At 58.9% G+C, this 57,671-nt stretch carries 44 protein-coding genes, 2 tRNA genes and 3 rRNA genes (2 of these 49 cut by a window edge); 10 read left to right on the top strand and 39 right to left on the bottom strand.

Annotated elements, in window-relative coordinates:
- Positions 1-457 carry the 5' portion of a sulfite exporter TauE/SafE family protein gene (locus ACYZT6_RS01255; protein WP_462025400.1) on the bottom strand. The gene continues 308 nt to the left of window position 1, outside the view, so only the first 457 of its 765 coding nucleotides appear in the window; its start codon is at positions 455-457; its stop codon lies off the left edge, out of view.
- A gap of 226 nt (positions 458-683) precedes the next feature.
- Between ACYZT6_RS01255 and ACYZT6_RS01250 the strand changes: the two genes are divergently transcribed.
- The 3 genes from ACYZT6_RS01250 (at position 684) to ACYZT6_RS01240 (ending at position 2,812) form a co-directional block, all read left to right on the top strand.
- On the top strand, positions 684-1,574 hold the full coding sequence (locus ACYZT6_RS01250; RefSeq protein ID WP_462025399.1) for a LysR substrate-binding domain-containing protein: 891 nt from the start codon (positions 684-686) through the stop codon (positions 1,572-1,574).
- Between the two features lie 55 nt (positions 1,575-1,629).
- Positions 1,630-2,205, top strand: coding sequence for an NAD(P)H-dependent oxidoreductase (locus ACYZT6_RS01245; RefSeq protein ID WP_046045752.1), 576 nt, complete (start codon positions 1,630-1,632; stop codon positions 2,203-2,205).
- A gap of 196 nt (positions 2,206-2,401) precedes the next feature.
- Positions 2,402-2,812, top strand: coding sequence for a MerR family transcriptional regulator (locus ACYZT6_RS01240; protein WP_461957122.1), 411 nt, complete (start codon positions 2,402-2,404; stop codon positions 2,810-2,812).
- Positions 2,813-2,878: 66 nt separating this feature from the next.
- Here ACYZT6_RS01240 and ACYZT6_RS01235 read toward each other — a convergent pair whose 3' ends face one another.
- The 11 genes from ACYZT6_RS01235 to ACYZT6_RS01185 all read right to left on the bottom strand — a co-directional run bounded on the left by ACYZT6_RS01235 (position 2,879) and on the right by ACYZT6_RS01185 (position 17,578).
- Entirely contained in the window at positions 2,879-5,494 is a 2,616-nt protein-coding gene (locus ACYZT6_RS01235; RefSeq protein ID WP_462025398.1) for an efflux RND transporter permease subunit, read from the bottom strand.
- Positions 5,495-5,527: 33 nt separating this feature from the next.
- Positions 5,528-6,364 carry an outer membrane lipoprotein-sorting protein gene (locus tag ACYZT6_RS01230; protein ID WP_462025397.1) on the bottom strand — a complete coding sequence of 279 codons (837 nt, stop codon included), beginning with the start codon at positions 6,362-6,364 and terminating at the stop codon, positions 5,528-5,530.
- 69 nt (positions 6,365-6,433) lie between these two features.
- Entirely contained in the window at positions 6,434-7,732 is a 1,299-nt protein-coding gene (locus tag ACYZT6_RS01225; protein WP_462025396.1) for a DUF1302 domain-containing protein, read from the bottom strand.
- Positions 7,733-7,734: 2 nt separating this feature from the next.
- Positions 7,735-8,499 (bottom strand): SDR family NAD(P)-dependent oxidoreductase, encoded by a 765-nt coding sequence (locus tag ACYZT6_RS01220; RefSeq protein ID WP_462025395.1) that lies wholly within the window; start codon positions 8,497-8,499, stop codon positions 7,735-7,737.
- Positions 8,496-9,233 (bottom strand): 3-oxoacyl-ACP reductase family protein, encoded by a 738-nt coding sequence (locus ACYZT6_RS01215; protein WP_462025394.1) that lies wholly within the window; start codon positions 9,231-9,233, stop codon positions 8,496-8,498. Before ACYZT6_RS01215 ends, ACYZT6_RS01220 begins: the two co-directional genes overlap by 4 nt.
- A 9-nt stretch (positions 9,234-9,242) precedes the next feature.
- Complete coding sequence (locus ACYZT6_RS01210) at positions 9,243-12,113, bottom strand: aminotransferase class III-fold pyridoxal phosphate-dependent enzyme (protein ID WP_462025393.1); 2,871 nt, start codon at positions 12,111-12,113, stop codon at positions 9,243-9,245.
- A 55-nt stretch (positions 12,114-12,168) separates the two neighbouring features.
- A complete protein-coding gene (locus tag ACYZT6_RS01205; RefSeq protein ID WP_462025392.1) occupies positions 12,169-13,377 on the bottom strand; it encodes a beta-ketoacyl synthase N-terminal-like domain-containing protein in 1,209 nt (402 codons plus the stop codon).
- A complete protein-coding gene (locus ACYZT6_RS01200; protein WP_462025391.1) occupies positions 13,374-14,669 on the bottom strand; it encodes a beta-ketoacyl-[acyl-carrier-protein] synthase family protein in 1,296 nt (431 codons plus the stop codon). The genes ACYZT6_RS01205 and ACYZT6_RS01200 overlap by 4 nt, the downstream gene beginning before the upstream one ends.
- Entirely contained in the window at positions 14,666-15,724 is a 1,059-nt protein-coding gene (locus ACYZT6_RS01195; protein WP_462025390.1) for a beta-ketoacyl synthase, read from the bottom strand. The genes ACYZT6_RS01200 and ACYZT6_RS01195 overlap by 4 nt, the downstream gene beginning before the upstream one ends.
- 1 nt (position 15,725) lies before the next feature.
- Entirely contained in the window at positions 15,726-17,000 is a 1,275-nt protein-coding gene (locus ACYZT6_RS01190; RefSeq protein ID WP_462025389.1) for a beta-ketoacyl-[acyl-carrier-protein] synthase family protein, read from the bottom strand.
- An 8-nt stretch (positions 17,001-17,008) separates the two neighbouring features.
- The gene (locus ACYZT6_RS01185) at positions 17,009-17,578 is read right to left on the bottom strand and encodes an acyl carrier protein (protein WP_462025388.1); all 570 of its coding nucleotides are present in this window, start codon (positions 17,576-17,578) and stop codon (positions 17,009-17,011) included.
- A gap of 530 nt (positions 17,579-18,108) precedes the next feature.
- Here ACYZT6_RS01185 and ACYZT6_RS01180 point away from each other — a divergent pair.
- Positions 18,109-18,453 carry a cupin domain-containing protein gene (locus ACYZT6_RS01180; protein WP_007946320.1) on the top strand — a complete coding sequence of 115 codons (345 nt, stop codon included), beginning with the start codon at positions 18,109-18,111 and terminating at the stop codon, positions 18,451-18,453.
- A 176-nt stretch (positions 18,454-18,629) separates the two neighbouring features.
- Here the strand turns inward: ACYZT6_RS01180 and mmsB are convergent, their stop codons facing one another.
- Together mmsB and ACYZT6_RS01170 are read right to left on the bottom strand one after the other, a co-directional pair.
- Positions 18,630-19,517 carry a 3-hydroxyisobutyrate dehydrogenase gene (mmsB, locus tag ACYZT6_RS01175; protein ID WP_461979260.1) on the bottom strand — a complete coding sequence of 296 codons (888 nt, stop codon included), beginning with the start codon at positions 19,515-19,517 and terminating at the stop codon, positions 18,630-18,632.
- Positions 19,518-19,527: 10 nt separating this feature from the next.
- Positions 19,528-21,054, bottom strand: a complete 1,527-nt coding sequence (locus tag ACYZT6_RS01170) for a CoA-acylating methylmalonate-semialdehyde dehydrogenase (protein ID WP_461957110.1) — start codon at positions 21,052-21,054, stop codon at positions 19,528-19,530.
- Between the two features lie 149 nt (positions 21,055-21,203).
- On the opposite strand from ACYZT6_RS01170, the gene ACYZT6_RS01165 reads away from it, so the two are divergent.
- A complete protein-coding gene (locus ACYZT6_RS01165) occupies positions 21,204-22,151 on the top strand; it encodes a LysR family transcriptional regulator (RefSeq protein ID WP_462025387.1) in 948 nt (315 codons plus the stop codon).
- Here the strand turns inward: ACYZT6_RS01165 and ACYZT6_RS01160 are convergent.
- The 17 genes from ACYZT6_RS01160 to ACYZT6_RS01080 all read right to left on the bottom strand — a co-directional run bounded on the left by ACYZT6_RS01160 (position 22,148) and on the right by ACYZT6_RS01080 (position 45,767).
- On the bottom strand, positions 22,148-22,651 hold the full coding sequence (locus ACYZT6_RS01160) for an OmpA family protein (protein ID WP_462025386.1): 504 nt from the start codon (positions 22,649-22,651) through the stop codon (positions 22,148-22,150). The two genes, ACYZT6_RS01165 and ACYZT6_RS01160, sit on opposite strands and share 4 nt — an antisense overlap.
- A 5-nt stretch (positions 22,652-22,656) precedes the next feature.
- Positions 22,657-23,925: a diguanylate cyclase domain-containing protein gene (locus ACYZT6_RS01155; protein ID WP_462025385.1), complete on the bottom strand. Its 1,269-nt coding sequence runs from the start codon at positions 23,923-23,925 to the stop codon at positions 22,657-22,659.
- Complete coding sequence (locus ACYZT6_RS01150) at positions 23,922-24,497, bottom strand: YfiR family protein (protein WP_462025384.1); 576 nt, start codon at positions 24,495-24,497, stop codon at positions 23,922-23,924. Before ACYZT6_RS01150 ends, ACYZT6_RS01155 begins: the two co-directional genes overlap by 4 nt.
- A 117-nt stretch (positions 24,498-24,614) precedes the next feature.
- Positions 24,615-26,723, bottom strand: a complete 2,109-nt coding sequence (gene recD / locus ACYZT6_RS01145) for an exodeoxyribonuclease V subunit alpha (RefSeq protein WP_462025383.1) — start codon at positions 26,721-26,723, stop codon at positions 24,615-24,617.
- Positions 26,720-30,409, bottom strand: coding sequence for an exodeoxyribonuclease V subunit beta (gene recB, locus ACYZT6_RS01140; protein ID WP_462025382.1), 3,690 nt, complete (start codon positions 30,407-30,409; stop codon positions 26,720-26,722). Before recB ends, recD begins: the two co-directional genes overlap by 4 nt.
- Positions 30,406-33,858, bottom strand: a complete 3,453-nt coding sequence (recC, locus tag ACYZT6_RS01135; protein WP_462025381.1) for an exodeoxyribonuclease V subunit gamma — start codon at positions 33,856-33,858, stop codon at positions 30,406-30,408. Before recC ends, recB begins: the two co-directional genes overlap by 4 nt.
- Positions 33,859-34,012: 154 nt before the next feature.
- Positions 34,013-34,128, bottom strand: a 5S ribosomal RNA gene (gene rrf / locus ACYZT6_RS01130).
- 168 nt (positions 34,129-34,296) lie between these two features.
- A 23S ribosomal RNA gene (locus ACYZT6_RS01125) occupies positions 34,297-37,188 on the bottom strand.
- 250 nt (positions 37,189-37,438) lie between these two features.
- A tRNA-Ala gene (locus ACYZT6_RS01120) sits at positions 37,439-37,514 on the bottom strand.
- Between the two features lie 27 nt (positions 37,515-37,541).
- Positions 37,542-37,618: transfer RNA gene (locus ACYZT6_RS01115), tRNA-Ile, on the bottom strand.
- 82 nt (positions 37,619-37,700) lie between these two features.
- A 16S ribosomal RNA gene (locus ACYZT6_RS01110) occupies positions 37,701-39,239 on the bottom strand.
- Together the 16S, 23S and 5S rRNA genes with 2 tRNA genes alongside form the textbook arrangement of a ribosomal RNA operon.
- Before the next feature lie 544 nt (positions 39,240-39,783).
- Positions 39,784-40,404: a protein-methionine-sulfoxide reductase heme-binding subunit MsrQ gene (gene msrQ, locus ACYZT6_RS01105; RefSeq protein ID WP_462025380.1), complete on the bottom strand. Its 621-nt coding sequence runs from the start codon at positions 40,402-40,404 to the stop codon at positions 39,784-39,786.
- Positions 40,404-41,417 carry a protein-methionine-sulfoxide reductase catalytic subunit MsrP gene (gene msrP / locus ACYZT6_RS01100; protein ID WP_462025379.1) on the bottom strand — a complete coding sequence of 338 codons (1,014 nt, stop codon included), beginning with the start codon at positions 41,415-41,417 and terminating at the stop codon, positions 40,404-40,406. The genes msrQ and msrP overlap by 1 nt, the downstream gene beginning before the upstream one ends.
- Positions 41,418-41,480: 63 nt before the next feature.
- Positions 41,481-42,338, bottom strand: a complete 858-nt coding sequence (gene pssA / locus ACYZT6_RS01095) for a CDP-diacylglycerol--serine O-phosphatidyltransferase (protein WP_010467638.1) — start codon at positions 42,336-42,338, stop codon at positions 41,481-41,483.
- 145 nt (positions 42,339-42,483) lie between these two features.
- Positions 42,484-43,500, bottom strand: a complete 1,017-nt coding sequence (ilvC, locus tag ACYZT6_RS01090) for a ketol-acid reductoisomerase (RefSeq protein ID WP_007948647.1) — start codon at positions 43,498-43,500, stop codon at positions 42,484-42,486.
- A gap of 48 nt (positions 43,501-43,548) precedes the next feature.
- Positions 43,549-44,040, bottom strand: coding sequence for an acetolactate synthase small subunit (ilvN, locus tag ACYZT6_RS01085; protein WP_003205610.1), 492 nt, complete (start codon positions 44,038-44,040; stop codon positions 43,549-43,551).
- Between the two features lie 2 nt (positions 44,041-44,042).
- Entirely contained in the window at positions 44,043-45,767 is a 1,725-nt protein-coding gene (locus ACYZT6_RS01080; RefSeq protein WP_462025378.1) for an acetolactate synthase 3 large subunit, read from the bottom strand.
- A 400-nt stretch (positions 45,768-46,167) separates the two neighbouring features.
- Here ACYZT6_RS01080 and ACYZT6_RS01075 point away from each other — a divergent pair, with 400 nt between their 5' ends.
- The gene (locus tag ACYZT6_RS01075; protein WP_462025377.1) at positions 46,168-46,581 is read left to right on the top strand and encodes a DUF4124 domain-containing protein; all 414 of its coding nucleotides are present in this window, start codon (positions 46,168-46,170) and stop codon (positions 46,579-46,581) included.
- A 114-nt stretch (positions 46,582-46,695) separates the two neighbouring features.
- Here the strand turns inward: ACYZT6_RS01075 and ACYZT6_RS01070 are convergent, their stop codons facing one another.
- Genes ACYZT6_RS01070 through mrcB form a run of 3 tightly spaced genes read right to left on the bottom strand, consistent with a single transcriptional unit; the run spans position 46,696 to position 50,106 of the window.
- Positions 46,696-47,031: a YqcC family protein gene (locus ACYZT6_RS01070; protein WP_462025376.1), complete on the bottom strand. Its 336-nt coding sequence runs from the start codon at positions 47,029-47,031 to the stop codon at positions 46,696-46,698.
- A complete protein-coding gene (locus ACYZT6_RS01065; protein WP_462025375.1) occupies positions 47,031-47,765 on the bottom strand; it encodes a tetratricopeptide repeat protein in 735 nt (244 codons plus the stop codon). The genes ACYZT6_RS01070 and ACYZT6_RS01065 overlap by 1 nt, the downstream gene beginning before the upstream one ends.
- A 16-nt stretch (positions 47,766-47,781) precedes the next feature.
- The gene (gene mrcB, locus ACYZT6_RS01060) at positions 47,782-50,106 is read right to left on the bottom strand and encodes a penicillin-binding protein 1B (RefSeq protein ID WP_462025374.1); all 2,325 of its coding nucleotides are present in this window, start codon (positions 50,104-50,106) and stop codon (positions 47,782-47,784) included.
- A gap of 118 nt (positions 50,107-50,224) precedes the next feature.
- Here mrcB and ACYZT6_RS01055 point away from each other — a divergent pair, with 118 nt between their 5' ends.
- The 3 genes from ACYZT6_RS01055 to ACYZT6_RS01045 all read left to right on the top strand — a co-directional run bounded on the left by ACYZT6_RS01055 (position 50,225) and on the right by ACYZT6_RS01045 (position 52,733).
- On the top strand, positions 50,225-51,781 hold the full coding sequence (locus tag ACYZT6_RS01055) for a bifunctional aminoglycoside phosphotransferase/ATP-binding protein (RefSeq protein ID WP_462025373.1): 1,557 nt from the start codon (positions 50,225-50,227) through the stop codon (positions 51,779-51,781).
- Between the two features lie 91 nt (positions 51,782-51,872).
- A complete protein-coding gene (locus tag ACYZT6_RS01050) occupies positions 51,873-52,217 on the top strand; it encodes a pentapeptide repeat-containing protein (protein ID WP_462025372.1) in 345 nt (114 codons plus the stop codon).
- 243 nt (positions 52,218-52,460) lie between these two features.
- The gene (locus ACYZT6_RS01045) at positions 52,461-52,733 is read left to right on the top strand and encodes a TfoX/Sxy family protein (RefSeq protein ID WP_010467623.1); all 273 of its coding nucleotides are present in this window, start codon (positions 52,461-52,463) and stop codon (positions 52,731-52,733) included.
- 265 nt (positions 52,734-52,998) lie between these two features.
- On the opposite strand, the gene ACYZT6_RS01040 is transcribed toward ACYZT6_RS01045, so the two are convergent.
- The 4 genes from ACYZT6_RS01040 to ACYZT6_RS01025 are packed head-to-tail and all read right to left on the bottom strand — an operon-like array spanning position 52,999 to position 56,545.
- Positions 52,999-53,850, bottom strand: coding sequence for a ChaN family lipoprotein (locus tag ACYZT6_RS01040; RefSeq protein ID WP_462025371.1), 852 nt, complete (start codon positions 53,848-53,850; stop codon positions 52,999-53,001).
- Positions 53,851-53,871: 21 nt separating this feature from the next.
- The gene (locus tag ACYZT6_RS01035) at positions 53,872-54,639 is read right to left on the bottom strand and encodes a heme ABC transporter ATP-binding protein (protein ID WP_462025370.1); all 768 of its coding nucleotides are present in this window, start codon (positions 54,637-54,639) and stop codon (positions 53,872-53,874) included.
- Positions 54,639-55,676 carry a FecCD family ABC transporter permease gene (locus ACYZT6_RS01030; RefSeq protein ID WP_462025369.1) on the bottom strand — a complete coding sequence of 346 codons (1,038 nt, stop codon included), beginning with the start codon at positions 55,674-55,676 and terminating at the stop codon, positions 54,639-54,641. The genes ACYZT6_RS01035 and ACYZT6_RS01030 overlap by 1 nt, the downstream gene beginning before the upstream one ends.
- Positions 55,673-56,545 carry a heme/hemin ABC transporter substrate-binding protein gene (locus ACYZT6_RS01025; protein WP_462025368.1) on the bottom strand — a complete coding sequence of 291 codons (873 nt, stop codon included), beginning with the start codon at positions 56,543-56,545 and terminating at the stop codon, positions 55,673-55,675. The genes ACYZT6_RS01030 and ACYZT6_RS01025 overlap by 4 nt, the downstream gene beginning before the upstream one ends.
- Positions 56,546-56,710: 165 nt before the next feature.
- Here ACYZT6_RS01025 and ACYZT6_RS01020 point away from each other — a divergent pair, with 165 nt between their 5' ends.
- Complete coding sequence (locus ACYZT6_RS01020) at positions 56,711-57,028, top strand: Rieske (2Fe-2S) protein (protein WP_462025367.1); 318 nt, start codon at positions 56,711-56,713, stop codon at positions 57,026-57,028.
- Here ACYZT6_RS01020 and sfsA read toward each other — a convergent pair.
- Positions 57,025-57,671, bottom strand: partial view of a DNA/RNA nuclease SfsA gene (gene sfsA, locus ACYZT6_RS01015; protein WP_462025366.1) — the 3' portion only. 67 nt of this gene lie beyond the right edge of the window; the window shows 647 of its 714 coding nt (coding positions 68-714); the start codon falls outside the window, past its right edge; it ends in the stop codon at positions 57,025-57,027. The genes ACYZT6_RS01020 and sfsA overlap by 4 nt on opposite strands.

Raw genomic sequence — 57,671 nt, 5'->3', positions numbered from 1 at the left:
ATGTGCTAACGCCCGTCAGCACGCCGCACAGCGGACCGAGCCAGCGTTCGGTTCGACCTTCGACGCGCAAGGTCGGCAGGAATAAACCGCTCAGCGAATAGAGCAACAGCGCCCCGCCCAACGCCCGCACCACCCAATGACCTCCAGCCATGCCGATCCATACCGTGCCCGCCCCGGTGCCGATGAAGATCGCGAGGAGCATTGGCCACAACCGTTTGATCAAACCGAGTAAATGCCCACCGAATGCCAGTTGCCAGACATTGGTGAGGGTGGCCGGAATGATCAACAGCGCCGCAGCCTGCGACGGTGCCATAGCCAGACCGAGCAGGCCCATGGCGATGGTGGGCAAGCCGAGGCCGATGACGCCTTTGATCATGCCGGCCAGTAAGAAAGTGGCGATGACCAGCAAGGAAAGGGCCAGACCGAGGTTTTGATAGAACGCGGCGAGAGTATTCATGGGGCTATCGTGAGCCTGGATTGGCGGCTTGAAAATCTGCCATATACTGAGACTGCCTCTTGTTTTGGCAGAGGCTGAAGAATCTATCGATGCAACCGACGCCTTCGCGGGCAAGCCTCGCTCCTACAGGGTTTGCGGTGCTGATCCGGACGCCACAATCCTTGTAGGAGCGAGGCTTGCCCGCGAAGGCGCCCGTCCAGACAGCACACCTCCCGAGGCTGTACCTATGCACTTCGACCTGACCGACCTGCGCCTCTACCTGAACATCCTCGACACCGGCAACATCACCGCCGGCGCCGCCCGCAGCCATTTATCCCTGGCAGCAGCGAGCGCGCGCATCCGCTCGATGGAAGCCTCGCTCGGCATCGAATTTCTGGACCGCGGTCGTCGCGGTGTCACGCCGACACCGGCAGGCAAAGCCTTGGCGAAACACGCCCGGGCCGTGCTGCAACAAGCCGAACGCATGCAACAGGACCTGGCCGAATACGCCAAGGGCGTCAAAGGTCAGGTGCGGTTGCTGTGCAACACCACCGCGATCACCGAATACCTGCCGGAGTTGCTCGCCGACTTTTTGCGCGAACATCCGAATCTCGACATCGACCTTCAAGAGTTGCCCAGCGCCCGCATCACCCATGCGTTGCGTCAGGGGGCGGCAGACCTCGGGATCGTGTCCGACGCGGTGGACACCGATGACCTGCAAACCCGGCCGTTTCGCGATGACCCGCTGGTGCTGATCCTGCCTTCTGACCATCCCCTGGCCGAACAACCGTCAATGACCTTCGCCGACACCTTGAGCCATGACTACGTGGCCCTGGGCGCCAGCAGTGCATTGGCGATCCATCTGGAGGAACAGGCCCTGCACATTGGCCAGCGCATGCCGATCCGCATTCGTGCCGACGGCTTCGACGGGGTCATTCGCATGGTCGCTCGCGGCGCAGGGCTGGCCATCGTGCCGCGGATGGCCATCGAACGCTGGCCGCAGGTACAAGCGGTCACGACCCGCTCTCTTCCCGAAAACTGGGCCAACCGCACACTGAAAATCTGTGCCCGCGACTTCGACAGCCTGCCCGGTTACGCCCGGGCCTTGCTGGAGGCGCTGACCCCAAGAACGCCTTGACTCTACCGTTAGGGGCAGACTCTATGCTGCGAGCTTCATTTCAGGAGTACACGCGATGAGCAAACGAATGCTCGTGATTCTGGGTCACCCCTCCACCGACAGCTTCTGCGGGGCGCTGAGCGAAACATACGTCCAGGCCGCCAAGGATGCCGGTCATGACGTGCGCCTGCTGCGTCTGGATGCGCTGGACTTCGATCCGGTCTTGCACGAGGGCTATCACACGATCCAGCCGCTGGAGCCGGACCTGTTGCAAGCCCAGGCCGATATCACCTGGGCCGAACACCTGACGTTCGTTTATCCGATCTGGTGGGGCGGGATACCGGCCTTGATGAAAGGCTTTCTCGACCGCATTTTCCTGCCCGGTTTTGCCTTCAAATACCGTGAGGGCAAGGCTTTCCCCGACAAACTGCTCAAGGGCCGGACCGCGCATCTGCTGGTGACCATGGACACGCCGCCCTGGTATTACAAATGGGTCTATCGCATGCCCGGCCTGCACCAGATGCGCAAGACGACCCTGGAGTTCTGCGGCATCAAGCCGTTGAAGACCCTGACTTTCGGGCCGATCCTGGGTTCCAAGTCGACCCAGCGCGACGCCTGGCTGGAACAGGCCCGGGTCACCGCCGGCAGCTGACGTACCCCTCGTTGTTTGCTGGCGGCGCGCTCGACGTCGTCAGCCTCCCCACGCACCTTCAAGCGGTCGTTCGTCGCTTGTGCGCGTCATTTACGCACAGCTGCAACCTTTGAATGTTATTCACTATATTATTCCCTCCGATCAGGCATGAGGCCTGGTCGCGCTACGCCCTGTTTGATCATCGAGACGGATCTTTATGTATATCGGCAAAGCCGCCCAGCTGTCGGGCACCACAGTCAAAAGCATTCGCCATTACGAAGAAATCGGCCTGTTGCCCGAGCCCAAGCGTGAAGGCAAATACCGCATCTACAGCCAGCAGAGTGTCGAGGTGTTGACGTTCATCAAGTGCGCCCAGCAACTGGGTTTCAAGCTCAAAGAGCTGCAGGTGATGTTGAACAACTACCACGGTGATGAATTCCCGTGGGACATGGCACAAAAAGCGATCGCCGAAAAAAAGGCCGAGCTGGTCTCCCAGATCGGCGCTCTCAAGCAATTGCACGACGGCCTCGAAGAATTCGAAAACAACCTCAACGATGCCCGAGAGGAATGTCAGTTCGAGCGCATCGCCCGCTATGGCGAAAAAAACCCAAGCAATACGCTGAACTGAAGACCCTGCTGCGCTGGATAAACCGGCTCGCAGGCCACCTGGGCGCCTGCGGTGCCGGTCGTCAGGTCAGCTCAAGGCGGGTTTTCCCACGGAGCGATCTTGTCCAGGCACCGGCGCGACCGGAACAATCGCCGCGAAGAACCACGGCGACACCAGCGTCACCAGCAGAATGGTCATGACACCGCTGGAAAACAGCGCCATCGCGACCAGCGCGCCCAGATCGACAATCGGCTTGAAGTCGGAAAACAGCAGCGCCATGAAGCCCACGGAGAAAATCACCACGTTGACCACGGTCGAACGGCCCACGCTGTGCATCGCCTGCAAAATGGCTGCATCGATATGAATCCCTTGCTCCACCAGCAGTTTGATCCGTGACAGCAGGTGCACCGCATAATCGACCACGCCGACCACCAGGAACGTCACCAGCGTCGTGCCGATGTTCAGCTCGATGCCGAACAAAAACATGAAGCCATAGACCGTCACCGAAGTGGTCAACAGGGTGAGCATGCCGAGAACACCCAACCGTACCGACTTGAGCCAATACATCATCATCAGCGTGACCACCACCAACGCCAGAGAAAAACTCAGGACCTGACCCTGGGTGATTTCCTGCAACACACCGGTCCAGATCAACGGCGTGCCGGCGTGCGTCACTTCGAGGTTGGCCGGTTTGTTCACCAGCAACCAGGCATCGAGCCGATCCAGCATGCCCTGGTAGTCGCTGGCCACCGACGACGTCATGGTGTACAGCGTCAGCGCCTTGGAATAGTCGGCGTTGAGCACGTTATTGAGGTCCGAACCGCCGCCGTTCTCGAACAACATCACGTGTTGCTCGATCAGTGAATTACCCGCCACTTCAAACCGTTCGATCTGTCCCTCGTCGTTGACCGACGTCACCTGCTCCAGCGCCTGGGGCACGCGCAAGTAGTCAGGGTTCATGTCGTTGAGCACCAGGTTCATGCGCTTGACGTAGGTCGCCAGGGAGTAGCCGTAACTGACGTGCGGCTGCTGCTTGATGAAGTGGTCGAGCTTGTCGATGAACTGCACCACCTCCGTGGTCAGCACGCCGCGTGGCTCTTTGCTGTCGATGGCGATCCAGCCCGGTGCCGTGCCCGCGACCTTGGCCTGGTTGATGAATTGGTCCGATACGCGGATATGACTCTCGGGCTTAAAGTAGGCAATGCCCGAGTCTTCGATATCGACACGGAAGGTGAACACCGTCATCAGGGCCAGCAACGGCAGGGTCACCATCAGGATCGGTTTGCGCCACTGAATCAGTCGCGCACAAAACGCCACCAGATAGCGCGAGATGATCGATTCCTTGTGCACCGCGGCCAGGGTTTTCGGGGTTTGGTCCTTGCCCCAGATCGAGATCCAGGCCGGAATCAGCAACAGCGAAATGATCAGCGCCGCCGTCAGGCCGATGGACATGAACACGCCGAAATTGCGGATGCTGACAATGTTGTTGGTGGTGGAAATCATGAACGTGGCGATGGTGGTCACCGTCGTCAACACCACCGGCACCACCATCAGCCGTTGCGTCTCGCGATTGGCTTCGCGGTTACTTTTCCCGGCGTTTTTCTGCTCGTAATACTCGGCCATCACATGGATCGCATCCGAACAGCAAATGGTGAACAGAAACACCGGCAGTACGCTGGTCAGCAAGTCGAAAGGCACCCGCAACAGAGCCATCAGGCCGAGCGTCCAGATGGTGCAGAACAGAATATTGAACAGCGGCAACAGCACGCCCAGCGGTTTGCGGAAGAAGAAAATCAACAGCAGGGTGATCAGCAAAAAGACAATCGGAAACAGCACTGCCAGGTCATGGTCGATGATCTCCTGCTGGGCCGCGATGAAGATCGGCATACCAGCAATGAAAATCTCGTCCTTGAACTCGGGGTGCGCCGCCTGATAGTCCGCGACGATGCCACGCACAATCTGGTAGGCGCGCAGTTGCGCCTGGGCATCGTCTTGCTTGGTGCCCAGTTCGGCCACCAGCATCGCGACTTTCTTGTCCTTGGAGACCACCCCGTCGACCATCAGCTCGTTGCCCATGATCTGCGACTCGACCAACGCCGGGTCCATGTCGTAGGCGTTGAGGGTCTTGTGGATCAGCAACTCGCCATCGCCGGTCAGCACGATGTTTTCCAGGTCACCCATGGACGCCATCTCGCGGATCGGGTTGATTCGCTCGGCGAGAAAGCTCAGGAACAGCTGATCATGGGCATCCCAGTTCTGGCTTTGGGCGTAATCACGCAGGGCCTTGGCCTGGGCGTAGTCGTTCTGGGAAAAACCGTTTTCCAGAATGTCCCGCGCCAACAACTGCGCACGGCTGTCGTCCGGATACCTGGCGACGATTTGCGCCAACTGGTCCTTGTCGGCGTCGTTGGCCAGGATCATCTTGCGCACCGATTGCGACATCGAAAACAGTGCGTTGAGGGTCGGCTTGTTGAACACCGTCTGCGGGTGGTTGATGGCCACCATCACCGAGTCAAACGTGCCGGTGAACTCGCTTTGCAGGTCGATGATGGTCTTGCGCGCCGGATGGGTTTCCTTGAGCAGATAAGGGTTGGTGTCAGAGATCAGCGAGCCCAGCGTATAAGTGAAATACGCCGTGACCGCCACCAGCAGGAAAACGATCGCCCGCGCATAGCGCTCGACGAAGTTCAGGTATCTTTCCATGATCATGCGTTCCAGGGTCGTCAGGGTCGGCGCTTAGCGGGCAGACACGGCAAAGTCCGGCACGTCGCCGGTTTTCAGCCCGCGCTTGATCGCGGTCTGGGTGAACAAACGGTCTTCCAGTTGCACGTTGTATTGCAGGTGGTTGAAGCGCATCTCTGAACGCGTGCCGTCGATGAAGTGCTCGGTTTCGCTCAGCACGATGCTGTCGATCGAGTCGATGGTGTCGACCTTCTGAGTACGCATCTGCTTGATCAGCACGCCTTTGACGTCGAAGAAGTCCTGGCGCATGACCAGGAAATTCTGCTTGTCGATCCACACTTTCAGCTTGTTGTAGCCGGTCTTGGCCAGCACCTCGGGCGACGCCGGCTCACGCTCGATCACGTAGCAGTCACGGCCCTTGATTTGCTCTTCGCCGACCAGCGTCTGGGAGTAATCCTTGACCCGGATCTTGTCCAGGTCGGCGTAGGAGTACTCACTGCCCATGAACGAGCCGCGCTTGTCGGTGGTGGAGATCCGCCGCGTCTGGCGGCTGACCGGCAAGTACATCCACTGGCTGTCTTCCAGGCCCAGGGTTTCGTGGGGGTTTTCGATATGAAAGGCCACGTCGCGCACGTCGGTGGGGGCGGAGAAATACATGCTGAATTTGTCGCTGTCCGGGTAATCCTTTTGCAAGTAAGTGAACTCGCGAACCCGGGTATTGCCCTTCTTGTCGTGGAGAATCAACGACACCTGGGACATGAAGCTTTTACCGTCATTGCGATCACGCACCTGGCGGATGATTTCGTCGGCATTCTTGCCGTCGGCGGCGGTGGCGCAGGCGCCGCTCAGGATCAGAGCGGCAGCGGTCAGCGTTTTGAATAGCGGCAACATGGGAACTTCCCTTTTCGTCAGATAAGTACGGTCGAGCCAAAGCGCCAGGGGCACGCAGGCGTCATGGGGTTAAAACAGGTAACCGGCGGACAGCCGCACTTGATCGCGGTTGTCGTACTCGCCGAAAGGTTTGTCGGGCTTGCCGAAGAACACATCCACTTCCAGCCCGAGCTTGATCCAGTCCACCGGTTTGTAGGTGAAGATGCCTTGCAACAGCGCATCGTCGTTAAACGGTGGCGAGGCGGCGACCACCAGCCGGCTCTTGAGTCGGTCCTGCCAATGGGTGCCCTCGGCCGACAAGGTGAACAGGTGCTCACGCTTTTCTTGCAGCATGCCTTCCTGCCAATCGAGCAATTGCTGCTCCTGCCACTGCAGGGAAATCAGCCAGTCGCGCAGCAGGTAATCGACACCCAGCAACGACTTGACCATCGGAGTGCTGTCGGCGCCGTAGGCACGGGTCGGATTGGTCACCCGCCAATTGTCGAACCAGGCAATTTCGCTGCGCACCACGATGCTGTGACCGGCGTCGATCGCCAGCCCCGCGCCGCCCATGGTGTAACGGGGAAACTGGCGCTCCAGTCGCGTGCGGCCGTCATCGGCCAGGCCTTCTACGGCGTACACCGGGTCCTGCTGACGTGCGTTCAGTGCGACGAAACTGGTGTCCACCGAACCGATCCGGCCGTTGGCGCTCAAGCCATACGAAAAGCCGTTGTCACCGTCGTAGCCGGGCTTGGAATCGAGCAGAAAGTACTGCGGGTCCGGCACGGCAAACAGCGGCGCATCAAACTCGCTGCCCGCCACCGGCGGCTGGTTTTTCACAAAGTCGGTGACCCACAGCGCTTCCAGTTCCCACTCGCCCACCGGTTGCGCAAATCGCACCATGGGCACCGCAATCCGGCTGTCTTCCAGTAGCGGAGTCAGGCCATCGCGATAGTCCACCGGGTTGACCTGATCGAGCACCCGCAACTCATCGGCACGGCCCCAGACCACTTGCTGCCAACCGATGGTCACCTCGCCGTCGCCCACCGACTGGCCCCAGTACAAATGCCGCCAGTCGGCGTCGAAACGGTATTTGTCCCGCGCCCGTTCGCTGTACGGATTGTTGCCGTCGTAGCGGGCGTCGTAACGCACCCGCCCCTTGGCCTTGTAGTAACCGCCGTCCCAGTTGTCTTCCAGGTTGGCCTTGAAATACACGGCCTTCTGGGTGACCTGGTCGTCACCGTGCAAGCGTAACGCGGTGGCAACGCCAACTTCGGCGTCGGCGTAATCGGGCTTGAAGTCCTCGACCGTCAATTCAGCCAACGCTGGCTGCGCAGCCATGCACGCCAAAACCGCCCACGTGGTGCGGCAGATGTGTGATCCCTGCATGGTTACATTCCCAACCCGACACCGCCGTCGATCACCAGGCTCTGGGCGGTTACCCCGCCCGCTTCGGGGCTGGCCAGGTAACGCACCATTGCCGCGACTTCCTCGCTTTGAATGAAGCGCCGCATCGGCAGTTTCTTCTTGGCGTTGCGCAGGATCTGTTCCTGGGTCAGCCCGGCAATGGCCGCTTGCGCCGCCAGCTCACCTTGCAGCATGGGCGTATCGATCCATGCGGGCAGAATCGCGTTGACGGTGATCAACCGTGGCGCCAGGTCCATCGCCAGGGCCTTGGTCATGCCGACGATGCCGTGCTTGGAAGCGCAGTACGCGGTGTTGCGGACCTTGCCAGCGCGGCCGAGAATCGACGACATATTGATGATCCGTCCGCGATCCGGCATCAACGGCAGGCATAACGAAGTGACGTAGAACGTACCGTTGAGGTTGACCGAAATCACCTTGTGCCAGTTGTGCAAATCTTCCGGTTCATTCTCGTTGCAGATGCCGGCGCTGTTGACCAGCACATCGACGTAATCCACTTGTTTGGCCAGCGTCTTGAAGAACGCTTCCATGCTCGGCAGGTCGGCAATGTTGGCCGCATGGGTTTCGACCCGTGCCTTGATCTGCCCTTGTTGCTCGTCGACCCAGCGTTGCAGTTCCGGCAAATCCAGGTCCAGCAGGATCAAGCGGTGATCGGCGTCGGCGGCAAAATTCTCCGCCACCGCGCGGCCGATGCCTTTGGCGGCACCGGTAATCAGAATGGTCCGGCTCATGGCATTTTCAACCCGCCGTTGACCGGCAGGACCTCACCCGTCAGGTACAAACCGCGATCGGCGATGTACAGCACCGCCTCGGCGATCTCATGGGGTTCGGCGTAACGCTTGATCAGCAACCGCGACTGGATTTCCTGTTCCTGACTGCCGATCAGCGCGGTGCTCATTTCGGTGTTGACGATGCCCGGGGCCACCGCATTCACCCGAATGTTGCGCGGCGCCAGCTCTACCGCCAGGGCACGGGTCAGCGCTTCAACGCCGCCCTTGGCCGCGGCATAGTTGCTTTGGCCTTTGCCTGGCTTCTGCGCGGCCACCGAACTGATGTTGACGATGCAACCGCTGCGCTGGCGCATCATGGACGGCACCACCTGCTGACAGCAGAGCAAGGTGCCAATCAGGTTGGTCTGGATCACCTCAATGATGTCGCGGCTCGGCATCGTCGCCAGCAACCCGTCACGGGTGATGCCGGCGTTGTTGACCAGCAGATCGACGCGCTGGAAATGTTGGTCGACTCGTTCGAAAAAGCCCTTGATGCTGTCGCCGCTGCTGACATCGCATTGCAGCGCCAGGCACTCGAGACCCAACGCCTGGACCTCATCACGCAACGACATAGCGGCCACTTCGTCGCGCACATAACTGAATGCAATTTGATAGCCCGCGCCGGCCAGGGCCAGGACGATCGCCCGGCCGATGCCACGACTGCCACCGGTCACCACTGCTACTTTATTCGGCATGACCGTTCCTTAGAGTGAGTTGTCAGTCTTGAACTGCGCGAGGCTGAAACCATGGGTCGCAGCCAGGGCACGAATCTGCTGCACCTGCTCGCGGCTGATATCGCCGTAGGAGTAGTGCTGTTTCATCCCGGACAAGCCCATCAACACCGACTCCGCCATGCAGGCATACAACTGACCTTCCTTGAGGTAAGCGCGCACGTTGCGGACCAGGCCATCGCCCAGCGGGGTCTGCACGATCCCGCCGTGCATGTACAGCACGTCGGGCCGTTGGCTGGAGAGGTTCTGATCAACGTTCAGCGGCACTGCGATGTCGCAGATCACGCTGTTTTCGGCAAAGTGATCGGCACCGAGAAACGGTTGAGGGGCGTTCGCTGCACAGAGCACGATGCGCGCCTGTTTCAGCACATCGAGGTCATTGCTGACGGTGATGAATGCATTCGCGCCCAAGCGTTCTTCAACCAGGCGCTGCACTCGCAAACCGAGGTCGGCGCCGGCACCGTGAGCCTGCAACAACGCGTCGATACCGTCGAGTTTCTGCAAGCGGCTGGCGAGGCGGTCGTGCTCGGCGACACCCTTGAGAATCGCGCGGGCGGCCTCGGCGTAAATCAACTGGGCGGTCTTCTCCAGACGCCGCAGGGAGCCGTCGCGACCGCTGCCGATAAGGATCAGGTGTTCGACATTGGTGGACAGCAACGAGGCGTAAGTCGAGGCAATGTTGCCGGCCGCGCCGACCACCGCAGCGGTCTGTTGGCTTAGTTCCAGGCCTTGTTGCTTGCAGCCTTGCTCGATCGCTTCCAGGCCCATGCCGATGGTCAGCGCGTTACCCGAGGTCAGCGCCATGTCGGGAATCTTCAGCGCCTGACAGTTGTTGGTGACAATCGAGGTGTACATGCCCAGGCCGGCCACGCTGTAGCCATCGGCACGAGCATCACGGATGCGATTGCCGACTTCATCACGAATGGTCTCCAGGTCGCCACTGGCGATGTACGCGGCCATGGCATCGGAGTCCATGCACAACGGGTACAGGGTGAACTCCACGGCGGTGCCGAGTTTCGAGCGAATCAGCACCGGGCCGATCGGCGCGGCACGCCGCTCCGGGGCCATGCGTTTGATGAACTCGCGTTTCTGTTCGGCGCCGAGGGTGGACAGCGACGGGTCGACATCACTGAGCATGTCCGAATCGATCAGGTGATTGATGAACGCCACGCGCGCCACTACGCGAACGTTCTCGTCAGGCTTTGGGAGATTTTCAGGCTCCTTGAAGCTCACCTCGCGGGCCGGTACTTCGGGGATGCTGTCGGCACACACCCCGGCCGCCAGCGGGAAGGCATCGCGGCGACGCAGCATGTCGCAGACCTTTTGCAACGAGCCGATCAAGCCGTCGATTTCCTCGAAGGTGATGCACACCGGCGGCTCCAGGCGAATCACGTTGGCGTTGCTGCCCGACGGCGCGACCCGCAGCGCTTCGAATTGCAGCAGGTAGCCGGCGATGATGTAACCCAGCGCATCGTTGTACTGCGCCGACGCCTGCACCAGCGAACTGGTACCGGTCAGGTCGTGCAGTTCGAACCCCAGCAGCAACCCGCGACCGCGCACATCGGCAATCACGTCCGGGTACGCGGCTTTGAGTTCGAGCAACGACGACTTGAGGTATTCGCCTTTTTTGTTTACGTCCTTGAGCATTGCGCTGTCGTTCTCGAACAAGCGGCGCAATGCCGACAGGGCGATATGGCACGAGGCATCGTCTTCGGCGAAGGTCGAGCTGTGGATGTAGCTGAAATCATTTTCGTAGTGGCTTGCGCGGATGACCGTCGCGGCAATTTTCATCAGGCCACCGCCCAACGCTTTGGACAGGCAGTAGTAATCGCCCTGCAAGTTGAAATGGCTGGCGCCGAGCAAAGTGCCGGTGCGGCCGAAACCCGATTGCACTTCGTCGATGATCAGCGGGCATTGCTGCTCGTTGCACAGGCGACGCAGGCCCAGGTAGAACTCGCTGGCGAACTCGTTGATGCCGCCCTCGCCCTGGATCGGCTCCATCAGCACCGCAGTGATCGCACTGAAAGCTTCACGACGCACCTGCAAGGTCTCGCCGCTCCACTCCAGGCTCAGCCAATGCCGTGTGTGACGGGCCGGCAAATCCTGGAGTTGCTGAGGTTGATGCGGGTCGATGAACTCGACGTTGAGACCAAAACGAGCGAACGGCTGGCGGTATTGTTTGCCGTAAGTCAGCTGGACGGTGTTCACCAACTTGCCGTGGAAGCTGCCGCGCAGGGCGACGAATACCGGCTCGACATGCAACTGCGCAAGGTTGTGTTGACGCACCGCTTCCACCACCTGGCGCACGGTCACGTAAGACAGATTGTCCGGCAGCAACCCGGCGGGCAGATCGAGGTCGTCGACATCCAGTTCGACATAGGCCTTGTCGCTGGCAGTCAGGTTGGCCAGGGCGAAATCCCGTTCGTCGAATTGCTTCTGCAAGGTTTTCTGGCGGCGGTATTCGGCGTGCTTGACGGCGATCTCCACCGACTCGGCGCCACTGTTGGAGAAAGTCGAAATGTAACGCTCGCTGTTGTTCAGCTCACGGTTGAACGCCTCGCTGAGTTCGCGCCCCAGCAGACCGGCCGCGCCACGCACTGACATCTGCGCATTGAACGGCACATCGGCGCGCAACAGGCCGCAGAGTTGATCGACGAACTGCGGGTCATTGTGGCCAAACAACGCAGCGCCGTAACCGCCGAGAAAGTCGGTGACGGTCACCTCGGCGCCTTGTTTGTCGCGGTAAAACAGCTTGCTGCCCAGCGCCCGGTGGAACTGGCACTCCAGGCCCAGGGCCTGCATCAATTCAACGAATTTCGGTCGTACGTAATCGCGGTAATCCATGACAGTCATATCCCTTGATTAGAAAAAAAGAAGCGATTCGAAGTGCTCAAAACGGCTAGTGGGCCGCCTGATAATCGAGTTGGTAACAGGCGCTGAAACCGTTGTCGTCGCGGTTGATGATCAGGCAGTCACGCAGCACCGCGCTCCGTCCCTCGCCGCCCACAAACGGCAGGTACGGATCCACCGACTGCTGCAGTCCGATGATCGGTGGCACGCGCTGGGCATGCAGTGCGTTGCGGGCCAGGATCAAGTCGACCAGGCTCGGCGCGCCGCTGAGAATGCCGGTCACCGGTACGCCACTGGTGATGTGGGTGGCACCGGCACGGGCCAGCGTGCGGGCCAGGTCGGCGTCCTTGTGCGGATCGCCGCTGGCGCTGCTGACCAGCAGATCGACCTGCTTGTCTGGCAGGTTCAACGATCCCAGGCGCGGATGGGCGGAGAGTCCAGCCAGGCAGGACTGCGGCCCGCTTGGTAGATCGTCGGCCCGGCGCAAAATCAACGCCGCCGCCCCTTCACCGGCAATCCCGCCTGTGCCTTGGCGATCGAATGCACGCAAGGTTTGAGAACCGTCGGTGCTGATCACGCCCGCCTCGGCCAGTGCGGCCAGTGCCAACGGATCGAGTTCACTGCCGGCGCCGACCACAATCGCCGCATCGATACGACCGCTTTGCAACGCCGCGCTCGCCTCGCGCAATGCCGCCAGATTGCCGGCCACGCCTTGCATGTAAGCGTTGCACTCGCACTCCAGTTTCAGCGCCAGGCTGACAATCCCTAGCAAGCCGTTGCTCAGGCTTTTGAGCACCAGGAACGGGTCGAGTGCGCGCTCCTGCAATACCCGTTGAGCGAGGCGTCGCATGTCAGCGCCGGACTCGTCGCGGCACTCGTGGAGCAACTCGCCATAGGCCGCCAACGACGGATGGGTGTACCCGCCCTGGCAGCAATAGAGGCCATAACGCAGACCGTCATTGCCCGGTTCAAGCCCGGCTTCGGCCAGGGCCTGACGCACCGCGCTGACGCCCCAGATCACGGCCGGTGGGCAGTAGCGCTGGAGGTTCTGGGCCACGTCCTGGCGACTGGTTTGATGGTCTTCATCACTGACATGCCCGAAAGCCGTCACGCGCTCACTGCGAAACAATTTCGACTGCAGCAAAGCGATGCCGCTGCGGGCTTCACTGGCCGCCGACCAGAAGCGTTGCACGCCCCAGCCGCTGGGTAATACGCAACCGCTGCCGGCGATGGCAACACGCACAGTAGCGCCCGTCATTGTCCGTGCTCCCGATATTTGCCCAAGGCCAGCGAAGTGTTGAGGCCGCCAAAACCGAAGGAGTTGCTCAAGGCAAAATCCACCCGGCGGCTGACCGCTTGCCCGGCGCAATAGTCCAGGTCGCACTGCTCATCGACGTCATGCAGGTTCACGGTCGGCGTGATCAGATCATTCAGGCACGCCAGGGCCGTGACCATGCATTCGGGTGCGCCAGCAGCGGCAATCAAGTGCCCGAACTGCGACTTGTTGGCGCTGACGGCCAGGGACCGGTAGTGCTTGTGCTCGGCGAACACACTCTTGATCGCCAGAGTTTCCGCGACGTCATTGAGCGGCGTCGAAGTGCCGTGGGCGTTGATCAGATCGATTTGTTGTGCACGCAGGCCGGCGTCGTCCAGTGCAGCTTGCATCGCCAGCGCCGCTCCCCGGCCTTCCGGTTGCGGGGCGGTGACTTTATAGGCGTCCAGGCTGCTGCCGAAGCCGAGCACTTCAGCATAGGGCGTCGCCCCTCGCGCCAGTGCGTGCTCAAGGCTTTCCAGCACCACGAAACCACCGCCCTCGCCGGCAATCAGGCCACTGCGATCACGGTCGAACGGCCGGCACACATCGACACCCCAGCGCTGTTCGCTCGATGCCGCGCCGAGCAGGTACAGCGCGGCCATGGTGTCGAGGTTCAGCACCGAATCGGCGCCACCGGCAATCGCCACGTTCACGTCACCGCGACGAATCATCTGGAAGGCATTGCCGATGGCCTGAGAGGCTCCGGCGCACGCGCTGCTGATATTGATCACTGGCCCTTCGCAACCCAAACCGTCTGCAATCACCCGCGCCAGTCGGTCATTGCTCTGGCGCAGGGAGCCCTCGGCATTGACCTGTCCGGCACGGGGCATCAGGTGTTGCCAGCCCGGGGCACGGCCGTCCGGTGCCTGGGTCAGCAGCATATCGGCCAACATGTGCTGGGGCGCACCCGAGGCGCAGAGCACGGCGGCTTCACGCAGCTGCTCAGGCGCGATTCCGCTGTCTTTCACCGCTTGGGTGGCGGCGACCCAGCCAAAGCGGCTGCGTTTTTCCAGGGCAACGGTCCATGCTGGATGGTCTTTCAAGGCCTCAGGCAAAAGGGTCATATCCACGGCCGCGGCGTAACGCACCGGGAACGATCCGTCTTCTACACCGTCGGGCTGCCATGGACGTACACAATGTTCGGCGCCGAGCATTTTTTCCCAGAGGGTCTGCCATTCGAAGCCGAACCCGGTAACGGCGCCCATGCCGGTGATCACAATCCGTGTCGCACTCATGTGTGCTTCTCCATGGTTTCACTGGCCAGCAGCAAAGCGCCCCAATGACCGGCGCGGCTATGGCTGACAAACAGCATGTAGCCCGGTGTCGCCGAGGGGTTTTGGGTGTGGTGCAAGGCCAGCGCGATCTCGGTCAGCAAGGCGCTGGCGCCAAGATCGCCGGTCATGGCCCGGGCTCTGCGAACGTCCCGTGGGTGTTCGGCGAACAGGCTCATCAATTGCGCATCCTCGGGATTGGCGACGATCTGCTCGACGTCACCGAGGCACAGTTTTTCCAGGCTCAACGCCTGGTCGATGACCCGCCGGGCAACCGCTGCACCACGTTGCGGATCAGCGCTGTAACCGCGGGCGAAACCGGCGATGCGCAAGGCGTGCGGGGTGTTGGGCGATGGTGCCGAGCCGAGCAGCAACGCGGCGGCACCCTCGCCATAAATCGCCTCGTTTGCCTGATGGGGTTCACGCAGGTAAAGGGCTGGCGTCAGGTTCGGACTGCTGCTGACCACCAACGCGGCGTCGGCGCGTTGTTCGACAATCTGCTGGCAGGCTTCGATCAGGGCATCGAGCCCGGCGTTGTCCTGGGAACAGAACCCGCCCATCGGCCCGTGGCATTGCAACGCCTCGGCCACGTAGGCCATCACGCTGCTGTTGAGCAGCGTCAGGGCATGCAGCGGCGGTGTGTTGGTCAACAACTGCGCCAGAGGCTTTTGCGGTTGCTCGCCGATCGCTTGCACCGCGTCCCAGCAAGGGCTTGGCGCATCGACCTCCGGAATGGCCGCCGTCAGGGCAATCCGTGCCGGCGGCAGCTGCAAGGCCGCCAGCGCGGGGGCCAGGCGTGCCACGCAATGCAACAGGCGCAAGCCTTGGGGTTCGACGCTGCGCTGGATCTTACGGTCGAACAGATTGCTAACCAGGCGCGGTGCTTGCAGCGAATAAGCCCGTCGCGTCGCGTCGAATGCCAGCGGTTGCGGCGAGGGCGGCGTCCCGAGCAGGTCGGCACATTCGCTGCCGGCGGCGTTCAATACGGCCGCCGAATGGATGTAAACGGCGATGCTCATGTCATGCCCTCCCCAGGACCAGCGAGCTGTTGACGCCGCCGAAACCGAACGAGTTGGACATCACCACGTTGATCGACTGGCGCATCGGCTCGCTGAGAAATTTCAGTGAGGGGTATTCGGCGCGGTCGTGATCGTAGTTCAAGGTCGGCAACAGCATGCCGTCCCGCAGGCTGATCAGCGACAGCACCGCTTCAATTGCGCCGCTGCCCGCCAGAGAATGACCAATGGCCGATTTGTTGGCGGTGAACGTCACGTGTTCCTGGCACTCGCCGAACACCCGCTGCAAAGCCAAGGCCTCGCAGCTGTCGTTGGCCTGGGTGGACGTGCCGTGGGTGTTGACGTGTTGCACGGCGCTGCTGAGCAGCCCGGCGTCTTCGATTGCAGCTTCCATGCATTCCTCGTATTTGCTGCCATCCCGGCTGCTGGAGGTCATTTTTTGTGCCTCGCACACATTCGCGTAGCCCAGCACTCGCCCCAACGGGGTGGCTTTGCGACGTTGGGCATGCTCGGCGGATTCAAGAATGACCATGGCCGAGCCCTCGCTGATCACGAAACCGCAGCGGTCCGGCATGAACGGTCGACTCTGCTCGCTGGCCGGCAGGTCGGCCTGGCACAGCGCGCCGAGGCTGTTGAACATGTAATACGGCAACTCGTTGGCCATCAGTTCGACGGCGCCGCAAATGGCCAGGTCGATTTCGCCGCGCTCGATCGCCCGGTAGGCGCTGCCGATCGCCATGGTGCCGGCGGCGCAGGCATCGGAATGAGTCGAAATGTGATCGCGGATACCCAGCGTCTCGGCCAGGTGCAGGGTCTGCTGATCGACCCGGCGCCCGAAGACCGCGCTCGATGGCGCCGGGTTATCCAGCAGTTGATCCAGATCGACACGCCCGACCTCATCCATGTAGCGACTGGCCCGATGCAGATCGTGACTGTCCGCGCAGTACTTGTTGGCCCCCAGAAACAATCCGCTGCGGCTGTGAGCAAAGGCTACCGGGGTAAGACCGGCGTGCTGCAAGGCTTGTCGGGCGACAAATTCGGCCAGCACGCTCTGCCGCGGATGAAGCGCGGCATTGCCGCCGAAACCGGCGGCGATCTGCTGCCACTGGCCGTCGTCGATAAACCCGGCAGCGCTGTTATTGAACCCCAGCGCCTTGAACCGTGGATGTTCGCGAACACAGGACTGCTTCTGGCAGATCCGCTCGAACAACGTGGCGGCGTCCAGCGCCATGGGCGCCACCAGACCGAATCCGGTCACATAGACTTCTCGTGTCCGCATGAGAACTCCTACACCGTCTCTTGGGCATGAGTGGCCACGAATTGCTCCACCAGACGGCGCGAAACCTCGTCGCCGTCAGCCGGCACCAGCCGTGCACTGCAAGCGCCGCAGACCACTTGCTGACGTTCGTTCAGTACGGCTTGATGAGCGCCGCAATCGGGGCAGCTTTGCGGCAGATAGTTGAAGAGGTTGCGGCACTGTTGCGCCCAGTTGCGCACGGTGGTGGCGGCAAATACCTGCGCCGGTTGCATACCGGCCTTGAGTTGATCCGGGGAGTAGGCGCTCAGGCTCTGTTCAAGCAGGGTCTTGCCGTTCTCGGTAATGCGACCGTTGGCCAGGAACTCGCTGGCGTCGCCGCAGACCGCAATGGCGTGATCCAGCACGCTGGTTTTGGGCAAAGTGCAGCCATATTGACGACCGAGTTGAAAGCTCAGGTCGACGATGTCCAGCGAATCGGCGCTGAGGTCCTCGACGATACTGCTGTTCTCATCGATATCATCGGCGCTCATGACCAACAGTTGCGCGAGGATCTCGCGGGTGCTGGCAATGACATTTTCCAACTCCAATGGATTGTTCATCTCTATCTCCCTATATCGTGATTGCTTCATGAATTCCGTATGTGAGAAGTAACTATTCCCACAGCAACTTCTCACGCGGCGGAAATCTAAACTCTGCCCTTAAGGGGAGAGTCAACGAACTCTTTAAAGTTTTTTAACAACTTGAGACGGCCGTCCGAATGGGCCGGCACACCGCACTCGATTGGTGCGAAGCCTCGCGCCAGTCGACTTATTTACTTAACAAAGGCTGCGTATGGTGGGGCATGCACTGTATCGCTGGCTAAACAGAGAGGGGCGCGAAAGTATTAACTTCTGGCTTACAGCACAGACGTACAAATAATAGAAACCTGACAAGTAAAATAGTTATAACTTCATAACCATTGTTCTATATCAGCGCAGCCGTTGAATAATGCGTCTTAAGGTTTGCGAGCCGATACGGACAGACCGGCACAGCGCTTCTGGGCAACTGAGTGTCGAGCACAGACAACTGACCGGGTGCGGGGCGCTATAGGGTGCGACTTCAGTTCTTGAGCCCACTGCCCGGAGTCCACATGACCGCACCTATTACCGTCCTTCGCGACACCCACCCGCTGCCGGTACTCGACGCCTGCAAATGGGAAAAACTCGAAGGCGACCCGCACACTGTCAACCTCAACGCTTACACCAGCGAAGACGGCAGCAAGATCATGGGCACCTGGATCTGCACGCCGGGCAAGTGGTATGTGGAATACGTGAAGTGGGAATACTGCGATTTCCGCGAGGGGTACTGCATTATCACCCCAGAAGGCAAAGAGCCAATCCATCTGAGGGCTGGGGATATTTTCGTGATTGAGCCGGGGATGAAAGGCACGTGGGAAGTGGTTGAAACCGTGCGCAAGTATTTCGTGTTTGCCTGATGCAAAAAACCGGGCCCTGTGGCGAGGGGGCTTGCCCCCGTTCGGCGGCGAAGCCGTCGTAAAACCTGCCTACTCGGTGTGACTGAGTAATGTGGGGGGGAGCGCTACGCACTCCAACGGGGGCAAGCCCCCTCGCCACAGGCAAGCCCCCCTCGCCACAATCCCGGTTAAACCCCTTACTGGGGTTTACGATAGCTGTTGATGATCGCCGAGAAGTCTTTACCACCCTCCCCACGCTGACTCATCGCCTGATACAACTGCTGAGCCACCGCGCCGAGCACCACCGGTTGGTGCGCCTGACGTGCCGCTTCAGTGGCCAGCCCCAGATCCTTGAGCATCAATTCAGCACCGAACCCGCCGGTATAACCGCGCGAGGCCGGTGCTGTTTCAACAATGCCCGGCCATGGGTTGTACATCTCCGAACTCCAGCAACGTCCGGTGGAACTGTTGATGATCCCGGCCAGCACCGTAGTGTCGATTCCGAGTGCATCACCGAGTGCCATGGCTTCGCTGACGCCGACCATGGAAATCGCCAGCAGCAGGTTGTTGCAGATTTTGGCGATTTGCCCGGTACCGACTTCACCGCAATGGACGATGTTGCGCCCCATCTGCGCCAGCACCGGTTGCAAGGTGGCGAACAATTCGGGGGTGGCGCCGACCATGAAGGTCAACGTCCCGGCCGTCGCACCGCCAGTGCCGCCAGAGACCGGCGCATCGGCCATGGCCACGCCTTGCTTGGCAGCGGCTGCTGCCACATCTCGCGCAGTCTGCGGATCGATGGTGCTGCAATCCACGGCCGGCACGCCTTTGCCGATACCGGCGAGCACGCCATCTTCACCCAGCCAGACGCTACGCACATGCACCGCGGCGGGCAGCATGGTGATCACCAGTTCTGCACCTTGTGCCGCTTCACGGGCCGAAGCGCTGATGCTGCCGCCTAGTTGCTCCAGTTCGGCCAGAACGGTTTTGTTCAGGTCGACCAGGCTCAGCGCGTGGCCGGCCTTGATCAGGTTGCGCGCCATCGGCGCGCCCATGTTGCCGAGACCGATAAAAGCGATTTTCATGCCTGGCTCCTTAACGCAAGTTGATGGTGGTGTTCACACCGTCGTTGACGCTGTCGTCATCGAACCAGCGACTGGTGACCGTCTTGGTCTGAGTGTAGAACTGCACCACTTGCTTGCCATACGGACCGAGGTCGCCGAGTTTGGAGCCGCGCGAACCGGTGAAGCTGAAGAACGGAACCGGCACCGGAATCGGAATGTTGATGCCGACCTGGCCAACGTCGATTTCCGTCTGGAACTTACGCGCCGCCGCACCGCTTTGGGTGAACAGGCCCGTGCCGTTGCCGAACGGGTTGGCGTTGACCAGTGCGATGGCCTCGTCGAGGGTATCGACTTCCAGGACCACCAAGACTGGACCGAAGATTTCCTGGGTGTAGATCTGCATCTCGGGCGTCACGCCGGAGAACAGGGTCGGGCCGACAAAGTTGCCCTTCTCGAAGCCTGGAACGGTCACGTCGCGACCATCCAGCTCAAGCTTGGCACCTTCCTTGATGCCGCTCTCGATCAGATCGAGAATCCGGGCCTTGGCTTTTTTGGAAATCACCGGCCCCACATCAGTGCCCGGCTCGCTGCCAGCATTCACTGTGAGTTTCTGCGCCAGCGCTTTCAGGTCTGGCAGCCATTGTTTGGCCGCGCCCACCAGCACCACCACGGACGTGGCCATGCAGCGCTGACCCGCCGCGCCGAAACCGGCACCGACCAGCGCATTGAGCGCTTGTACGCGATTGGCATCTGGTAGCACCACAGCGTGGTTTTTCGCGCCCATCATCGATTGCACGCGTTTGCCGTGTTTACCGGCCAGGTCGTATACGTGAGTGCCGACCGCGGTCGAACCGACGAAGGAAACAGCCTTGATGTCCTTGTGGGTGCAGAGCGCGTCCACCACGTCCTTGCCGCCGTGAACCACGTTAAGCACGCCCGCCGGGACGCCGGCCTCGATCGCCAGTTCCACCAGGAGCATGGTCGACATCGGGTCCTGTTCGGACGGCTTGAGCACGAAGGTGTTGCCGCAGGCGATGGCCATTGGGAACATCCACAACGGAATCATCGCCGGGAAGTTGAACGGGGTGATGCCGGCACAGACGCCGATGGGCTGACGCAGGGTGTAAGTATCGACGCCGCCCGCGACGTTCTCGGCGAACTCGCCCATTTGCAGGCTGCCGATGGAGCAGGCGTGTTCGACCACTTCCAGGCCGCGGAAGATGTCGCCTTCAGCGTCGGCGATGGTTTTGCCCTGTTCGTTGCTGAGCACCACGGCGATGCGCTTGGAGTGTTCGCGAATCAACGCCTGGAGCTTGAGCATGATGCGCATCCGCGCGCCGATCGGTGTCAGCTTCCAGGTCTGAAAGGCGCGATGGGCGGCGCTGATCGCGGCGTCCACTTCCTGCGCGGTGGCGAACGGAACCTTGGCCAGCACTTGCTGGGTCGCCGGGTTGACGATGTCGTGCCACTCGGTGGTCTGGGACTCGACCCACTCGCCGTCGATCAACAGCTTGACGTTCTGGACAGTGGTTTCGTTGGGCGTGAGCGATGCGTTCATGCTGGTCTCCTGGACTTGTTGTTATGCAGGGAGCCAAGGCGGATAAGTCGCCTTGAGATGAGGCGTGTGCCGCGAATTGGTTGTCGGACTGTTTTTGGAGTATAGATGTGCAAACTTCTAATAAGAACGCACATAAAAGCCGGTCCATCATGCAAAAAAACATCACGTCCTTAGGCTCGTTGAACTGGGATGACCTCAAGTTTTTCCTCGAAGTCGCCCGCACCCGCAAGGCCAGCACTGCGGCCAAGCGCCTGGCGGTGGATTACACCACCGTGTCGCGGCGCATCAGCTCGCTGGAAGCGGCATTGGGTACTTTACTGTTCGAGAAATCCCGGACCAGCGGTTTTGTCCTGACCGCCGAAGGCCAGCGTTTGCTGGGTTATGCGGAATCGATTGAAAGCACGCTGCACATGGCCTGCGAGCAGGTTTCAGGTTCTGGCGTGGCGCTGTCCGGGCATGTGCGCATGGGTTGCACCGAAGGCTTCGGCAGTTTTTTCATCACCCCGCAGCTGAGCCATTTCGTCGACGCCTACCCGGCGATCTCGGTGGACATCCTGCCGCTGCCGCACTTCATCAGCCTGTCCAAGCGCGAGGCGGACATCGTCATCGCCCTGGAGCGCCCGGAGCATGGCCCATACGTCTGCTGCAAGCTCTGCGACTACAAATTACAGCTCTACGCGACTCAGGACTATCTGGACAAGCACCCACCGATCAGCCGCCCGGCCGACTTGGGCAAGCATTCGTTCATCAGTTATGTAGACGATCTGGCGTTCAGCTCGGAGCTGTTGTACCTGGCGAACGTGTTACCCGGCGCCAGCGCCAACTTGCGCAGCACCAGTGTGATCGCGCAATTCGTGGCGGCGCAGCAAGGACGGTCGCTGGCGATTCTGCCGTGTTTCCTGGCGGCTCAGGACCCGCGCTTGCTGCCGGTGTTGCCGGAGGAGATCAACATCACCCGGCAATTCTGGATGTACTGCCGCGAGGACCTGCGCAAGCTCAAGCGGATCACCCTCTTGTGGGATTACATCCGCGCCGTCACTGAGCAGAATCAGGGCCTGTTGATGGGTGAAAGTCGGGACATGCTGTTCGCCGACTAATCGGCGCTTACCACGATCGATACTCGGCGGTTCTCGGTGCGACCCGCCGCTGTGGTGTTCGACGTCACCGGCTGACTGCTGCCGAGACCGCGCAGCTGAATGTTTTCTTCTTTCATGCCGACCGTGGTCAGGACGTTGCCGACGCTTTTCGCGCGACGCAGGGAGAGTTGTTCGTTGTAGGACTCTTTACCCGAGGCATCGGTGTGACCGTCGACCCGCACTCGCTCGATGCCTACACCGAGCAATGCCTTGCCGATCTTTTGGACGATCTCGGTACTGGCGGTGTTCAGGCTGTCGTCGTCACTGCCAAACAGCACTTTGCCGGACAAACCAAACGCCCAGCCCTCATCGGTCAGTTCAAAACCTTGCTGTTTCAGTACAGCGATTTGCGCCGGGGTCAGGCCCTTTTGCGGTGCGGTCTGGCACCCGGTCAATGCCAGCACGGCCATGAATAAGGTGAACGCGAAAAATCGCAGGGAACGCTGGGTGATTGAGAACACAACAATTAGCTCCTGATTTTAACGTGGGCGACGGGGTGCTCCGACCCGGACGTGTGCTGTGCACCTCGGGAAAGGCGCTTGGCCTGGTACATGGCTGCATCGGCGGCATTGAGCAACGCGCCCGGCGTGGCGCCATGATCCGGGTACACGGCAATGCCGATACTGAGTGAAGTCGAGACCTGGGTATTACCCGGCAACGGGACCGGCAGTTCCATGCTGGCGAGGATCTTGTCAGCAATCCGCTCGGCGTCCTCGGTTTTGTGCAGTGGCGTCAGCAGCACCGCAAATTCATCGCCGCCCAGACGCGCTACCAGATCCTCTTCGCGCAACTGCGATCGAACCCTGCTGGCCACTGCGACCAGCACGGCGTCGCCGGCGGCATGACCGTAGCTGTCATTGATTTCCTTGAACCGGTCGCTGTCGAGAAACAGCACGGCCACGCGCTCATTGAGCTTGTGGGCATTGCGCAGCGCACGAATCAGGCGGCCTTCAAAAAACGCCCGGTTCGGCAACCCGGTGAGGCTGTCGTGGCTGGCCTGGTGCGCTAGGGTTTCGTTTTCGCTTTGCAGGTGGGTCTGCCAGGACTCGAGTTCATCGAGCAAGGCATTGAAGTCGTTGCCAAAATTATCGAGTTCGGCAATGTCGGCGGGCGGCACACGCCGGTCGAAGGCTCGATCGCTGCGAGCGGCGTGGGCTACGGCGGCCAGACTGCGCAGAGGCCCCGTGATCCCACGAAGTTGTCGGCGCGCCAGATAAAGGGCGACCCAGGCGCTGATGGCCGTGCACAGAATAATGCCTATCAGGCCACTGAGCAGAAAGCGCATCAAGCTGCCACCGTGACCGGTGAGCTGGATGCTGCCGATTTCCCGCCCTTGATGGACGATCGGCATACTGATGGGCTTTTCGAGAAAGGTTTTGGCGATCTGCAATTCCAGATCGGAGAACAACCCGCTTTCCGGTCGCTGCCAACGCGCGAGCAACGTGCCTTTTTGGTCCAGCACCTGGGCGTCGGCGACTTCTTCGGTGGAAGCGATCAGTGCCAGGGCCTCAGTGGCCGCGGCTTTGTCGTTGAACACCACCGCGGCTTCCACCGTGTAATTGATCGAACGCGCAATCAGGTGCAGGTTGTGGTCGGCATACACCCGCAATGCCAACACACCCAGCAGTGTCAGCGAGATGCTGGCCATGGCCACGCCTACCAACGCGACGATCAAGTGTCCGCGGCCGATGACCGAGCGCAAGGTTGGGCGACTACCCGGTTTGAATAGACTCATGGTGCCGCCGACTTGCGACGGGACAGTTGCAGCACGCTGGGGTGAATGCGCACACCGCTACGGGCGACGGAATCGAGGTTGACCTCGAAAGACACCTGATCATCAGTGACCCTGAGGCAAAACAGGCTACCGACGGTGCATTGATCATCGCTTTCGCTGATGCTCAGGACCGGACGCCCTGTCAGCGAAGCGAAAAGCTGGTTGCGCTCGTCGCCAGTCAATTTGCCGATGTACACCGCATCGCATTCACCGACAATCGACGGGTTGTCGGCCAACAGCCGTCGCACGGTGACGGGCCGGCCGGTGGCCTGGGTCGTGCCCTTGACCAGGTCGTCGGTGTATTCGGTAGGGCCGACCACACACAGGCGCAGTTGTGCAGGCTCAACAGGCCAGCGTGCGTAACTGAGAATCCCCAGGACAACCTGAGTGACCGATTTGGCTCGTTGGTCGGCCATGCTCACCGGGGTTTGCGATTGAGCGAACACAGCACCGGTCAGCAAGCAGAGAAACCCCGCGAGCAGCACTTGCTTGCGGCCAACGACACGCCCTGTCGTCCAGACAGCCACCTTCATGCAGGGATTCTCTTCGATGTTACGAAATGATGCCGCAACGATAACATAGCGTTTGAACCCCAGCGAGGCTGCGCACTACGGCACTTCGGACAGTTTCCGTCGTCCAGCGCCACCCTTTCAATGGCTCGACTCGATCCCATCGTCCAACTCCAGCATCAGCCCGCTCAAGCGCTTGACCTTGCGCCGCACCGCCTCCTCAAACACCCCGGGACGAGGTTCGATCAGGGTGAACCAGTTCTTGGCCCGGGTGATCCCGGTGTAGATCAGTTCCTTGGTCAGTACAGGGTTCAGGGCATCCGGCAGAATCAATGCCGTGTGGGCAAACTCCGAGCCCTGGGACTTGTGGACGGTCATGGCGTAAACCGTTTCGACATCGTTGAGTCTGCTGGGTAGAACGAACCGCACGCCACCCTGGCCATCATTGCGCGGGAATGCGACACGCAGCACGTGCTTCCCTGCCTCGGGGCCATCGCGTTCCGGCAGTTTGAGGGCAATGCCGATGTCGCCGTTCATCAACCCCAGGCCATAGTCATTACGCGTCATCAATACGGGTCGACCTTCATACCACTGCTGGTCACTGTCGATCAGTCGAGCCTTGAGCAGAGCGGCGGTCACACGTTGGTTCAACCCCTCCACACCCCACGGCCCTTTGCGTACAGCGCATAACAATTGGAAGGCGTCGAAGGCTTGCAACACCTGACGCGCCCAATCGGTCCAGCGTGGATCATCGAGCAGACTGTCGAGCGGTGGCCGTTGGCTGCGAAGAAGGTTCAAGTAGTGGCGATAACCTTGCGGTCCGTCGCCAACGCCTTCGAGCAGCAAGCGTTCCAGCGACCGGTCCTGCTCTCCTTTGAGGGGCAAGGAAAACACGTCGTCGTGACTTCGAGCCGCCAACAGCTTGCGGGCTTCCTCCGGTTGTTGCTGGTTGACCCAACGAGCCAGCTGGCCAATGCCGCTGCCCTCACCGAATCGGCGTGAGTAACGGAGCATCACCACTTGCTGGGCCAAGGGGTGAGTTTCGTTAACGTCTTCCTGCAAACCGCTGGCCTCCAGGCTTTCACCACTGACCGCCTCCAGCCACTGGCGGGTCTGCGGACTGTACCAACCGGCCTCGGCATCGCGGCAAAGATCACCCAGCACGGCACCGGCCTCCACCGAGGCCAACTGGTCCTTGTCACCGAGCAACACCAGCCGGGCGTGGGCCGGCATTGCGTCGAGCAGGTTGGCCATCATTTCCAGGTCGATCATTGAGGCTTCGTCTATCACCAGTACATCCAGTGGCAAGCGATTACCGGCATGGTGACGAAAGTGCCGGGTGCCGGGCCGACTGCCCAGCAATCGGTGCACAGTTGTGACGTCAGACGGGATTTTGTTTCTCACGTTTTCATCGACTTCCAGCGTCCGGACTTGCTGGCTGATTGACTCTGTCAGCCGTGCCGCCGCTTTGCCGGTAGGCGCGGCAAGGCGGATGCGCAGCGGTTTTCCAGATTCCACCGCAGGCGCCTGGAGCAATGCCAGCAACCGCACGACCGTGGTGGTCTTGCCGGTCCCCGGGCCACCGGTGACGATACTGAAGGCACTTCGGGTAGCGAGGGCACAAGCGAGTTTCTGCCAGTCGATCACGTCGCCGGATTTGACGGGACCGAACAAGCCTGTCAGGCGTTGGAGTAAATCATTCGGCGTTGTTTCGTGTTCAGCCAAGCGCAGGCGCAGGGCGTTGTCGATGCGTCGTTCGTAAACCCAGTAGCGGCGCAGGTACAGGCGCTTGCCCGATAAAACCAAGGGCCGGGATTGCGCAGCCTCGCGACCATCGACGGCCAGCGCCACCAGACGACTGGATGCCAGGACCTTGCACCAATGGGCGCCGTCCAGCGCTTCAAGCAACTGCGACGGCAACAACATCGCGCCACTTTGCAGATCGCCTTCCGGTGGCAGCGACAGGGCGAAATCCGGCTCTTTGAGCGTCTCGAACAGATCCAGGCAGACATGGCCGTGACCCAGTTGGTGACTGGTCAATGCGGCCGCGAGCAACACCAACGGATCGTCGTCGGGGGCCAGTTCGTGAAGGAAGGCAACGAAGGCCTTGTCCAGTGCTCGCAGCCAGCCACGCTCCACCCAGCGCGTCAGCAACAGCAACAAGTCATCGGCGCGACTCAGGGGCGCCAGATCCGCCAGGCTTTCGGCTGCCAATGGCGTGGGCAGCAAATCGGCGAAGGTGCGACTCATAGCAGTACTCCCTGTTCCCAGGCGGGCTCGGCCTTCGGTTCTGCTTTGCCCTGAAATAGACGATCTAGACGCTCGATCAGCTCTCTGGGAGGACGGGCAAAATACACGCCTTGGGTGGATGCCCGCGTACCGCGCAAGAACAGGTACAACGCGCCACCGACATGCCGGTCGTAATCGTAGTCGGCAAGCCGCGCCTTGAGTTGGCGATGCAGGGCCAACAGATACAGCACGTATTGCAGGTCGTAACGATTGTCGAGAATCGACTGCTCCATGGCTTGTTCGGTGTAAGCCGCGTCATCGGGCCCCAGCCAGTTGGATTTGTAGTCGGCGACGTAATATTTGCCATCGTGCTCGAACGTCAGGTCGATGAAGCCCTTGAACATGCCGTTGAGCAATACCGGTTCAGCAGCCACTCGGGCAACGCCGTTGTGGGTATGTTTACGCACCAGTTCATCAAGCTTGAGCACATCGACTTTATGACTGGCGAACCAGAATTCCATCTCGACGCGGTATTGGGTGAGCTGCTCGAACACGACCGGAGCCTGCCCCCCACCGAGGTGCAACGAAGACTTGAGCAAGTGTTGCAGCCAATCGCTCAGCGTGGTGATCCAGCCTTCCCAGCCACGGCGATTGCAGCGACGGGCAATGGCGTCTTCGACGATCTGCGGAGCAGCAGAAAAACCTTCATCACCGGCCCATTCCAGCAAACCATGGAGAAAGGTGCCGGGGTTCGGGCCGCGAGGGAATCGATGGATATCAGCGCCACCGGCAGCCACTTCTCGTGGTGCCTCCGGATCGAGACGTTCGTCGTCAAAGAGCTTTTGCGCTTGCGGGTTCTCGGGGGCTTCGTCACTGCCCACGCTCAGACTGTCGCCGATGCGTAAGGCACTGTACGAGGCGATCCACCAGTTTTCGCTGGCCTTGCGCTTGGGTATCAGCGGCGCAAGCAACCTCGCGTCATTGCGAGGGGGATGGTAATGCTCGGCCGTGGCTTGCGGCATATCACCGTAAAGAAGTGCCGGGCAGTCTTGCTGGAGGTCTTCGAGCCAGCGTTTCAAACCTGCGGACTCGGCCAGTGGGGCACCGCCACCTAGCAAGTAACCCAACGCAGAAAGATGCAGCATCGAGCTGTTGTTATTGCCGCGCTTGAGATCGGTCACACCGAGCCAACAGGCATGTTGCGCCCGTGTCAGGGCGACATAGAGCAAACGCAGATCCTCGGCCAGGCGTTCATCATCTGCCTGTGCGATCAACTCGGCAGTCGGCTTCAAGGTCACCTGCGCCTTGCCGTTTGCATCGTGGTAATGCAGCGGTAAACGGCTGCCATCCACGGGTTTTGCCGAGCAGATGAACGGCAGAAACACCAAGGGATACTCAAGCCCCTTGGACTTGTGAATGGTCACGACCTTGACCAGTTGCTCGTCGCTTTCCAGACGCAGGATCTGTTCTTCGCCGGCCTGACCGGACAACGCCAGATGCTCGGATAAATGACGGATCAGCGCTTGCTCGCCATCGAGCTCGGCAGCGGCCTGTTGCAGTAACTCGGACAGGTGCAGCAAGTTGGTCAGTACACGTTCGCCGTCGCTGCGCGCGATCAACGACCGAGGCAACTGGAAGTCATGCAGCAAGCGTCGCAACATTGGCAGCACACCTTGCTTGCGCCACAGCTCGCGATAACCGCGGAACTGCATGACCCGTGCTTCCCAAGCCAGTTCGTCTTGATTCAGCCGCTCCAGTTCCGCCAGGGAAAGGTTCAGCGTGATGCAGGCCAGCGCAGCTCGCAGCGGCCGCTCGACATCCGGCTCGGCACAGGCTTTGAGCCAGGTCAGCAGGTCGTGAGCTTCTTGAGCGGCGAATACCGAATCCTTGTCCGACAGATAAACGCTGCGCACACCGCGTGCAGACAGTTCGCCGCGTACGGCCTGGGCCTCTTTGCCGTCGCGAACCAGGATCGCGATGTCCGCTGGCAGCAGGCCTCTGAAGTCTTTGTCCTTCTCTGTGAAACCTGCCCGACCTTCCTGGCCGCCATTGAGTAATGCGGTGATTTCACTGGCGCAGGCAGCGGCGAGTTGTTGTCGGTAATCGGCGCCGGACAGTGGCTGATCGACGGACAAGTGCCAGATGTTCAGGGCGGGCACGAGCTGGCCATCGATGTGCAGCACTTCTTTGCGCCCTTGGGATTCGACGGGCAGAAACGGTACCGGATTCTCACCACTCTTTTCACGGAAGAGGAACGCACCTCGTCCCAGCTCACGAGACTCGGCGCGCTCGAACACATGGTTAACCGCACTGACCATGCCATGGCTGGAACGGAAATTCGTACCCAGGGTATGCAGACGGCCAGTGGTGGCCTGACGAGCGCGCAAGTAGGTGTAGATGTCGGCGCCGCGGAACGCGTAGATCGCTTGCTTGGGGTCGCCAATCAGAAACAGCCCGCATTCGGGATTGTTATCCTCGATGCGATAAATGCTTTCAAAAATCCGGTACTGCACCGGATCGGTGTCCTGAAACTCATCGATCAGCGCCACCGGAAACTGCTCGCGAATCAGGGTCGCCAGACGTTCACCGCCATCGGATTGCAACGCCGCATCAAGGCGCAGCAGCATGTCATCAAAGCCCATCTCCGCACGGCGACGTTTTTCTTCCTCGAACCGTGCCCCGACCCACTGCGCGGCATGTTGCAGAACGGCAGCGTCGGGAGTCGGCAATGAGTCGAGACTCGCCTTGAGGCCGGGCATTGCGTCCAGCCCCGGATGACTGGGTGCGTCCCCCTTCCAGGCTTCGGCCATGCCGTCGGGAGTCAGACGAGTGAAGCCCGTGCCAATATCCAGCTGCTCGAGGGACTCATCTTCGGCCCAGGCTTTCAGTTTTTCGAACCAGGGTTCGAAATAACGCGCCTGCATCTTTCGACCGTCGACGCTTTTGCTCGCAACACCTTGATGACAGATGACAAGCAACTCTTCCGCCCATTGGCGCCAAGGCATCTTGAGTTCAAGCAAGGCTATTCGTCGTTCCTGCAAGCACTCGGTGATCAGCTCTGCAGGCTCTTTACCTACAACGCTGTCACGCTCGCTGGCGAACAAACTGCGCACGCGAGGCAATAACGCCGCCGGCCCACCCCAATTACCTCGCACCCAGCTCAGCGCATCACCCTGCATCGGGTAGCAGAACAGCCGCCAGTAATCGCGCAGGACTTCGCCCAGCAAATCGCTGTGATCGGTTTCCAGGGTCTGGGTAAACAGGCTGCCACTGTCAAACGCGTGCTCGCGCAACATGCGCTGGCACCAACTGTGGATGGTCGAGACGGCGGCTTCATCCATCCACTGCGCGGCAATGTCCAGACGATTTGCACAGCCGGACCACTGTTCGGGGAGGTACTGATCACGCAGTTCAGCGATGAGGCTATCGGGTGCCTCGGTCTCATCACGGAAGTATCGCGCCGCTTCGGCAAGACGGGTACGAATACGTTCACGCAGCTCTTTGGTCGCGGCATCGGTGAACGTTACAACGAGGATTTGCGGCGGCAACAGTTCACGCCCAAAACCATTCAGTTCGCCGCCGTGTCCGAGAACCAGACGCAGGTACAACGCAGAAATGGTGAAGGTTTTTCCCGTACCGGCACTGGCTTCGATCAGTTGGCTGCCGCACAGGGGGAATGCCAGGGCCAGCGGTGTCTTCGTGGTCATGAACGCGCCTCCTCACCAGTCAATGAACGCCAAGGAGCCTCATGCATCGGTTTGTACAAGGAGTTGCACCAATCGGGGAAAGTCTCCTCGGCAGTCAAAGCGTCGTAATCGGCAAACTGCCGGGCGAGTGCCGGGCTTTCGCGGCGTTCGCCGTCGGTGGTTTGACCGTCGCCTTCATAGGCCTTGCGAGCGGCGGAGTCGGCTTTGACCGGGTCAGTTTGAGAGAGCCACGCGAAGGCGGTTTTCACGGCAATCGGAAGAGGTTGGCGCATGCCCGTCTGCCATGCTTGCAACAGATTACTCAAGGCATGACGTGCCGCCCCCTCCTCCAAAGGGGCCAATATCAGACTCTCGTCACTGGCCACTAACGCGGTGGTCATCGACATACCGCTGGCGCAAGCGACCAAGTGATTGACCCAAGGTCGCGTCAGACGATGCCACTTGCGGGTCTTGATCGAACCGATGCTGTTGGGAATAGTGGTGACCGACAGCACACCGCCGTCCGCACGTTGATGCAGACTACTGAGCCAGCCTTCCAGGCGCAGACCTTCGAGCTCCAAGTTGACTGGCAACGCGCTAGTGAGCGGTGTCGGCCACAACGCCAAGAGTTGTTGGTAACGCTGCAACAGATCCGGCAATGGCTCGATCAACTCTCGTTGCAGACATTCGCCAAAACCGGCCATGGGCAAGAGTCCACTGTTTTGCAGGCGTTTGGCCTGGGCCTCAAGCGCGTGATCGGCGTGATCCAGTTGTCCGAGCGCCGCTTCGAGCAAACTGTCACTGAGGCTATAGCGCTGGAGCGCATCGAGTACAAATGGTTCTTCATCGGCCAGGGGCGCTTCAGCCGCTTCGAAAAACACCTTGAGTCGCTGACTGAAAAAATGTCGCACGGGATTGCGCAGGAAATCCTGTAATTGACCAAGGCTCAGCGGCTCTTCCTGAACGTAGGCATCAAGGGTCTGGATATCAGCCGATGGTTCACTGTCTTGATGAAGCACCTGCCACTCGCTTGCGAAGCTGAACAGGTCGTCACCTTCATGAAAGTAGCGGGCGCTGAAGGGTTGCAGCGGGTGTTCCTGAGTCATGGCCTCAAGCAGCTTTTCACTGTCGGCTTGTAATCGCCAGCCGCCTGCGAGGTGATCGCGGAGTTGGCCAATCAGAACCGAGGCCGGGCGCTCACTATTGTCCCGAATGCTGCGGCCGACCCAACTGATATAGAGTTGGTCACGTGCCGACAACAGCGCTTCCAACAAGAGATAGCGGTCATCCTCGCGCCGGGAACGATCACCCGGGCGGTAGTCGCTGCCCATGAGATCGAAGTCCAGCGGCGGTTGCGCTCGCGGGTAATCTCCGTCATTCATTCCGAGCAGGCAGACCAGCTTGAACGGGATCGCTCGCATAGGCATCAAGGTGCAAAAGTTAACCGCTCCGGCCAGAAAGCGCTGGGACAGGCGGCCCTGGTCGAGACCTGCCAGCCAGGCTTCTCGGACCACGGTCAACGGCAGCTCATCAAACAAGCCCACTGACTCGCAGGTCTCGAGCCAGGTTTCCCGCAGTTCTTCTAGTTGGGCCAGCAAGTAGTCGTCATGCTCATTACTGGCCTGGAAGAACAGTTGCACCAACGCTTGCAACCGGATGCCCCATTGCTTGGGCGCAGCAGGTTGAGTCAGTTCCTGGTGGGCAATTTCCAACGCATCCAGCAGTGCGACCAAAGGACCGATCAGCGCAGCATCCAGACCGCCAATCTCGTCGTAAGGCTCGATGCCTTCGCATGCAGTGGCGCTGCCGACGGCATAACCGAGCAGCATCCGGCGCAGGCCGAAACGCCAACTGTTCTGCTCCAGCTCTTCAGGAAGGCCCAAACCCGCACGCTGCTCGGCATTCATTCCCCAGCGAATACCAGCACCTTCGATCCAGCGGTGAAGGGTTGGCAGGTCACGCTCCTCGACACCGAAGCGCGCGCGCAGTGCAGGAACGTCCAGCAGATCGAGGATCTCACTGACGGGAAAGCGGCTGTCCGGCAGCTTGAGCAGATGTTCGACAGCAATCAGCAGCGGGTCACGACCGCGTTGGCCTTGGTCCGCAAGCGTGAAGGGAATGAAGCGCGGATCAAAGCGATCAAGTTGACCGAATACTGCACGGATATGCGGTGCGTAGCTGTCGATGTCCGGGACCATCACGATCACGTCGCGTGGCTTCAAGTCTGGATCAGCACTGAAGCGTGCGAGTAATTGATCGTGAAGGATTTCCACTTCCCGCTGTGCGCTATGGGCGATGTGGAAACGAATTGACTCGTCCTGATGCAGATCGATAGCCGGCCAGCGCTCGCGAGTTTCGTTCAGCGGGCGCAATTCAAGGATGTCGTCTTGCAACTGATTGAGCATGTTCTGTGGCTGACTGTCGCTGAACAAGTCGATGCGCCCATCGCGAAATGCAGAGCGGTAGTTGTTGGGATCGTCGTAGCTGTCGAGCAGATTGATGTAGTCCCGCCCCTGCTTGCCCCATGCCGCCAATAACGGGTGAGCATGTTGGTGAAGGGTTTGCGGGTCGAGCACAACTGGCATGCCGCTCTTGCGCGCCTGACGCTTGTATTGATGCCGCAACAGGTCTTTATCGGCGACGATGTCTGCCCAATGGTGACGACATGGGTTGTGTACGCAAAGCAGAACCTGGCTGAATCGGGCCAGTCCGGCAAGTGCTTCCAGAGCTTGTGCCGGAAGAGAAGAGATCCCGAAAACGATCACCCGAGAAGGTAATCCACTGGGTGCCACGTCGAGGCTGTTGATACGTTCGATGAACCGTTGATGAACACCGGCACGACTTTGCGCCATGCCTTGCTCACCCACATCCAGCAACAGAGCACGCCACAATTCTGCCTGCCAGCAGTTGGCTGGGGTCAGGGGTTTGGCTTCGCCTCTGCCGTTTCGCAATTGATGACGACCTTCTGCCCAGTCTTCGAGCCAGTCGGCCCGGTATACCTGGTATTGGTCGAACAGATCCGCCAGCCGCTCAGACAACTGATAGCGCTTGCGTAGATCAGTGTCGTTGGTAAGGAAGCGTTGCAGCGGTTCGAAATGCGGTTGATTGATCAGCTGCGGAAGCAGACGCATCAAGCGCCAGGTCAAAGGGGCCTTGTCGAGCAGAGATTTGACCGGAATTTCATCACGCCCCAGAACCATGCGATAGAGCTGCCACATGAAGCTGCCCGGGAGTTGAACGTCGATCGCTGCCGCAATTCCGCAGCCGCCCATGTCGTCGTCTTCCGGGTCTTCGGCCAGAGCCAGCTTCAGCCACTGGGCGATGCCGTTACTCTGTACCAGGGCGATTTCATTTTCCAAGGGAGCCAGCGGGTAGCGCCGCATCCAGCTGACCACCAGGCTGCGCAACTCGTCCAGGCGATTACCATGAACCACCATAAAACCAGCACTGAGGGACGTCGCGTCCGGCATAAAGGCTTCCTTGGGAAAATACAAAAGCTAGGGCCGAACCTTAGCATTGTCGGGAGACTGTGACAGCCGGGAGCCGTCCGACTTTGCTGTACGAACTTTCCTGCGGACAAAACAAAACCCCAACTGCTTTCGCAATTGGGGTTTCGGAATTTAATCTTGACGATGACCTACTCTCACATGGGGAAACCCCACACTACCATCGGCGATGCATCGTTTCACTGCTGAGTTCGGGATGGGATCAGGTGGTTCCAATGCTCTATGGTCGTCAAGAAATTCGGTAGCCAGGTCGTGGGCCTTTGCAGGTTCACGCTCCAGCGAATGGGTATGTGATAGCTTTCGGTGTTTTGTGCTGCTTTTGTGAGTACAGTCGAACTTTCGGTTCGTTTCGTCTTCACACACCGCAATCTGGCTTTTACGCACAAATTGCTTGGGTGTTATATGGTCAAGCCTCACGGGCAATTAGTATTGGTTAGCTCAACGCCTCACAGCGCTTACACACCCAACCTATCAACGTCGTAGTCTTCGACGGCCCTTCAGGGGACTCAAGGTCCCAGTGAGATCTCATCTTGAGGCTAGTTTCCCGCTTAGATGCTTTCAGCGGTTATCTATTCCGAACATAGCTACCCGGCAATGCCACTGGCGTGACAACCGGAACACCAGAGGTTCGTCCACTCCGGTCCTCTCGTACTAGGAGCAGCCCCTCTCAAATCTCAAACGTCCACGGCAGATAGGGACCGAACTGTCTCACGACGTTCTAAACCCAGCTCGCGTACCACTTTAAATGGCGAACAGCCATACCCTTGGGACCGGCTTCAGCCCCAGGATGTGATGAGCCGACATCGAGGTGCCAAACACCGCCGTCGATATGAACTCTTGGGCGGTATCAGCCTGTTATCCCCGGAGTACCTTTTATCCGTTGAGCGATGGCCCTTCCATACAGAACCACCGGATCACTAAGACCTACTTTCGTACCTGCTCGACGTGTCTGTCTCGCAGTCAAGCGCGCTTTTGCCTTTATACTCTACGACCGATTTCCGACCGGTCTGAGCGCACCTTCGTACTCCTCCGTTACTCTTTAGGAGGAGACCGCCCCAGTCAAACTACCCACCATACACTGTCCTCGATCCGGATAACGGACCTGAGTTAGAACCTCAAAGTTGCCAGGGTGGTATTTCAAGGTTGGCTCCACGCGAACTGGCGTCCACGCTTCAAAGCCTCCCACCTATCCTACACAAGCAAATTCAAAGTCCAGTGCAAAGCTATAGTAAAGGTTCACGGGGTCTTTCCGTCTAGCCGCGGATACACTGCATCTTCACAGCGATTTCAATTTCACTGAGTCTCGGGTGGAGACAGCGCCGCCATCGTTACGCCATTCGTGCAGGTCGGAACTTACCCGACAAGGAATTTCGCTACCTTAGGACCGTTATAGTTACGGCCGCCGTTTACCGGGGCTTCGATCAAGAGCTTCGCGTTAGCTAACCCCATCAATTAACCTTCCGGCACCGGGCAGGCGTCACACCCTATACGTCCACTTTCGTGTTTGCAGAGTGCTGTGTTTTTAATAAACAGTCGCAGCGGCCTGGTATCTTCGACCGGCATGGGCTTACGCAGTAAATGCTTCACCCTCACCGGCGCACCTTCTCCCGAAGTTACGGTGCCATTTTGCCTAGTTCCTTCACCCGAGTTCTCTCAAGCGCCTTGGTATTCTCTACCCAACCACCTGTGTCGGTTTGGGGTACGGTTCCTGGTTACCTGAAGCTTAGAAGCTTTTCTTGGAAGCATGGCATCAACCACTTCGTGTTCTAAAAGAACACTCGTCATCAGCTCTCGGCCTTAGAATCCCGGATTTACCTAAGATTCCAGCCTACCACCTTAAACTTGGACAACCAACGCCAAGCTGGCCTAGCCTTCTCCGTCCCTCCATCGCAATAACCAGAAGTACAGGAATATTAACCTGTTTTCCATCGACTACGCTTTTCAGCCTCGCCTTAGGGACCGACTAACCCTGCGTCGATTAACGTTGCGCAGGAAACCTTGGTCTTTCGGCGTGGGTGTTTTTCACACCCATTGTCGTTACTCATGTCAGCATTCGCACTTCTGATACCTCCAGCAAGCTTCTCAACTCACCTTCACAGGCTTACAGAACGCTCCTCTACCGCATCACCTAAGTGATACCCGTAGCTTCGGTGTATGGTTTGAGCCCCGTTACATCTTCCGCGCAGGCCGACTCGACTAGTGAGCTATTACGCTTTCTTTAAAGGGTGGCTGCTTCTAAGCCAACCTCCTAGCTGTCTAAGCCTTCCCACATCGTTTCCCACTTAACCATAACTTTGGGACCTTAGCTGACGGTCTGGGTTGTTTCCCTTTTCACGACGGACGTTAGCACCCGCCGTGTGTCTCCCATGCTCGGCACTTGTAGGTATTCGGAGTTTGCATCGGTTTGGTAAGTCGGGATGACCCCCTAGCCGAAACAGTGCTCTACCCCCTACAGTGATACATGAGGCGCTACCTAAATAGCTTTCGAGGAGAACCAGCTATCTCCGAGCTTGATTAGCCTTTCACTCCGATCCACAGGTCATCCGCTAACTTTTCAACGGTAGTCGGTTCGGTCCTCCAGTTAGTGTTACCCAACCTTCAACCTGCCCATGGATAGATCGCCCGGTTTCGGGTCTATTCCCAGCGACTAGACGCCCTATTAAGACTCGCTTTCGCTACGCCTCCCCTATTCGGTTAAGCTCGCCACTGAAAATAAGTCGCTGACCCATTATACAAAAGGTACGCAGTCACCCAACAAAGTGGGCTCCCACTGCTTGTACGCATACGGTTTCAGGATCTATTTCACTCCCCTCTCCGGGGTTCTTTTCGCCTTTCCCTCACGGTACTAGTTCACTATCGGTCAGTCAGTAGTATTTAGCCTTGGAGGATGGTCCCCCCATATTCAGACAAAGTTTCTCGTGCTCCGTCCTACTCGATTTCATGACTAAGAGATTTTCGCGTACAGGGCTATCACCCACTATGGCCGCACTTTCCAGAGCGTTCCGCTAATCTCAAAGCCACTTAAGGGCTAGTCCCCGTTCGCTCGCCACTACTAAGGGAATCTCGGTTGATTTCTTTTCCTCAGGGTACTTAGATGTTTCAGTTCCCCTGGTTCGCCTCTTAAGCCTATGTATTCAGCTTAAGATAACCATCTTATGATGGCTGGGTTCCCCCATTCAGACATCTCCGGATCAAAGTCTGTTTGCCGACTCCCCGAAGCTTTTCGCAGGCTACCACGTCTTTCATCGCCTCTGACTGCCAAGGCATCCACCGTATGCGCTTCTTCACTTGACCATATAACCCCAAGCAATCTGGTTATACTGTGAAGACGACATTCGCCGAAAATTCGATAATACTCAATTAAGAGCAACTCACAAATTTTACCTTAGCCTGATCCGTTACCAGTGAAAGTAACGTTCAGTCTATCTTTCTATCACATACCCAAATTTTTAAAGAACGATCTAATCCAAAGACTAGAAATCAACATTCACCATCATCACAATGGAATGCTCATTTCTAAGCTTTCAACAAACAGAAGCAGTAGTGGTGGAGCCAAACGGGATCGAACCGTTGACCTCCTGCGTGCAAGGCAGGCGCTCTCCCAGCTGAGCTATGGCCCCGTATTGCTACAGGTTCCCACACAAAATTGGTGGGTCTGGGCAGATTCGAACTGCCGACCTCACCCTTATCAGGGGTGCGCTCTAACCAACTGAGCTACAGACCCAATTTCGGGCTGCTTCTTATCGTCTTCTTCAATGAATCAAGCAATTCGTGTGGGAACTTATGGAGCAGCTGATGTCGTCGATTAAGGAGGTGATCCAGCCGCAGGTTCCCCTACGGCTACCTTGTTACGACTTCACCCCAGTCATGAATCACACCGTGGTAACCGTCCTCCCGAAGGTTAGACTAGCTACTTCTGGTGCAACCCACTCCCATGGTGTGACGGGCGGTGTGTACAAGGCCCGGGAACGTATTCACCGCGACATTCTGATTCGCGATTACTAGCGATTCCGACTTCACGCAGTCGAGTTGCAGACTGCGATCCGGACTACGATCGGTTTTCTGGGATTAGCTCCACCTCGCGGCTTGGCAACCCTCTGTACCGACCATTGTAGCACGTGTGTAGCCCAGGCCGTAAGGGCCATGATGACTTGACGTCATCCCCACCTTCCTCCGGTTTGTCACCGGCAGTCTCCTTAGAGTGCCCACCATTACGTGCTGGTAACTAAGGACAAGGGTTGCGCTCGTTACGGGACTTAACCCAACATCTCACGACACGAGCTGACGACAGCCATGCAGCACCTGTCTCAATGTTCCCGAAGGCACCAATCCATCTCTGGAAAGTTCATTGGATGTCAAGGCCTGGTAAGGTTCTTCGCGTTGCTTCGAATTAAACCACATGCTCCACCGCTTGTGCGGGCCCCCGTCAATTCATTTGAGTTTTAACCTTGCGGCCGTACTCCCCAGGCGGTCAACTTAATGCGTTAGCTGCGCCACTAAGAGCTCAAGGCTCCCAACGGCTAGTTGACATCGTTTACGGCGTGGACTACCAGGGTATCTAATCCTGTTTGCTCCCCACGCTTTCGCACCTCAGTGTCAGTATCAGTCCAGGTGGTCGCCTTCGCCACTGGTGTTCCTTCCTATATCTACGCATTTCACCGCTACACAGGAAATTCCACCACCCTCTACCATACTCTAGCTTGTCAGTTTTGAATGCAGTTCCCAGGTTGAGCCCGGGGATTTCACATCCAACTTAACAAACCACCTACGCGCGCTTTACGCCCAGTAATTCCGATTAACGCTTGCACCCTCTGTATTACCGCGGCTGCTGGCACAGAGTTAGCCGGTGCTTATTCTGTCGGTAACGTCAAAACAGCAAAGTATTAATTTACTGCCCTTCCTCCCAACTTAAAGTGCTTTACAATCCGAAGACCTTCTTCACACACGCGGCATGGCTGGATCAGGCTTTCGCCCATTGTCCAATATTCCCCACTGCTGCCTCCCGTAGGAGTCTGGACCGTGTCTCAGTTCCAGTGTGACTGATCATCCTCTCAGACCAGTTACGGATCGTCGCCTTGGTGAGCCATTACCTCACCAACTAGCTAATCCGACCTAGGCTCATCTGATAGCGCAAGGCCCGAAGGTCCCCTGCTTTCTCCCGTAGGACGTATGCGGTATTAGCGTCCGTTTCCGAGCGTTATCCCCCACTACCAGGCAGATTCCTAGGCATTACTCACCCGTCCGCCGCTCGCCACCAGGTACAAGTACCCGTGCTGCCGCTCGACTTGCATGTGTTAGGCCTGCCGCCAGCGTTCAATCTGAGCCATGATCAAACTCTTCAGTTCAAACATCTTTGGGTTTTTAAGAAACCCTAAACTTGGCTCAGCAATCGTTGGTTACATCTTTGATTTCTCGCGGAGTAACTTGTGATGCTGATAATCTTGTTGACTATCAGTCTGACTCCACAAGCACCCACACGAATTGCTTGATTCAGTTGTTAAAGAGCGGTTGGTTAAGATCTTTCGTCTCAACCGAGGCGCGCATTCTACAGCAGCCTCTGTTGCTGTCAAGCGGTTATTTTCAGAAGTTTTCAAAGTTTCCTTTGCAACTTCAACCACTTGCGCTTCCGATCTCTCGTTAGCGGGAGCCGAATTCTACAGCGTTACTCGCTGCTGTCAACACCTCTTTTTCTCCGCTTTCGACCGAGAAGATCGAACCGTCAATCAAGCCAAACAACCCTGCCTGATCAACTCCTTCTGGGCTTCGATGACCTGAAGCAACTCGCTGCCGAAAACTGCGTAACTCATTGTTTACCAAAGAGTTTTCCGTTTCGACTGCGCCGGAAGTGGGGCGAATTATAGACTTCCAGAATCTGCCGTCAACCCCTAATTACGCCTTTCTTGCAGAAGGGGCCTTTTTAGCTATTAAACGTGGGATTCGACGGGCAATCGGGGGAATGCGCAGCACCAATAGCAACGCCCCTATAGAGGCATAGATAGCCCATTCCTTCAGATCGGCACGTACGATCCACAACATATGCAGCAATCCAAGCCCGAGAATCACGTACACCAGACGATGCAGCTTCTTCCAGCGAACACCCAGGCGTCGCTGACTGTAACGATTGGAGGTCACTGCCAACGCCAACAAACCAAGAAACCCCAACGCCCCGACAATAATGTACGGCCGCTTGCGCAACTCGACACCTAGCTGCGACCAATCAAATCCAAGGATGAATGCCGTATAACCGCTCAAATGCAGAACCACATAAGCGAAACACCACAATCCAAGCTGTCGCCGTACGGCAACCCACCCCGCCCAACCGGTGAGCTTCTGCAGAGGCGTCATGCTTAACGTTATCAATAGCAGGACAAGCGTCCCCAGACCCAGCCGGTCAACCAGCACCTTGCCCGGATCTGGACCCAGTACATCCTGCCAGGCCTGATACAACCAAAACAGTGGCCAGACCGCTGCAGCTATAAAGACGCCAATTCGCCAGAACGGATAGCGCATCAGTAGTTCTTCCGCAGATCGAGCCCTGTATAGAGAGAGGCGACTTCATCCGAGTAGCCGTTGAACATCTGCGTATCCCGAACATTCGGCTTGAATAGACCGCTCGGCAAACGACGCTCCCGCGCCTGGGTCCAACGCGGGTGATCGACCGTAGGGTTCACGTTCGCGTAGAAGCCATATTCATCCGCAGCAATACTCTGCCAGGTGGTTTTCGGCTGTTCGCTGACCAGACTGATCCGCACGATGGACTTAACGCTCTTGAAGCCATACTTCCAAGGCACCACCAAACGCAGCGGCGCTCCGTTCTGATTCGGCAGTTCGCGCCCATACATGCCCACGGCAAGAATGGCTAACGGATTCATCGCCTCATCCAGGCGCAACCCCTCTACATAAGGCCACTCGATCAAGGCAAAACCGGATCGCTGCCCTGGCATGCTTTTGGGATCTTGCAGCGTTTCAAAGCGGATGAATTTGGCCTTCGACGTCGGCTCAACCTCCTTCAGCAAAGCCGAGAGAGGAAAACCGATCCAGGGAATGACCATCGACCAGGCCTCAACGCAGCGAAGACGGTAGACCCGCTCCTCCAACTGATAAGGCCTCATGAAGTCTTCCAACGCATACCGCCCCGGCTTGCCCACCTCCCCGTCCACCACCACAGTCCAAGGCTCAGTCTTCAACGAACCGGCATTGGCGGCAGGGTCGCCTTTATCCGTGCCGAACTCATAGAAGTTGTTGTAGTGGGTCGCATCCTTGAACGGCGTGATCGCCTCATCCTTGACGTTGATCGCCCCCCACTTAGTAGAAGGAAGCTTTTCGGCAAACCAGGAAGGCGCCTTGCCAGGTTCGACATCGGCGTAACGAGCGGCTTCGCCAGCACTGGCCCAACGCGGCAGACTGCTCACAGCCAGACCGGCAGCGGCTGCACCCAATAGATTGCGTCGAGAAAGATAGAAGGATTCAGGCGTGACGTCCGACTCATGGCAGTCAGACGCTTTGGGGACTTTGATCAGCATGGCAACTCCGCAGCATTGGAGGACAGATGCACCAATAGACTGCGGAGTATGAGGGAAATTACATCACTCGGCGTTTTTGTGCCGACGAAGATGCAACAGGTATTGCACCGGACCAGACGCCGCGTAAGCGAGGAAAACCAGCAGCAGAATGCGCGGCGGATCACTGAAGACCACGGCAAACACCAACACTACCGCCAGGATCGCGACAAAGGGTACTCGCCCCTTCAAGTCCAGCTCCTTGAAGCTGTTGTACTTGATGTTGCTGACCATCAGCATGCCGGCGGCGGCAACCATCAGCGCAACCAGGAACGACATCTTGGACCCCTGAATGCCGTAATCGCTGAACGCCCAGACAATCCCCGCCACCACACCCGCGGCAGCCGGGCTGGCCAGGCCGATGAAGTAGCGTTTGTCCGCGGTACCGACTTGAGTGTTGAAACGCGCCAGACGCAGCGCCGCACCTGCGACATAGATGAAGGCAACCATCCAGCCGACCTTGCCCATGTCACCCAAGGCCCAACCAAACGCCAGCAATGCCGGCGCAACACCAAAGGCGACCATGTCCGACAACGAGTCGTACTCGGCACCAAAGGCACTCTGGGTGTTGGTCATACGGGCAACGCGACCATCAAGGCCGTCGAGCACCATGGCGACGAAAATCGCGATCGCGGCAAACGCGAAATACTTGCTCGCACCAATCGAATCACCGGCACTCAAGGCGCTCTGGGCGCTCATCGAGCTGATGATGGAATAAAACCCTGCGAACAGGTTCGCGGTGGTGAACAGATTCGGCAGAAGATAGATACCACGATGCCGGACTTTACGACCTTCAGCGTCGTGCCCTTCCTCGATGTGTTCATCGATGGGCAGCAGGCTTTCGGCGTCAGAAGCCTTGTTTGGCTCTTCGGGACGTTCGCTCATGGACATTACCTTGCAACGGGGTGGAAAGTTTCGACAGGTGTCTGGGACGACGGTTCGGCCGCAAACGATGCAGCTTTATACCAGAACCGGCTACCCCAAACGAAAAAACGCGGCCTAAGCCGCGTTTTCCGTACAAGTGCGCGACTTAGTTTTTAGCTTTGTCGACGATCTTGTTGGCACCGATCCACGGCATCATGGAGCGCAGTTGCTCGCCGATGATTTCGATACCGTGAGCGGCGTTGTTGCGACGCTTGGCGGTCATCGAAGGGTAGCCGGTTGCGCCTTCGCTGATGAACATTTTGGCGTATTCGCCGTCCTGAATACGTTTCAGGGCGTTGCGCATGGCCTGACGGGACTCGGCGTTGATCACTTCCGGGCCAGTCACGTACTCGCCGTATTCAGCGTTGTTGGAGATCGAGTAGTTCATGTTGGCGATACCGCCTTCGTACATGAGGTCAACGATCAGCTTCAATTCGTGCAGGCATTCGAAGTAGGCCATTTCCGGCGCGTAGCCAGCTTCAACCAGGGTTTCGAAACCGGCCTTGACCAGTTCAACGGTACCGCCGCACAGAACGGCTTGTTCGCCGAACAGGTCGGTTTCAGTCTCGTCCTTGAAGGTGGTTTCGATGATGCCGGTACGACCGCCACCAACGCCAGCGGCGTAGGACAGTGCAACGTTCTTGGCGTTGCCCGAAGCATCCTGATAGATAGCGATCAGGTCAGGGATACCGCCGCCTTTGACGAATTCGGAACGCACGGTGTGGCCCGGTGCTTTCGGCGCGATCATGATCACGTCGAGGTCAGCGCGCGGAACAACCTGGTTGTAGTGGATCGCGAAGCCGTGGGAGAAGGCCAGGGTGGCGCCTTTCTTGATGTTCGGCTCGATTTCGTTCTTGTAGAGAGCAGACTGGAACTCGTCCGGGGTCAGGATCATGACCAGGTCGGCAGCCGCAACAGCGGAAGCAACGTCAGTCACTTTCAGGCCGTGAGCTTCGGCTTTGGCAACAGTGGCCGAACCTTTGCGCAGACCGACAGTAACGTCAACGCCGGAGTCTTTCAGGTTGCACGCTTGAGCGTGGCCCTGGGAGCCGTAACCGATGATGGCAACTTTCTTGCCCTGGATGATCGACAGGTCGCAGTCTTTTTCGTAATAAACTTTCATGAAATTCCCCTATATATCCAGGCCGTTCAGGCCGTTCGCTAATTTATTTTAGATGCTAAGTACTTTGTCGCCGCGAGCTATACCGGTTACGCCGCTACGGACGGTTTCCAGGATCGAGGCGGTGCCAATGGACTGAATGAAGCTGTCGAGCTTGTCGCTGGTACCGGTCAGTTGAACGGTATACACGCTAGCGCTGACATCGACGATCTGCCCACGGTAAATATCGGTGGTGCGCTTGATCTCGGCGCGCTGGGCGCCGGTGGCCTTGACCTTGACCAGCATCAGTTCGCGCTCGATGTGAGCACTCTCCGACAGGTCGACCAGTTTGACCACTTCGATCAGCTTGTTCAGGTTCTTGGTGATCTGCTCGATGATTTCATCGTGGCCGACAGTGGTCAGCGTCAGACGCGACAAGGTCGGGTCCTCGGTTGGAGCCACGGTCAGGCTTTCGATGTTGTAGTTGCGCTGCGAGAACAGGCCGACTACACGAGACAGAGCGCCGGGTTCGTTTTCCAGAAGCAGGGAAATAATATGTCGCATGATTAAGTACGCTCCGTCTTGCTCAGCCACATATCACGCATGGAGCCGTCTTTGATCTGCATCGGGTAGACGTGTTCGCTGGTGTCAACCGAAACATCGATGATCACCAGACGATCTTTCATGGCGAACGCTTCCTCCATCTTCAACTTCAAATCTTTCGAGTCGGTGATGCGCACGCCGACGTGACCATAGGCCTCCGCCAACTTGACGAAGTCAGGCAGCGACTCCATGTAGGAATGCGAGTGACGGCTGCCATAGCTCATGTCTTGCCACTGGCGAACCATACCCAGAACACCGTTGTTCAGGATGACGATTTTCACCGGCAAGCCATATTGCAGACAGGTGGACAGTTCCTGAATGTTCATCTGGATACTGCCTTCGCCCGTCACGCAGACGACGTCGTCATCCGGGAAGCTCAGCTTGATGCCCATGGCCGCCGGAAAACCGAAGCCCATGGTGCCCAGGCCGCCGGAGTTAATCCAGCGGTTCGGCTTGTTAAACGTGTAGTACTGCGCCGCGAACATTTGGTGCTGACCCACGTCGGAGGCTACAAAGGCATCGCCCTTGGTCACTTCGCACAGGGTTTCGATCACGGTCTGCGGCTTGATGACGCTGCCGTCGCCCTTGTCATAAGGGAACAGGCCGCGCTCACCGCGCCACTCGTCAACTTGCTTCCACCAGCTGGCAACGGACTCCTTGTTCGGGGTCTCGCCGATTTCCTTGAGGATCGCGACCATCTCGGTCAGGACACTCTCCACCGGACCGACGATAGGAACGTCTGCCTTGATGGTCTTGGAGATCGAAGCCGGGTCGATGTCGATGTGAATGATCTTGGCATTCGGGCAGAACTTGGCCGGGCCGTTGATCACGCGGTCGTCGAAACGAGCGCCAACTGCAAGGATCACGTCAGCATGGTGCATCGCCAGGTTAGCGGTGTAGCTGCCGTGCATGCCGAGCATGCCGATGAACTGACGGTCGGTGCCAGGGTAGGCACCCAATCCCATCAGGGTATTGGTCACTGGCAGGTTGAGCATCTTCGCCAGCTCGGTCAGCGGCGCGGAGCCGCCACCAAGAATCACACCGCCGCCTGCATACATCACAGGACGCTTGGCCGCCAGGAGCATTTCTGCCGCCTTGCGGATTTGCCCGGAGTGACCGCGAACGGCCGGACTGTAGGAACGCAGCTTGGCTTTTTTCGGGAAGATGTATTCGAACTTCTCGGCCGGATTGGTCATGTCTTTCGGAATATCGACCACGACCGGCCCCGGACGACCGGATTGCGCCAGGTAGAACGCTTTTTTCATGACTTCCGGGATTTCCGACGCGTGCTTGATCATGAAGCTGTGCTTCACGATCGGCCGGGAGATACCGATCATGTCGGTTTCCTGGAACGCATCGGTGCCAACCATGGTGCTAGGCACCTGGCCGGAAATGACCACCATCGGAATGGAGTCCATGTAGGCCGTGGCAATACCGGTGATGGCGTTGGTTGCGCCTGGGCCGGAGGTCACCAGTACCACACCGGCTTTACCGGTGGCACGGGCATAGCCGTCAGCCATATGGGTCGCAGCCTGTTCGTGACGAACCAGGATGTGGGTCACTTCCGGTTCTTTGAACAGGGCATCGTAGACATGAAGAAGAGCACCACCCGGGTACCCGTAGATATATTTAACGCCTTCGTCACGCAAAAAGCGGACGAGCATCTCACCGCCAGATAAAAGCTCCACGTTGTTCACCTCTAAAACGCCAGAATACCGCCCACATAAAAAGGGGACGGGTCTTAATAGGTTTACTTCTCAGCAGAGCATGAGCGACGGTGGTCGCCGACTACGTCAGCACTGACTGAGCAAGTATTGGGATCGTCCCAAGTGTTGCGGGGCTTTCCCACCCAGCGCGAGGTAACGCGTTGCGGGTGTAACAGGTCGGCGCGGATGTGCGCCTCATGATCTGCTGAGTGGGCCTGCTTCTGGCAGTCCCTCTACAGCGGACTTTGGATTCTTCTGTTTCGTCCTCTGCAAGTCAAGCCGTCTATGTGCTTTATTGAAGTAAGCACATGAGAAAGCAAGAAAAAACCGCTAAACCGCAACTGTGTTAGCTTCAATTGCGCAACTCTGGCAAGGAAATGGCATGCGAACGTTCTTGATGGTCAGTCTGCTGGTCAGCCCTTTGTGTATGGGCGGTCAGATCTATAAATGGGTCGACGCCCAAGGCGTTACCCACTTCGACGCGCAACCGCCGCAAGGCCAGGAGGCCACCACGGTGGTGACGCCCTCCCCGCCTGCCGGCAAACCCGCCGCGCCAACGCGCAGCACGGCGATTGGCGATCAACAGGCCATCGACAACACAGTGAAAAAACAGGTCGCCGAGCAGCAAGCCCAGCTAAAGGTATTCTGCGAGCAGGCGCGAACGAACCTGGCCCAACTGCAGAACAATCCGCGATTGCGGGAGGATGTCGACGGTGAGCTGCGCCGCCTGACCGACGAGCAACGTCAGGAGCGCACAACCGAAGCACAGAAACAGATTGCGGATAACTGCCAATAGACATCTGTAGGCGCTGTCGAGTGAAACGAGGCTGCGATCTTTTGACTTTGCTTTTGAAACAAAATCAAAGATCGCAGCCTCGTTTCACTCGACAGCTGCTACAACGGATCCGAGTCAGCGAGAGGCGGTGATCAGCAGATCAAACTCTTTGAGCAAGACCTGCAGCTGTCGATCCTTGCCCTGGACATTGCGGGCGGCAAAAACCATTTCGGCCATCTCCTGAATCCCCGACGCGTTGGGCAGCGGCAGATCCTGTTCGAGGATGACCTTCATCCGCGGCAGGAAGATCCACTGCAGCCACTGCTCGAAATCCAGCGTATCAACCGAAAACGGTTCGACGCTGGATAACGCTTCAGCGGATGGCGAAACGTCGTCCCACCAGCCCTGAACCCGCAGTTCACGTTCGATCAACAGCAGTTGTTCGGCAATCTTCGGGAAGCGTGCGTCCATCACAGCGAAACCTTGGCCTTCTGACGGGCCAGTGAAGCACCTTGGGAATCACCCTGCTTCTCACGCGCCTGGCCGATCAATTCCCACAGGCTGGCCTGAAGCGCCGGACGACCATTGGCCAACGTCAGGCCACGACGAGCGAACTGTTCAGCCTGGGGTGCATCGCCTTGGGCCATGCGCACCTGAGCCAGTCGATAGAGCACTTGCGGCTCACGCGGTGCAACACGCTGGGCGCGCTCAAGACTGGAGGACGCACCGTTGAGGTCACCGCCGGCCTGTTGCTGCTGAGCCGTGGTCAACAACGCCAGTACGGGACCGTCCAATTGCTCATCGGCAGACAAGCCACCGGCGCTCGACGAAGGAATCCCGCTCGGCGTCGACGGCATGCTGTAGCTGCCCTGATTGACTGGTGCCGACTGCACCGGCGAGGTATCGATCGGCCCCGGGGTAATCGGGCCTGGGGTTATCGGCCCGGTGCTGATCGGTGCCGACGCCACTGCGCCGCCACCTGGCACCATCACGACGACACCGGTGTCACCTTGTGGAATCGCCTGAGTCTGGGCTTGAACGGGACGCTTAGTCGTCGTCTGGCGGAAACCGCCATTGGCCGACACTCGCTCACTGTTGGAGACAGCGCTGCCAGAATCCACAACCGGGATCGAACCGCGTTGTACGGAGGAACAACCGCTGAGCAAAGCCACGGCGGTAACCGCTGGAATCAACCACTTGTTCACTTGAAACCCTCTTTGCTTAATTCATCCAGCCCTTGACCCAATCCATCACCGTTTCGCCGGATGCAGGGCTTTCGCCACCGCACGCAGCGCCGGGAGGCGGTTCGCTGCCGCGAATATACGGCATCTGCACAGCACCTGGGCAGCTGCCTTCGGAACCTTGCCCGGTACGCGAATCGACCCAGGCCTGAACAACGTTGTCCGGCTGCGGCATGTCCAGCGGCAGCGGATCGGCCTTGCGCATGAAACTGGTCCACACCTGCAATGCACCGGTGGCACCGGTGAACGGCGTCTTACCGTTGTCATCGCGACCCAACCACACCACGGCCAGCAAGTCTTGGCTGAAACCGGCGAACCAGCTGTCACGCGAGTCGTTACTGGTACCGGTCTTGCCGGCCAGGGTCAGGGTTTTCGGCAGTACGTTATAAACCGAACTGCCGGTACCTTCACGCATGACCCGCTGCATGGCGCTCTGGATCAGGTAAATGGAGGCCGGGTCGAAACGCTGCTCGATCTGGAACGGATAACGCTTGAGCGGTTCGCCTTCAGCGGTCAGTACGCTACGAATCCCGCGCATCGGCGTATTGAAACCACCGTTGGCCAGCGTCTGGTACATAGTCGCCACTTCGATAGGCGTCAGGCCACCGGCCCCCAGCAGCATCGAAGGGAACGCTGGAAACTCGCGACTGACCCCAAGACGCGCCAGTGTCTTCAAGACATTCGGTACACCCACCGCCAACCCGAGACGCGCCGTCGACAGGTTGTAGGAATGGGCCAGGCCCTGGTACAGGAACACTGTACCGTGGGAACGGCGATCGTAGTTCTGGGGTTTCCAGACCTGACCGTCCGCACCTTTGATCGAAAAGGATTCGTCCGACAGCCAACTGGTCAGCGTGTACTGGCTCGGTTTCTCAAGGGCTGTCAGATACACCGCAGGCTTGATCAACGAGCCGATCGGCCTTACCGCATCCAGCGCACGGTTGAAGCCGGCGAAACTGGCCTGACGACTGCCGATCATGGCCTGGACTTCACCGGTTTCCGGGTTGGTCACGACCATCGCCGCTTCAACTTCATCGGAACCCTTGCGCCCGGCCAGGCGTTTAAAGGTGTCGTTGACCGACGCCTCGGCTTTCATCTGCAGGATCGGGTCGAAACTGGTGAAGATCCGCAGGCCTTCTTCGGTCAAGTCTTCGTCGCGATAGTCTTCGCGCAGCTGACGTTTAACCAGGTCGAGGAAGCCCGGGAAAGAACTGTCCGCCAGCTTGCCGCGCGTCGTCACACCCAGTGGCATTTTCTTCGCGGCGGCGACCTGTTCAGCGGTGGCGACGCCTTGCTGCTCAAGCACATCGAGCACCAGATTGCGCCGTTCCAATGCCCGTTCCGGGTTGCGACGCGGATTGTAATAGGACGGCCCCTTGACCATCCCCACCAGCATTGCGACTTGATGCAGTTTCAGCTCGGACAATGGCTGACCGAAGAAGAACTGGCTGGCCAGGCCAAAACCGTGCACGGCGCGCTGGCCATCCTGACCGACGAACACTTCATTGAGGTACGCCTCAAGAATTTCCCGTTTGTCGTAATGCAGCTCAAGCAGCATCGCCATCATGGCTTCGGTGAGTTTGCGGGTCAGGCTGCGTTCGCTGGTCAGGTAGAAATTCTTCACCAACTGTTGTGTCAGCGTACTGCCGCCCTGGGTCATCTTGCCGCCGGAGGTGTTAACCCACACGGCGCGAGCAATCGATTTGGGCGACACGCCCCAGTGACTGTAGAAATCCCGGTCTTCAACGGCCGTCAGGGTTTCCAGCAGGTACGGCGGGACCTGATCGATTTTGATCAGAATGCGATCTTCGAGGTTTTTCGGGTAGATCCCGCCGATCAGCAACGGCTCCAGCCGCACGACCGAAAGCTTCGAACCGTTGGTCGCCGAAAGTTCAGCCACATAGTCGCCGGAGAAGCGCACGCGCACCGGCTGAGCGTTCTCCAGGCCTTCATAGAACTGGAAGCCGCGGGTATTCAAGTCGACGGTGTTGCCGTTGACCGCCGCAGCGCCGGGGCCGTTGCTCACGGCTTCGCGGCGATAGCCCAAGGCATCGAGTTCGGTCAGGAAGTCTTCCTTGCTCAGCTTTTGGCCGGTAAACAGCTCAAGCGGGCGCGCATACACCTTGGCCGGGATGGTCCAGCGCTTGCCGGAGAACTTCTCCTGGACCACGGCATCGAGGTAAACCGCGAACCCGGCGAGCACCACGAGGCCGACCAGACTGAGTTTAAGGGCCCAGCCCAGCCAGGGGCTCAAGCCCTTGGAAGGTGGTTTTTTGGGGGTACGGGGGGATCGAGTACGAGTCATGGCGGCGGATTATACGCACTTTATTCATACTCAACAGGAGCCCTCCGAGGTTTGCGTCAGGCGGACTTGCAGCCATAATGGCGACCGTGAATTTTCCCCAGACTCTGAAGGATCGCCTGTGAGCCAGTCCCTGATCGCCGCCCTGCAAAACCCGGCCCTCTACCCGCATCCGGTAGACGGGTTCCAGGTCATCGAGACCCATATCTCCTGGGTCATTCTCACAGGCCCATTCGCTTATAAAGTGAAGAAGCCAGTGAATTTCGGCTTCCTCGACTTCACCAGCCTCGACGCTCGTGAGCATTTCTGCAGCGAAGAACTGCGCCTTAACCAGCGCCTGACCAGCGATTTGTATCTGGAAGTGCTGCCGATTACCGGCAGCGAAGCAGCACCGCACCTGGGTGGCGAGGGGCCGGTTGTCGATTTCGCGCTGAAAATGCGTCAATTCCCACAAAGCCAGTTGCTCAGCACCCTGCAAGCCAATGGCGAGTTGACCACCGCACACATCGACGAGATGGCCGCGCAGATCGCCCAGTTCCACCTCACTGCACCGAAAGTGCCTGGCGAACACGAAGCCGGCACCCCGGACAGCGTGATGGCGCCAGTACGCCAGAACTTCGAACAGATCCGCCCGTTCCTCAGCGACAAGGCCGATCTGCTGCAACTCGATGCTTTGCAAGCCTGGGCCGAAAGCAGCTTCGAACGCCTCAAGCCGCTGTTTGCCCAGCGCAAGGCTGAAGGCTTTACCCGCGAATGCCACGGTGACATTCACCTGGGCAACGCCACCGTGATCGACGGCAAGGTCGTGATCTTCGACTGCATCGAGTTCAACGAACCGTTCCGCTTCACCGACGTTTACGCCGACACCGGTTTCCTGGCCATGGACCTGGAAGACCGCGGCTTGAAGAGCCTTGCGCGTCGCTTCATCAGCCAGTACCTGGAACTGACCGGTGACTATCAAGGCCTTGAGGTGCTGAACTTCTATAAAGCCTACCGCGCCCTGGTTCGCGCCAAGGTCAGCCTGTTCAGCATGCCGGCCGAGGCCGACCCGGTGCAACGCGCCACCACCCTGCGCCAGTACCGCAACTACGCCAACCTGGCGGAAAGCTACAGCACCATTCCTTCGCGTTTCATGGCGATTACCCACGGTGTTTCCGCCGTCGGCAAGAGCCACGTGGCCATGCGTCTGGTGGAAGCGCTGGGCGCCATTCGCCTGCGTTCGGATGTTGAACGCAAGCGACTGTTCGGCGAACAAACCGTACCTAATGACCCGCAGGCCGGCATTTATAGTGCCGACGCCAGCGCCGCCACCTATACCCGCCTGCATGAGATTGCCGCAGTGATCCTGCGTGCCGGTTTCCCGGTGGTCATCGATGCGACATACCTCAAGCGCGACCAGCGCGACGGCGCGGCGAAAATTGCCGAAGCCACCGGTGCACCGTTCCTGATCCTCGATTGCAATGCACCACAAGCAGTCATCGAGAGCTGGCTGGCCTTGCGTCAGGCAGACAAGAAGGATCCGTCTGACGCCAACCTGGCTGTCATCGCAGCACAGCAAGCCAGTCGTGAAGCTCTGACGCCTGCCGAGATTCTGTGCAGCAAACGCGTCCAGACCAATGAAAGCGGAACCCTCGATACCGTAGTCGCGCAGATTCGTCAGCGCATGCCAGGTCTGTAAAAAACTATTTCAACCGTGGAGCCCTTGCCGGCTTCACGGCTGTCAAATAGTGGCACTATACTGGCGTCATAAAACCATCAGGTGATGCGACATGAGCCAGCCGAAACTCCTCGACACCCCGCTTTATGCCTTGCTGCACAAAGACGACATCGCAGGCTTCAATGCCGAACGTGCCGGTCATGCCTCTGTCGACATGGTCGGCGGCGATTTTCGTGGTCTGGACCTGCGTGAGCTGAATGCCGATGGCGTCGACTTTACCGATGCCTATTTCCGCTCCGCCGATTTGCGCGGCATCGACTTTCGCAACTCATGCCTGGAAGGCGCGAGCCTGGCTCACGCACAGATCTCCGGGGCCTACTTTCCGCCAGAACTGAGCGCTGACGAGATCCTGATGTCGATGAATTTCGGTACTCGCCTGCGTTATCGCACCCGCTAAAAACGACGTTCTGCCTGACAAGTCCAGCGCCCCCGCTTTGCGCTGGACGCTGGATTTTTTGTCGTGAAAGTTGATTCCTCCGCGCCTCCTCCTACTGCCCCCGCAGACCTTCACGCAGCTATTTGAGCATTCCTCTTAGAAGCTTTTGCGTCGAAACCGACCAAACAATCACGCTTTTCCTACTGATGGCTACACTCCTGAGAAGCTCGCCCACGCACCGATCGGCCGTCGCAAGGAGGCTTGATGAATGATGAACTGCAACACCTGAAGAATCTTGGCAAGACGTCGGCGCAGTGGCTGCATGCCGTGGGCATCCACAGCGCCTCGGACTTGCGTCGCCTTGGGGCGGTGGATGCTTATCGGGCCGTGCGTACGCGCGGGTTCCGGGCGTCCAAGGTGTTGTTGTATGCGATCGAAGGCGCACTGATGGACGTGCACTGGAATGACATTCCGGCTGATCGCAAAGAAGCCTTGAACAAACAACTGGAAGCCATCTCGTCACGTCACAAGAATTGAACAGGCAGATTTCGCCTCAGGATTACCGCCTGAAGCGCAATGATTTCGGGGCTATTCAGCAAGAGAACGGAGGATTTCAAAGAAATCAAAAAACAGCGGTTGACTTGGTAATGAGAATCGCTATTATTATCACAACTGGTCGCGAGACTGGTCGATATTTGAAAAGCCCTTGGTTCGGACTCTCAGATATCTCCTCATCAGGCTAATCACGGTTATTTGACCCGACTCTTGTCGGGTCTTTTTTTGCCTGTGAAAAAGTGGTCGTTTACTGACCGAACTGCTTACGCATTTCTGCACAGTAATCCTGAGCCGGTGTGGCGGGCGTATACCAGACGTAATCAGCCATGGCCGGTGTTACCTCACCGCCCTGCTCCGCCAGCATCAAAACCGTCGGTGATTGCGGCTCTCCAAGATCAAGCACGTGGATCGGCACGCCAACATCCTTGCGCGCGTGATAGGCGCCAGCGAACAGCAGCGAAGGCGTCGGTGCCGACAGCAAACGCTCGGCCATCCGCCGATCACGTTGCTGCTGGACCGCCAGCATCGCGGGCATTTGTGAGGTGGGCAGCAGGCCGCAATGGGAGTCGTTGATCTGCGCCAGCAGCTCATCCTTGACTGACGAGGCGTTGGAACGCGAACCACTTAATGTCGGCGGTTTGCCATAAACGGTACGGACTTCAAGATTATCCAGATTGGCCGCCAGCAGCGGGTACGGTTGAGTCAGCACAAAATCCACGATCGGCCCGTACAGATTCCAGTCCCACCCCGACTGCCAGTTCAACGCGTCTGGCAAATCTGCCGGTAGGGTCGACGCACGGCGAACGTCATCGACACGCGGTTGTTGATCCGGCGTGAGCATTTCCAGAAGCAGGCTGCCCTGCGGTCGACGCTCGCCCAGCACCTGTAACAACCACAATTGCAGTTGATGGTGATCACGATTGTCATGCTGCTCGCCGACGATCAGCCGCGACGGTTCGGCCAGCCGGGCGACCAGCTCCTGAGGTGTCAGGACCTGACCGCTGCGCAAATCACGAACCTCACCGGTGACCGGAGGCGGATTGGAGAGGTGCTGGCAGCCACTCAAGACCAGCAGCGCCAACAGCAAAATCACACGCATGTGTTCACCTCGATGAAATGCTCAGCGGGCGATGATCAGCGGATGCCCACGTTCCGGGTGCTGCTGCACCAGTACTTCCAGCCCGAACACGGCTTTGAGCGGCTCCGGACGCAATACCTGCTCCGGTGTATCAAGCGCCACCGGTCGCCCACCTTCGAGCAGCAACAGGCGATCACAATAGCGTGCCGCCAGATTCAGATCATGCAGGATCACCAGCACCGCAGCGCCGTGATCGGCGAATTCGCGCACCGCTTGCAGGGTGGTGTGCTGGTGCAGCGGATCGAGCATCGAGGTCGGCTCATCGAGCAACAGCGTCTGCCCCGCTTCGCCTGGCCAGAGCTGCGCCAGCACACGCGCCAGATGCACCCGCTGACGCTCGCCGCCGGACAAGGCCAGATAGCTGCGACCACTCAAGTGCCCGGCATCGGCAGCGTGCAAGGCGGCGGCGACGATCTCGTCATCCCGCACTCGCCCGCTCTGGTAAGGCAAACGGCCCATGCCGACCACTTCTTCGACACGAAAGGCAAAGTCCAGGGTCGATACCTGCGGCAATACCGCCAGTCGCTGGGCTCGTTGCGCGCCGGTCCAATGATTCAACTCGCGATCATCGAGCCAGACGCTGCCGTGATCAGCCTTCAATTCACCGCACAAGGCACCGAGCAAGGTGCTTTTGCCGGCACCGTTGGGGCCCAAGACGCCGAGGACTTCGCCTGGCTTGAGCTCAAGTGTGATGTCCGTCAGAACGATCTTCGTGCCTCGACGGATTTGCAGGTGCTGGGTTCGCAACATCAGGCACGCCCTCTGAGCAATAAATACAGAAAGAACGGCGCGCCGATGAAGGCCGTGACAATCCCGATCGGCAATTCCGCCGGCGCCAGGGCAAGCCGCGCCACCAAGTCGGCAAATAACAGAAGACTGGCACCCGCCAGCACCGAGGCCGGTAGCAACACCCGATGATCAGGACCGGCCAGCAGTCGCACCAGATGCGGCACCACCAGACCGACAAAGCCGATCATTCCCGCTGCTGCCACTGCCGCGCCAACGCCCAGCGCAGTACAGAACACCAGTTCGCGCTTGAGCCCTTCGACGTCGATGCCCAAATGACCGGCTTCCGACTCGCCCAGCAGCAACGCATTCAAAGCCTTGGCCCGACGCGGCAACCACAGCGCCACACCGGCACTCACCAGCAGTAACGGCCAGAGCCGCGAATAGCTGGCGCCGTTGAGACTGCCCAGGTTCCAGAACGTCAGCGTACGCAAGGTCGCATCATCGGCCAGATAGGTGAACAGCCCCACCGCCGAGCCTGCCAGCGCAGTCAACGCGATGCCGGCCAGCAACATGGTCGCAACATGGGTCTGCCCGTTACGCCGACCCAGCCGATACACCAACGCCGTCACGCCCAAGCCACCGAGAAATGCGCACACCGACAATAAATAAGGGCCAAACGATTCAGGCAGACCGCCAAATATCGAACCACCCACAATCGCGATAGCGGCGCCCAACGCCGCACCGCTGGACACGCCGACCAACCCCGGATCAGCCAGCGGGTTACGAAACAAGCCCTGCATCGCCACGCCCGACAGCGCCAGCACGCCTCCCACCGCCAGGCCCAACAAGGTTCGAGGCAGGCGGATTTGCCCGAGGATAAGTTCGGCCTGTTCCAGCCCGTCGGGCGCAATGGGAAGACCGATCATGCGCAATGCGGCGCGCAAGGTATCAAATAAAGGCAGGCTCACCGGCCCCAGCGCCAACGACAACCAGATAGCCACTAAACAAAGCAGGCTCAAACCAATGAACAACGTGCGGGGTTTAACCAGAATGGTCATAGGGCGGTTTTACCGGGAAAGAAGCTGTCAGAAAGCTTTTTCAGTTCGTCGGGCAACCGCGGACCGAGCCCACCCACCAGTAACGTCGGATCGAGCTCCATGACGCGTCCATTCTTGGCCGCGCGGGTCGAGGACAGAATCGGATTCTCCTTGAATAACGCCGCACGCGCGGCATCGCCAGTCAGCGCTCGGTCAGCGAACACCAGCACGTCAGGGTCCAGACTGACCAGCGACTCAACAGAAAAGGGTTTGTAGCCAGTATGCGTTGCCAGATTGTGCCCACCCGCCTGTTGGATTAACCAATCAGCGGCGGTGTCCTTGCCGGCGATAAGCGGTTTGCCGCCAGCATGCCCCAACAGTAACAGCACCCCCGGCGACTTTTCCTTCAACTGCGCGCGAGTGACCCGGACCTTCTGCTGCTCGAGTTGCTGCTGATAAGACTGAAGCAATTGCGCAGCCCGGTCTTCAGCACCGAGCAACTTGCCCAGGTGCGCCAAGTTGCCCTGCAACGTCGGCAGGTCTGGCTGGGCCGAGAACAACTCGACTTGCACACCCGCACTGCGAATCTGCGACAGCACCGGCGGCGGCCCCATTTCTTCGGTGCCGACCAGAATATGCGGGCGTAAGCTCAAGATGCCCTCCGCCGACAGTTGCCGCTGATAACCGATGCTCGGCAGCGCCTTCAACGATTGCGGATGCTGGCTGGTGGTATCGACACCGACCAGTTTCGATTCGCCGCCCAGCGCGCTTACCCACTCGGACAGGGCGCCGCCGGCACTGACCCAACGCTGTGGCAACTCGGCCGCTGCGGCGTGATGGCTGACGAGGAGTCCGACACACAGCGCAGCAACGCGGGTACTCAGGCGCATAAACAGCTTCCTTTTAAGTTTTCCCAGGCATCGAGATGACAGGCCAAGTATCCTCGGCATCCGGCACCTGCACCCGACGGGCGAAGCGGCCATTTGATAATTGTTTGCATTTGAACGTCAAGCTCGGACATATCCAGTCACGAGCCGCGGGCATTGAGGATAGACATGAAGTTGCTTTGCACAGGTGCCGAATTGGCGGACAACAGCAGTCGCGGATTCGATGTCGACGGTCAGAAACTGTTCGCCGTGCGCCGGGGCGGCCAAGTGTATGTCTACATCAATCGCTGCCCGCACCGAGGTGTCGGGCTGGAATGGAAGCCCGACCAGTTTCTCGACCCCAGCAACAGCCTGATCCAGTGCGCCACCCACGGCGCACTGTTCCTGATCGAAGACGGCGAATGTGTCGCCGGCCCGTGCGCCGGGCAATCCCTCACCACCGTTGCCTGCCGCGAAGACGCGCAAGGGATCTGGATCAGCCTTTAGCCGTTCAGCAGCACATCCAGACGCCGCTCGACCACCATCTCTTCGTGCGTCAATCGCACGCCATAGGCCAGCACCTCGACTCCGCACGCCACCGCCTCACGCAAGGCCGCCGCGTAGGCCGAATCGATTTCTTCCGCCGGACGCACGGCGTCGATCCCCGTGAGGTTTACGCAATACAACTGCACCGCACGAATCCCGTCCCGAGCAAGGTGGGCCAGCTCCCGCAAATGCTTGGCGCCCCGTTGCGTCACCGCGTCGGGAAACGCCGCCACTGATGAACCGTCAAAGCCCAGGGTCACGCTTTTGACTTCTACATACGACGGCCCGCTTGGGTACTCGAGGCGGAAATCGATGCGGCTGCTTTCCTGCCCGTAGGCCACTTCACGTTTCAACTCGGTAAAGCCGTTCAGTTCGGTAATCACACCCGCCCGCAACGCCTCTTCGATCAACCCGTTGGCGCGCCCGGTGTTCACGCAAAACAGCCGGCCTTGTGGGGTTTCGCCGATTTCCCAGGTGCCGGGTAATTTGCGTTTCGGGTCGTTGGAGCGGCTGAACCAGACTTGACCGCCTTCTACCTGGCAATTGAGCATCGAGCCGGTGTTCGGGCAATGGATGGTTAGCAACTCGCCGGTAACGGTTTCGA

The organism is Pseudomonas sp. RT6P73 (assembly GCF_054897715.1).
This window is presented reverse-complemented; position numbering and strand designations above follow the sequence as displayed.

What these genes read in the sequence shown, in the direction of transcription:
- ACYZT6_RS01225 (WP_462025396.1), bottom strand. Translation starts at nt 7,732, where the DNA reads ATGCAGGGATCACACATCTGCCGCACCACGTGGGCGGTTTTGGCGTGC.
- ACYZT6_RS01195 (WP_462025390.1), bottom strand. Translation starts at nt 15,724, where the DNA reads ATGAGCATCGCCGTTTACATCCATTCGGCGGCCGTATTGAACGCCGCC.
- ACYZT6_RS01170 (WP_461957110.1), bottom strand. Translation starts at nt 21,054, where the DNA reads ATGAACGCATCGCTCACGCCCAACGAAACCACTGTCCAGAACGTCAAG.
- ACYZT6_RS01205 (WP_462025392.1), bottom strand. Translation starts at nt 13,377, where the DNA reads ATGACGGGCGCTACTGTGCGTGTTGCCATCGCCGGCAGCGGTTGCGTA.
- ACYZT6_RS01235 (WP_462025398.1), bottom strand. Translation starts at nt 5,494, where the DNA reads ATGGAAAGATACCTGAACTTCGTCGAGCGCTATGCGCGGGCGATCGTT.
- ACYZT6_RS01050 (WP_462025372.1), top strand. Translation starts at nt 51,873, where the DNA reads ATGAGCCAGCCGAAACTCCTCGACACCCCGCTTTATGCCTTGCTGCAC.
- ACYZT6_RS01220 (WP_462025395.1), bottom strand. Translation starts at nt 8,499, where the DNA reads ATGAGCCGGACCATTCTGATTACCGGTGCCGCCAAAGGCATCGGCCGC.
- msrQ (WP_462025380.1), bottom strand. Translation starts at nt 40,404, where the DNA reads ATGCGCTATCCGTTCTGGCGAATTGGCGTCTTTATAGCTGCAGCGGTC.
- ACYZT6_RS01245 (WP_046045752.1), top strand. Translation starts at nt 1,630, where the DNA reads ATGAGCAAACGAATGCTCGTGATTCTGGGTCACCCCTCCACCGACAGC.
- recC (WP_462025381.1), bottom strand. Translation starts at nt 33,858, where the DNA reads ATGCCGGACGCGACGTCCCTCAGTGCTGGTTTTATGGTGGTTCATGGT.
- mmsB (WP_461979260.1), bottom strand. Translation starts at nt 19,517, where the DNA reads ATGAAAATCGCTTTTATCGGTCTCGGCAACATGGGCGCGCCGATGGCG.
- ACYZT6_RS01250 (WP_462025399.1), top strand. Translation starts at nt 684, where the DNA reads ATGCACTTCGACCTGACCGACCTGCGCCTCTACCTGAACATCCTCGAC.
- ACYZT6_RS01155 (WP_462025385.1), bottom strand. Translation starts at nt 23,925, where the DNA reads ATGAGTCTATTCAAACCGGGTAGTCGCCCAACCTTGCGCTCGGTCATC.
- ACYZT6_RS01185 (WP_462025388.1), bottom strand. Translation starts at nt 17,578, where the DNA reads ATGAACAATCCATTGGAGTTGGAAAATGTCATTGCCAGCACCCGCGAG.
- ACYZT6_RS01025 (WP_462025368.1), bottom strand. Translation starts at nt 56,545, where the DNA reads ATGCGCCTGAGTACCCGCGTTGCTGCGCTGTGTGTCGGACTCCTCGTC.
- ilvC (WP_007948647.1), bottom strand. Translation starts at nt 43,500, where the DNA reads ATGAAAGTTTATTACGAAAAAGACTGCGACCTGTCGATCATCCAGGGC.
- recD (WP_462025383.1), bottom strand. Translation starts at nt 26,723, where the DNA reads ATGAGTCGCACCTTCGCCGATTTGCTGCCCACGCCATTGGCAGCCGAA.
- ACYZT6_RS01190 (WP_462025389.1), bottom strand. Translation starts at nt 17,000, where the DNA reads ATGCGGACACGAGAAGTCTATGTGACCGGATTCGGTCTGGTGGCGCCC.
- recB (WP_462025382.1), bottom strand. Translation starts at nt 30,409, where the DNA reads ATGACCACGAAGACACCGCTGGCCCTGGCATTCCCCCTGTGCGGCAGC.
- ACYZT6_RS01230 (WP_462025397.1), bottom strand. Translation starts at nt 6,364, where the DNA reads ATGTTGCCGCTATTCAAAACGCTGACCGCTGCCGCTCTGATCCTGAGC.
- msrP (WP_462025379.1), bottom strand. Translation starts at nt 41,417, where the DNA reads ATGCTGATCAAAGTCCCCAAAGCGTCTGACTGCCATGAGTCGGACGTC.
- ACYZT6_RS01150 (WP_462025384.1), bottom strand. Translation starts at nt 24,497, where the DNA reads ATGAAGGTGGCTGTCTGGACGACAGGGCGTGTCGTTGGCCGCAAGCAA.
- ilvN (WP_003205610.1), bottom strand. Translation starts at nt 44,040, where the DNA reads ATGCGACATATTATTTCCCTGCTTCTGGAAAACGAACCCGGCGCTCTG.
- ACYZT6_RS01035 (WP_462025370.1), bottom strand. Translation starts at nt 54,639, where the DNA reads ATGTTGCGAACCCAGCACCTGCAAATCCGTCGAGGCACGAAGATCGTT.
- pssA (WP_010467638.1), bottom strand. Translation starts at nt 42,338, where the DNA reads ATGAGCGAACGTCCCGAAGAGCCAAACAAGGCTTCTGACGCCGAAAGC.
- ACYZT6_RS01020 (WP_462025367.1), top strand. Translation starts at nt 56,711, where the DNA reads ATGAAGTTGCTTTGCACAGGTGCCGAATTGGCGGACAACAGCAGTCGC.
- ACYZT6_RS01075 (WP_462025377.1), top strand. Translation starts at nt 46,168, where the DNA reads ATGCGAACGTTCTTGATGGTCAGTCTGCTGGTCAGCCCTTTGTGTATG.
- ACYZT6_RS01040 (WP_462025371.1), bottom strand. Translation starts at nt 53,850, where the DNA reads ATGCGTGTGATTTTGCTGTTGGCGCTGCTGGTCTTGAGTGGCTGCCAG.
- ACYZT6_RS01210 (WP_462025393.1), bottom strand. Translation starts at nt 12,113, where the DNA reads ATGGATTACCGCGATTACGTACGACCGAAATTCGTTGAATTGATGCAG.
- ACYZT6_RS01240 (WP_461957122.1), top strand. Translation starts at nt 2,402, where the DNA reads ATGTATATCGGCAAAGCCGCCCAGCTGTCGGGCACCACAGTCAAAAGC.
- ACYZT6_RS01215 (WP_462025394.1), bottom strand. Translation starts at nt 9,233, where the DNA reads ATGCCGAATAAAGTAGCAGTGGTGACCGGTGGCAGTCGTGGCATCGGC.
- ACYZT6_RS01180 (WP_007946320.1), top strand. Translation starts at nt 18,109, where the DNA reads ATGACCGCACCTATTACCGTCCTTCGCGACACCCACCCGCTGCCGGTA.
- ACYZT6_RS01165 (WP_462025387.1), top strand. Translation starts at nt 21,204, where the DNA reads ATGCAAAAAAACATCACGTCCTTAGGCTCGTTGAACTGGGATGACCTC.
- ACYZT6_RS01200 (WP_462025391.1), bottom strand. Translation starts at nt 14,669, where the DNA reads ATGAGTGCGACACGGATTGTGATCACCGGCATGGGCGCCGTTACCGGG.
- ACYZT6_RS01070 (WP_462025376.1), bottom strand. Translation starts at nt 47,031, where the DNA reads ATGGACGCACGCTTCCCGAAGATTGCCGAACAACTGCTGTTGATCGAA.
- ACYZT6_RS01045 (WP_010467623.1), top strand. Translation starts at nt 52,461, where the DNA reads ATGAATGATGAACTGCAACACCTGAAGAATCTTGGCAAGACGTCGGCG.
- mrcB (WP_462025374.1), bottom strand. Translation starts at nt 50,106, where the DNA reads ATGACTCGTACTCGATCCCCCCGTACCCCCAAAAAACCACCTTCCAAG.
- ACYZT6_RS01030 (WP_462025369.1), bottom strand. Translation starts at nt 55,676, where the DNA reads ATGACCATTCTGGTTAAACCCCGCACGTTGTTCATTGGTTTGAGCCTG.